The 56,899-nt window shown below is 70.9% G+C and carries 53 protein-coding genes and 1 pseudogene (2 of these 54 running past the window's edge); 25 read left to right on the plus strand and 29 right to left on the minus strand.

Going from position 1 to position 56,899, the window contains the following annotated elements:
* Together ABD907_RS04930 and ABD907_RS04935 are read left to right on the plus strand one after the other, a co-directional pair.
* Positions 1-245, plus strand: partial view of a hypothetical protein gene (locus ABD907_RS04930; protein ID WP_345215343.1) — the 3' portion only. The gene continues 406 nt to the left of window position 1, outside the view; only the last 245 of its 651 coding nucleotides appear in the window; the start codon falls outside the window, past its left edge; the stop codon is at positions 243-245.
* Between the two features lie 48 nt (positions 246-293).
* Positions 294-1,121 (plus strand): septum formation family protein, encoded by an 828-nt coding sequence (locus ABD907_RS04935; protein WP_345215344.1) that lies wholly within the window; start codon positions 294-296, stop codon positions 1,119-1,121.
* A gap of 3 nt (positions 1,122-1,124) precedes the next feature.
* On the opposite strand, the gene ABD907_RS04940 is transcribed toward ABD907_RS04935, so the two are convergent.
* Both ABD907_RS04940 and clpB read right to left on the minus strand, forming a co-directional pair.
* Positions 1,125-1,967 carry a serine hydrolase domain-containing protein gene (locus tag ABD907_RS04940; protein WP_345215345.1) on the minus strand — a complete coding sequence of 281 codons (843 nt, stop codon included), beginning with the start codon at positions 1,965-1,967 and terminating at the stop codon, positions 1,125-1,127.
* A gap of 24 nt (positions 1,968-1,991) precedes the next feature.
* On the minus strand, positions 1,992-4,637 hold the full coding sequence (gene clpB / locus ABD907_RS04945) for an ATP-dependent chaperone ClpB (RefSeq protein ID WP_345215346.1): 2,646 nt from the start codon (positions 4,635-4,637) through the stop codon (positions 1,992-1,994).
* A gap of 231 nt (positions 4,638-4,868) precedes the next feature.
* Here clpB and ABD907_RS04950 point away from each other — a divergent pair, with 231 nt between their 5' ends.
* Positions 4,869-5,120 (plus strand): antitoxin, encoded by a 252-nt coding sequence (locus tag ABD907_RS04950; RefSeq protein WP_345215347.1) that lies wholly within the window; start codon positions 4,869-4,871, stop codon positions 5,118-5,120.
* Between the two features lie 89 nt (positions 5,121-5,209).
* The gene (locus ABD907_RS04955) at positions 5,210-5,563 is read left to right on the plus strand and encodes a hypothetical protein (RefSeq protein WP_345215348.1); all 354 of its coding nucleotides are present in this window, start codon (positions 5,210-5,212) and stop codon (positions 5,561-5,563) included.
* Here the strand turns inward: ABD907_RS04955 and ABD907_RS04960 are convergent.
* Positions 5,560-7,005 carry an amidase gene (locus ABD907_RS04960; protein WP_345215349.1) on the minus strand — a complete coding sequence of 482 codons (1,446 nt, stop codon included), beginning with the start codon at positions 7,003-7,005 and terminating at the stop codon, positions 5,560-5,562. The genes ABD907_RS04955 and ABD907_RS04960 overlap by 4 nt on opposite strands.
* Before the next feature lie 118 nt (positions 7,006-7,123).
* On the opposite strand from ABD907_RS04960, the gene ABD907_RS04965 reads away from it, so the two are divergent.
* From ABD907_RS04965 to ABD907_RS04975, 3 genes are all read left to right on the plus strand, one after another.
* On the plus strand, positions 7,124-7,297 hold the full coding sequence (locus ABD907_RS04965) for an antitoxin (RefSeq protein WP_345215350.1): 174 nt from the start codon (positions 7,124-7,126) through the stop codon (positions 7,295-7,297).
* Positions 7,298-7,400: 103 nt separating this feature from the next.
* Positions 7,401-9,542 (plus strand): prolyl oligopeptidase family serine peptidase, encoded by a 2,142-nt coding sequence (locus ABD907_RS04970; protein ID WP_345215351.1) that lies wholly within the window; start codon positions 7,401-7,403, stop codon positions 9,540-9,542.
* Positions 9,539-9,970: an HIT family protein gene (locus ABD907_RS04975; RefSeq protein ID WP_345215352.1), complete on the plus strand. Its 432-nt coding sequence runs from the start codon at positions 9,539-9,541 to the stop codon at positions 9,968-9,970. The genes ABD907_RS04970 and ABD907_RS04975 overlap by 4 nt, the downstream gene beginning before the upstream one ends.
* Before the next feature lie 1,814 nt (positions 9,971-11,784).
* On the opposite strand, the pseudogene ABD907_RS04980 reads toward ABD907_RS04975, so the two are convergent.
* Positions 11,785-12,203, minus strand: a pseudogene (locus ABD907_RS04980) (DUF2332 family protein).
* 381 nt (positions 12,204-12,584) lie between these two features.
* Here ABD907_RS04980 and ABD907_RS04985 point away from each other — a divergent pair.
* On the plus strand, positions 12,585-12,884 hold the full coding sequence (locus ABD907_RS04985; RefSeq protein WP_345215353.1) for a hypothetical protein: 300 nt from the start codon (positions 12,585-12,587) through the stop codon (positions 12,882-12,884).
* A gap of 10 nt (positions 12,885-12,894) precedes the next feature.
* Here ABD907_RS04985 and ABD907_RS04990 read toward each other — a convergent pair whose 3' ends face one another.
* From ABD907_RS04990 to dnaK, 4 genes are all read right to left on the minus strand, one after another.
* Complete coding sequence (locus tag ABD907_RS04990; RefSeq protein WP_345215354.1) at positions 12,895-13,320, minus strand: heat shock protein transcriptional repressor HspR; 426 nt, start codon at positions 13,318-13,320, stop codon at positions 12,895-12,897.
* 85 nt (positions 13,321-13,405) lie between these two features.
* On the minus strand, positions 13,406-14,404 hold the full coding sequence (locus ABD907_RS04995; RefSeq protein ID WP_345215355.1) for a DnaJ C-terminal domain-containing protein: 999 nt from the start codon (positions 14,402-14,404) through the stop codon (positions 13,406-13,408).
* A gap of 81 nt (positions 14,405-14,485) precedes the next feature.
* Complete coding sequence (locus ABD907_RS05000; RefSeq protein WP_345215356.1) at positions 14,486-15,193, minus strand: nucleotide exchange factor GrpE; 708 nt, start codon at positions 15,191-15,193, stop codon at positions 14,486-14,488.
* Positions 15,190-17,058, minus strand: coding sequence for a molecular chaperone DnaK (dnaK, locus tag ABD907_RS05005; RefSeq protein ID WP_345215357.1), 1,869 nt, complete (start codon positions 17,056-17,058; stop codon positions 15,190-15,192). The genes ABD907_RS05000 and dnaK overlap by 4 nt, the downstream gene beginning before the upstream one ends.
* A 189-nt stretch (positions 17,059-17,247) precedes the next feature.
* Here dnaK and ABD907_RS05010 point away from each other — a divergent pair, with 189 nt between their 5' ends.
* Positions 17,248-17,640, plus strand: a complete 393-nt coding sequence (locus ABD907_RS05010; RefSeq protein WP_345215358.1) for a hypothetical protein — start codon at positions 17,248-17,250, stop codon at positions 17,638-17,640.
* Positions 17,641-17,919: 279 nt separating this feature from the next.
* Here ABD907_RS05010 and ABD907_RS05015 read toward each other — a convergent pair whose 3' ends face one another.
* Positions 17,920-18,927, minus strand: a complete 1,008-nt coding sequence (locus tag ABD907_RS05015; protein ID WP_345215359.1) for a GlxA family transcriptional regulator — start codon at positions 18,925-18,927, stop codon at positions 17,920-17,922.
* 149 nt (positions 18,928-19,076) lie between these two features.
* Between ABD907_RS05015 and ABD907_RS05020 the strand changes: the two genes are divergently transcribed.
* Positions 19,077-19,700 carry a hypothetical protein gene (locus ABD907_RS05020; protein ID WP_345215360.1) on the plus strand — a complete coding sequence of 208 codons (624 nt, stop codon included), beginning with the start codon at positions 19,077-19,079 and terminating at the stop codon, positions 19,698-19,700.
* 46 nt (positions 19,701-19,746) lie between these two features.
* The gene (locus ABD907_RS05025) at positions 19,747-20,325 is read left to right on the plus strand and encodes a dihydrofolate reductase family protein (RefSeq protein ID WP_345215361.1); all 579 of its coding nucleotides are present in this window, start codon (positions 19,747-19,749) and stop codon (positions 20,323-20,325) included.
* A 29-nt stretch (positions 20,326-20,354) separates the two neighbouring features.
* Here ABD907_RS05025 and ABD907_RS05030 read toward each other — a convergent pair whose 3' ends face one another.
* From ABD907_RS05030 to ABD907_RS05045, 4 genes are all read right to left on the minus strand, one after another.
* Complete coding sequence (locus ABD907_RS05030) at positions 20,355-21,212, minus strand: ABC transporter permease (protein WP_345215362.1); 858 nt, start codon at positions 21,210-21,212, stop codon at positions 20,355-20,357.
* The gene (locus ABD907_RS05035) at positions 21,209-22,201 is read right to left on the minus strand and encodes an ABC transporter ATP-binding protein (protein ID WP_345215363.1); all 993 of its coding nucleotides are present in this window, start codon (positions 22,199-22,201) and stop codon (positions 21,209-21,211) included. Before ABD907_RS05035 ends, ABD907_RS05030 begins: the two co-directional genes overlap by 4 nt.
* A 2-nt stretch (positions 22,202-22,203) precedes the next feature.
* A complete protein-coding gene (locus ABD907_RS05040) occupies positions 22,204-23,214 on the minus strand; it encodes a hypothetical protein (protein ID WP_345215364.1) in 1,011 nt (336 codons plus the stop codon).
* Between the two features lie 93 nt (positions 23,215-23,307).
* A complete protein-coding gene (locus ABD907_RS05045) occupies positions 23,308-24,468 on the minus strand; it encodes an NAD(P)/FAD-dependent oxidoreductase (RefSeq protein ID WP_345215365.1) in 1,161 nt (386 codons plus the stop codon).
* 215 nt (positions 24,469-24,683) lie between these two features.
* Between ABD907_RS05045 and ABD907_RS05050 the strand changes: the two genes are divergently transcribed.
* The 5 genes from ABD907_RS05050 (at position 24,684) to ABD907_RS05070 (ending at position 27,612) form a co-directional block, all read left to right on the plus strand.
* A complete protein-coding gene (locus ABD907_RS05050) occupies positions 24,684-25,601 on the plus strand; it encodes an SDR family oxidoreductase (protein ID WP_345215366.1) in 918 nt (305 codons plus the stop codon).
* Positions 25,602-25,858: 257 nt separating this feature from the next.
* Positions 25,859-26,275, plus strand: a complete 417-nt coding sequence (locus ABD907_RS05055; protein ID WP_345215367.1) for a CBS domain-containing protein — start codon at positions 25,859-25,861, stop codon at positions 26,273-26,275.
* 28 nt (positions 26,276-26,303) lie between these two features.
* Positions 26,304-26,537: a hypothetical protein gene (locus ABD907_RS05060; RefSeq protein ID WP_345215368.1), complete on the plus strand. Its 234-nt coding sequence runs from the start codon at positions 26,304-26,306 to the stop codon at positions 26,535-26,537.
* 45 nt (positions 26,538-26,582) lie between these two features.
* Complete coding sequence (locus ABD907_RS05065; RefSeq protein WP_345215369.1) at positions 26,583-27,008, plus strand: DUF2267 domain-containing protein; 426 nt, start codon at positions 26,583-26,585, stop codon at positions 27,006-27,008.
* A gap of 166 nt (positions 27,009-27,174) precedes the next feature.
* The gene (locus ABD907_RS05070; RefSeq protein ID WP_345215450.1) at positions 27,175-27,612 is read left to right on the plus strand and encodes an NUDIX hydrolase; all 438 of its coding nucleotides are present in this window, start codon (positions 27,175-27,177) and stop codon (positions 27,610-27,612) included.
* 12 nt (positions 27,613-27,624) lie between these two features.
* Here ABD907_RS05070 and ABD907_RS05075 read toward each other — a convergent pair whose 3' ends face one another.
* Positions 27,625-28,251 carry a nitroreductase family protein gene (locus ABD907_RS05075; protein ID WP_345215370.1) on the minus strand — a complete coding sequence of 209 codons (627 nt, stop codon included), beginning with the start codon at positions 28,249-28,251 and terminating at the stop codon, positions 27,625-27,627.
* A gap of 126 nt (positions 28,252-28,377) precedes the next feature.
* Between ABD907_RS05075 and ABD907_RS05080 the strand changes: the two genes are divergently transcribed.
* Positions 28,378-29,355 carry a threo-3-hydroxy-L-aspartate ammonia-lyase gene (locus tag ABD907_RS05080; RefSeq protein ID WP_345215371.1) on the plus strand — a complete coding sequence of 326 codons (978 nt, stop codon included), beginning with the start codon at positions 28,378-28,380 and terminating at the stop codon, positions 29,353-29,355.
* A gap of 3 nt (positions 29,356-29,358) precedes the next feature.
* On the opposite strand, the gene ABD907_RS05085 is transcribed toward ABD907_RS05080, so the two are convergent.
* From ABD907_RS05085 to ABD907_RS05110, 6 genes are read right to left on the minus strand one after another with little or no spacing between them, the layout of a single operon-like run.
* Complete coding sequence (locus ABD907_RS05085) at positions 29,359-29,895, minus strand: AAA family ATPase (protein WP_345215372.1); 537 nt, start codon at positions 29,893-29,895, stop codon at positions 29,359-29,361.
* Positions 29,896-29,936: 41 nt separating this feature from the next.
* Positions 29,937-30,326: an NUDIX hydrolase gene (locus ABD907_RS05090; RefSeq protein ID WP_345215373.1), complete on the minus strand. Its 390-nt coding sequence runs from the start codon at positions 30,324-30,326 to the stop codon at positions 29,937-29,939.
* A 60-nt stretch (positions 30,327-30,386) separates the two neighbouring features.
* Complete coding sequence (locus ABD907_RS05095) at positions 30,387-32,978, minus strand: alpha-L-rhamnosidase (protein WP_345215374.1); 2,592 nt, start codon at positions 32,976-32,978, stop codon at positions 30,387-30,389.
* A gap of 23 nt (positions 32,979-33,001) precedes the next feature.
* The gene (locus tag ABD907_RS05100) at positions 33,002-33,826 is read right to left on the minus strand and encodes a carbohydrate ABC transporter permease (RefSeq protein ID WP_345215375.1); all 825 of its coding nucleotides are present in this window, start codon (positions 33,824-33,826) and stop codon (positions 33,002-33,004) included.
* A complete protein-coding gene (locus ABD907_RS05105; protein ID WP_425555702.1) occupies positions 33,823-34,764 on the minus strand; it encodes a carbohydrate ABC transporter permease in 942 nt (313 codons plus the stop codon). Before ABD907_RS05105 ends, ABD907_RS05100 begins: the two co-directional genes overlap by 4 nt.
* Positions 34,758-36,065 (minus strand): ABC transporter substrate-binding protein, encoded by a 1,308-nt coding sequence (locus ABD907_RS05110; protein WP_345215376.1) that lies wholly within the window; start codon positions 36,063-36,065, stop codon positions 34,758-34,760. The genes ABD907_RS05105 and ABD907_RS05110 overlap by 7 nt, the downstream gene beginning before the upstream one ends.
* A gap of 125 nt (positions 36,066-36,190) precedes the next feature.
* Here ABD907_RS05110 and ABD907_RS05115 point away from each other — a divergent pair, with 125 nt between their 5' ends.
* The 5 genes from ABD907_RS05115 (at position 36,191) to ABD907_RS05135 (ending at position 44,653) form a co-directional block, all read left to right on the plus strand.
* Complete coding sequence (locus tag ABD907_RS05115) at positions 36,191-37,354, plus strand: LacI family DNA-binding transcriptional regulator (protein WP_345215377.1); 1,164 nt, start codon at positions 36,191-36,193, stop codon at positions 37,352-37,354.
* Between the two features lie 130 nt (positions 37,355-37,484).
* A complete protein-coding gene (locus tag ABD907_RS05120) occupies positions 37,485-42,005 on the plus strand; it encodes a lamin tail domain-containing metallophosphoesterase family protein (protein ID WP_345215378.1) in 4,521 nt (1,506 codons plus the stop codon).
* Positions 42,006-42,093: 88 nt separating this feature from the next.
* Positions 42,094-42,579, plus strand: a complete 486-nt coding sequence (locus tag ABD907_RS05125) for an SRPBCC family protein (RefSeq protein WP_345215379.1) — start codon at positions 42,094-42,096, stop codon at positions 42,577-42,579.
* 235 nt (positions 42,580-42,814) lie between these two features.
* Positions 42,815-43,162 carry a cupin domain-containing protein gene (locus tag ABD907_RS05130; protein WP_345215380.1) on the plus strand — a complete coding sequence of 116 codons (348 nt, stop codon included), beginning with the start codon at positions 42,815-42,817 and terminating at the stop codon, positions 43,160-43,162.
* A 39-nt stretch (positions 43,163-43,201) separates the two neighbouring features.
* Complete coding sequence (locus tag ABD907_RS05135; protein WP_345215381.1) at positions 43,202-44,653, plus strand: lipase maturation factor family protein; 1,452 nt, start codon at positions 43,202-43,204, stop codon at positions 44,651-44,653.
* A 34-nt stretch (positions 44,654-44,687) separates the two neighbouring features.
* Here ABD907_RS05135 and ABD907_RS05140 read toward each other — a convergent pair whose 3' ends face one another.
* Positions 44,688-44,984: a GNAT family N-acetyltransferase gene (locus ABD907_RS05140; protein WP_345215382.1), complete on the minus strand. Its 297-nt coding sequence runs from the start codon at positions 44,982-44,984 to the stop codon at positions 44,688-44,690.
* A 139-nt stretch (positions 44,985-45,123) separates the two neighbouring features.
* Between ABD907_RS05140 and ABD907_RS05145 the strand changes: the two genes are divergently transcribed.
* Positions 45,124-46,047, plus strand: a complete 924-nt coding sequence (locus ABD907_RS05145; protein WP_345215383.1) for a glycerophosphodiester phosphodiesterase family protein — start codon at positions 45,124-45,126, stop codon at positions 46,045-46,047.
* Here the strand turns inward: ABD907_RS05145 and ABD907_RS05150 are convergent.
* The 6 genes from ABD907_RS05150 to ABD907_RS05175 all read right to left on the minus strand — a co-directional run bounded on the left by ABD907_RS05150 (position 45,928) and on the right by ABD907_RS05175 (position 52,836).
* Positions 45,928-47,244 (minus strand): glycoside hydrolase family 18 protein, encoded by a 1,317-nt coding sequence (locus ABD907_RS05150; RefSeq protein ID WP_345215384.1) that lies wholly within the window; start codon positions 47,242-47,244, stop codon positions 45,928-45,930. The genes ABD907_RS05145 and ABD907_RS05150 overlap by 120 nt on opposite strands.
* Entirely contained in the window at positions 47,241-48,521 is a 1,281-nt protein-coding gene (locus tag ABD907_RS05155) for a glycosyltransferase family 2 protein (RefSeq protein WP_345215385.1), read from the minus strand. The genes ABD907_RS05150 and ABD907_RS05155 overlap by 4 nt, the downstream gene beginning before the upstream one ends.
* Positions 48,518-49,447, minus strand: coding sequence for an ATP-grasp domain-containing protein (locus tag ABD907_RS05160; RefSeq protein WP_345215386.1), 930 nt, complete (start codon positions 49,445-49,447; stop codon positions 48,518-48,520). Before ABD907_RS05160 ends, ABD907_RS05155 begins: the two co-directional genes overlap by 4 nt.
* 139 nt (positions 49,448-49,586) lie before the next feature.
* On the minus strand, positions 49,587-50,708 hold the full coding sequence (locus ABD907_RS05165) for a hypothetical protein (protein WP_345215387.1): 1,122 nt from the start codon (positions 50,706-50,708) through the stop codon (positions 49,587-49,589).
* A 288-nt stretch (positions 50,709-50,996) separates the two neighbouring features.
* Positions 50,997-51,914: a serine hydrolase gene (locus ABD907_RS05170; RefSeq protein ID WP_345215388.1), complete on the minus strand. Its 918-nt coding sequence runs from the start codon at positions 51,912-51,914 to the stop codon at positions 50,997-50,999.
* A complete protein-coding gene (locus ABD907_RS05175; RefSeq protein ID WP_345215389.1) occupies positions 51,907-52,836 on the minus strand; it encodes a LysR family transcriptional regulator in 930 nt (309 codons plus the stop codon). Before ABD907_RS05175 ends, ABD907_RS05170 begins: the two co-directional genes overlap by 8 nt.
* 90 nt (positions 52,837-52,926) lie before the next feature.
* Between ABD907_RS05175 and ABD907_RS05180 the strand changes: the two genes are divergently transcribed.
* Entirely contained in the window at positions 52,927-54,882 is a 1,956-nt protein-coding gene (locus tag ABD907_RS05180; protein ID WP_345215452.1) for a penicillin-binding transpeptidase domain-containing protein, read from the plus strand.
* A gap of 42 nt (positions 54,883-54,924) precedes the next feature.
* Here the strand turns inward: ABD907_RS05180 and ABD907_RS05185 are convergent, their stop codons facing one another.
* The gene (locus ABD907_RS05185; RefSeq protein WP_345215390.1) at positions 54,925-55,590 is read right to left on the minus strand and encodes a hypothetical protein; all 666 of its coding nucleotides are present in this window, start codon (positions 55,588-55,590) and stop codon (positions 54,925-54,927) included.
* A 30-nt stretch (positions 55,591-55,620) separates the two neighbouring features.
* The gene (locus tag ABD907_RS05190) at positions 55,621-56,298 is read right to left on the minus strand and encodes a hypothetical protein (protein WP_345215391.1); all 678 of its coding nucleotides are present in this window, start codon (positions 56,296-56,298) and stop codon (positions 55,621-55,623) included.
* 167 nt (positions 56,299-56,465) lie between these two features.
* Here ABD907_RS05190 and ABD907_RS05195 point away from each other — a divergent pair, with 167 nt between their 5' ends.
* Positions 56,466-56,899, plus strand: the start of a protein-coding gene (locus ABD907_RS05195; RefSeq protein WP_345215392.1) for a bifunctional 3'-5' exonuclease/DNA polymerase. It continues 1,240 nt past the right edge of the window; only the first 434 of its 1,674 coding nucleotides appear in the window; the start codon lies at positions 56,466-56,468; its stop codon lies beyond the right edge, outside the window.

Here is a 56,899-nt window from a genome sequence, read left to right on the forward strand (position 1 = left end):
AGGTGACCGACGTGACGGTGGTGCCCTGCGTCCAGCAGCACGCTGCGCAGGTGATCGCTGCTGGCATGCTGCCCGAGGACGTCGGCACCACGACGCAGGCCGACCAGGCCGCCCTCTTCTGCCGGGAGCAGCTCGCCACTCTCGAGCTCGACGGAGGCGAACCGGTCACGCTGGTCGCCGCCGGCGGTCAGGTCGCATGCCTGGTCGAGTGGCCCTCGGAGGTAACCACCGACCTGGTCGGTTGAACCTTCGTCTCCGCTGCGCGCCGTCACCGCACCGATAGGCTGCGGCCCATGACGTCATCGTGGGGGCGGTCACCGACGGGACCCCAGGAGCAGCCGGGTCAGCCCGAGCCCGGACCGTACGGCCTGGAGCAGCAGGGCGGCCTCCTGACGGGGACACAGACCTACGGGGCCTCGTTCTCCTCGGGTCAGCCGTACAACTCGTTGCCGCAGCGACCGCCGACCACGTCGGCAGGCCGAACCATGGGCATCTGGGCGATCGTCGTCGGGATCCCGCTCGGACCGCTCGGGATGGTTCTGGGCTTCATCTCGTACCAGAAGGCCAAGCGCGGCAACGGCTCCCGGGCCCCCGGTGTCGGCGGCATGATCGTCGGGGCGCTGTCCGCCGCGGTGGTCACGCTGGCCGTCCTGTCCTCGGTGGCCGCGTCGCTCTCGGCCTACTCGCCGTCGGGCTCATCGCCGCAGCCGACCGGGACGGAACAGCCGGACGACCCGGCACTGAGCGGCGAAGAGGTGCCGATCGGGACGATGCAGGTGGGTCAGTGCGCGCTCGAGGTCGACCCCTCGGTGGCCGTGGTCACCCTCCTCGACTGCGCCGAGTGGCATCAGGCGGAGGTCTTCGGGGAGGTGAGCCTCGGTGAGGGCGAGTACCCGGGTGACGACGCCGTCGCCTCCGCGGCGAGCGAGCAGTGCACCGCGGCCGGGGAGAACATCGCCATCCCGGCCGACGTCGGCACATCTGCCCTCCGAGTCTCCACGCTTACCCCCGATCAGGCCGGATGGGAGCACGGGACCACCTCGGCGCTGTGCGTCCTCCTCCACATCGAGGGCCGGAACATGTCCGGCTATGTCGGCACCGACTCCTTCACCGTCCGGTAGGGCTCACCCGCTCGACCGGGACCATCGGCCGTGGGCGGCGTGCTCGGCGAGGATCGCGTCGGTCAGCGGCGGCCACACCTGCGTCGCCCACTCCCCGAACGGCTCGGCCCCAAGGAACGCCGTGGCGAGTCCGGCGTCCGGATCCACCCAGAGGAAGCTGCCCGACTGTCCGAAGTGCCCGAAGGTGCGCGGGGAGGACCGCTGCCCCGTCCAGTGGGGCGACTTGTCGTCGCGGATCTCGAATCCCAGCCCCCAGTCGTTGTGCTCCTGACGACCGAATCCGGGGAGCACGCCCGGCAGGCCCGGGAAGACCACCGTGGTGGCCTCGGCGAAGAGGTCCTGGCCCAGCAGCGTGGGCGCGAGCAGCTCGCGTCCGAGCAGGGCGAGGTCCTCGGCGGAACCGGACGCCCCGTGCGCCGGTGAGCCCTCCATCATGGCCGACATCCCGAGCGGCGCGATCACCGACTCCTCGACCCACTCGGCGAAATCGCGACCGACCGCCTCGGCAACGCGCTCGGCCAGCGTCTCGATGCCGAGGTTGGAGTAGACGCGGCGCTTGCCGGGCTCGGACAGCGCGGCGCCGGCGTCGAACGGCAGGCCGGAGGCGTGTGCCAGCAGGTGCCGGACGGTGGAGCCCTCGGGCCCGGCGGGCGAGTCGAGATCGACCATGCCCCGGTCGATGGCGACCAGTGTCGCCGTCGCCGAGAGCAGCTTGGTCACCGAGGCCCACGGGAACACGGTGGCCGGCTCGCCGTAGGTGTCGATGACGCCGTCGGCACTGCTGACGACGACGCCGACCGCATGATCCAGGTCCTGAAGGTTGCTGAAGGCGCTGTCGGAGCTCACCCGCCCAGCCTGCCACGGCCGCGATCAGGCCGTGACGGGCTCGCCGCTGCGCACGGTGAGCAGCAGGTTCGGCGCCTGAGCGCCGGACTCGAACGCCGAGGTATCCAGCTCCGCCCGGTCCACGACGACCGTGTCGCCGTCGTGCACCTCGCCGCCGAGCAGCATCCTGGCGAGCTGGTCGCCGATCTCGCGCTGCACGAGGCGGCGCAGCGGCCGGGCGCCGTAGGACGGGTCGAAGCCCTCGAACGCCAGCCACTCGCGGGCGGCGTCGGTGACCTCCAGCCGGACGCGCCGGTCGGCCAGTCGCTGGGCGAGCCGCTCGACCTGCAGGTCGACGATCGCGCCGAGCTCCGACACGGTGAGCGCGTCGAAGACGACGACGTCGTCCAGCCGGTTGAGGAACTCCGGCTTGAAGTGTCCACGGACTGCCGCCATGACGGCGTCGCGCTTCTCGGAGTCGGGCATCGACTGGTCCACGAGGAACTGCGAGCCGAGGTTCGAGGTGAGCACGAGGATGGTGTTCCGGAAGTCGACCGTGCGGCCCTGGCCGTCGGTGAGGCGACCGTCGTCGAGCACCTGGAGCAGGATGTCGAAGGCCTCGGGATGCGCCTTCTCGACCTCGTCCAGCAGCACCACGGAGTACGGGCGACGGCGGACCGACTCGGTGAGCTGGCCGCCCTCCTCGTATCCGACGTACCCGGGTGGCGCACCGACGAGCCGGGCAACCGAGTGCTTCTCGGAGTACTCGGACATGTCGATGCGGACCATGGCCCGCTCGTCGTCGAAGAGGAAGTCGGCGAGGGACTTCGCCAGCTCGGTCTTGCCCACACCAGTGGGGCCGAGGAACAGGAAGGAGCCGGTGGGCCGGTCGGGGTCGGAGACCCCGGCGCGGGTTCTGCGCACGGCATCGGACACGGACCGCACCGCGTCACGCTGACCGATGAGCCGCCGGCCGATGACGTCCTCCATCTCCAGCAGCTTCTCGGTCTCGCCCTGCAGCAGCCGCCCGACCGGGATGCCGGTCCACGCGGCGATGACCTCCGCGACCTCGTCCGCGGAGACCTTGTCCGCGATCATCGGGGCCTGCCGCTCCGACTCGGCCGCCGAGGCCTCCGCCGCCTCGGCGGCGCTGATCTCCCGCTCGACGGCAGGGATCTCGCCGTAGAGCAGCCGGGAGGCACGCTCGAGATCGCCCTCGCGCTGGGCGCGCTCGGCCTCGGTGCGCAGGCTGTCCAGCCGGGACTTGAGGTCGCCGACCCGGTTGTGCCCGGCCTTCTCGGCCTCCCACCGTGCGGTGAGGGAGGACAGCTCCTCGGAACGGTCGGCCAGGTCGGCGCGCAGCTTCTCCAGCCGCTCGGCGGAGGCCTCGTCGTCGGACTCGAGCAGGTAGGACTCCTCCATCTTCAGCCGGTCCACCTGGCGGCGGAGGGCGTCGATCTCCTCCGGGGAGGAGTCGAGCTCCATACGCAGACGCGACGCTGCCTCGTCGACGAGGTCGATGGCCTTGTCGGGCAGCTGCCGGCCGGTGATGTACCGGTCGGACAGCGTCGCCGCGGCGACGAGCGCGCCGTCGGAGATGGTCACCAGGTGGTGGGCCTCGTACTTGGGCGCGATGCCGCGCAGGATCGCGACGGTGTCCTCCACGGAGGGCTCGCCGACGAAGACCTGCTGGAAACGTCGCTCGAGCGCCGGGTCCTTCTCGATGCGCTCGCGGTACTCGTCCAGCGTGGTCGCACCCACCAGGCGCAGCTCACCGCGGGCCAGCATGGGCTTGAGCATGTTGCCGGCGTCCATGGACCCTTCGGAGGCACCCGCGCCGACGACGGTGTGCAGCTCGTCGATGAAGGTGATGATCTCGCCGTCGGAGTCCTTGATCTCCTGCAGGACGGCCTTGAGCCGTTCCTCGAACTCGCCCCGGTACTTCGCGCCGGCGACCATCGCGGCCAGGTCCAGCGCGACGATGCGCTTGTCGCGGAGGGATTCCGGGACGTCACCGTCGACCACGCGCTGCGCGAGACCCTCGACGACGGCGGTCTTGCCGACGCCCGGGTCGCCGATGAGCACGGGATTGTTCTTGGTGCGCCGGGACAGCACCTGGACCACGCGGCGGATCTCGCCGTCGCGGCCGATGACCGGGTCGAGCTTGCCCTCCCGAGCCGCGGAGGTGAGATCGTTGCCGTACTTCTCGAGGGCCTTGTAGGTGCCCTCGGGATCGGGGGAGGTCACCTTCGCGGAGCCACGCACGGACGGCAGGGCGTCCAGCAGGGCGTCTCGCTCGGCGCCGGCGCCGCGCAGGATCTCGCCAGCCGGAGAGGTGGAGGCGGCGAGCGCGATCAGCAGGTGCTCGGTGGAGACGTACTCGTCGCCGAGGGTCTGCGCCTCGTTGCCGGCGTCGGTGATCACCGTCATCGTGGCGCGGGAGGTCTGCGGCTGGGCCACGGAGCTGCCGGACGCGCCGGGAAGCGTGGCGAGCGCGGCGTTGACCCGCTGCGAGATGGCGCCACGGTCGGCGCCGACGGCGTCGAGCAGCGCGCCGGCGACCCCGCCGTCCTGCTCGAGCAGCGAGGCAAGGACGTGGACCGGTTCGAGCTGCGGGTTGCCGGCCGTCGAGGCCGACTGGATCGCCGAGGCGATCGCTTCCTGGGACTTCGTGGTGAGCTTGGTGTCCATGTGACCTCCTGTGATGCGGCTACTGACTAGTGAACCGCGACAAAGTTGAGTCTATTCCGCTCAACGTTGGCGGAGCCACCCGAGACGGCCGCCAGGTGACGGAGGACGGACGACCGCGCGACCCCGCTGTCGGCCGGTGGCCATCGCGCCTATCGTCGTGGTGCAAGGGCGCCGCCTACGACGGATCCTCGCCCGGCCAGATGCCACCAGCCTCGAGCAGGGAGGACGACCATGGGTATCCGAGACTTCGCTGACAAGGCCAAGGAATCGCTGAACACCGAGAAGGGGGAGAACGCCACCGACTCGGCGTTCGACACGGTGTCCGAGAAGGCAGACCGCCTGACCGGAGGCCGGTACAGCGACAAGATCGACAGCGCTCGCGAGACCGCCGACGAGCGAATCGGCAACGAGGACCAGCAGTCCGGCGGGGACACCACCGGCGAGGCCGGTCGGGCCGGGAACCAGGGTCGCGAAGGCCGCTAGTCCCGACACCGCCGGCCAGCAGGTGCGGTCCACCGCGAATCCGGCGACGATCGTGCAGGACACACGAACGTGGACCGACGGAGGTCACCATGAGCACTCCCGAGAACGACGAGACCGAACGGCCCACGGGTCCGGCCGGCACCCCGGTCGTCGGCGGCGGTCAAGGGCATACCACGCCGGAACGGACCGGCGGCACGAGCACCTCCGGCACGGCCGGTGTACCGGTCGGCCCGGGAGGCACCGAGCCACCGGGACGGGGCACCGGCGGACCGTCGCCGGAATCGGCAGAGTCGGCAGAGTCGCCCGAGGAGTACCCCAAGGGACCCGGGCCGTCGCCCGGCACCATTCCCGCGAACGACTCCCCCGCCTCGCCGCAGACCCCGGACATGCCGGACGACCCCGCGAGTCCCGGGCCGCCGCCCGGATCGGTGCCGGGCCGCTAGGCCGCGGGCAGCCCGGGCGCGAATGCCGGCCACGGGTCGGCGGCCTCGAGCGCCGCGGCGAGTGCCAGCAGGGTCTCCTCCCGACCCGTCCGGGCGCCGAGCATGACCCCGAACGGCAGCTCGACGCCGTCCACGACGGCGCGGTGCAGCGGGAGGCTCACCGAGGGCGCGCCGATGATGTTCCAGGTCGACGTCCACGGTGTGAAGGCCCGCTGGGCCCGGAAGTCGCCGGCCGGGTCCTCGTCGTCGCGCAGCGAACCGATCGGCACGGGCGGCTGGGCCAGGGTGGGGCTGAGGACCACGTCGACGTCCGACCAGGCGAGCGCGGTCTGCCGGGTGAGCCGCTGCAGTGCGGCGACGGCGTCGGCGTACTCGGCGCCGGAGAAGCCACGCGCCAGCTCGCGGAGCCACCGGGTGAGCGGGACCAACGAGGACTCCGCCTCCGGCGGCACCGGTGCCTGCAGCACGCCGACCGCCCACAGCGGCATGAACGCCTCCCACTGCTCCGCCGAGTAGGGCGCCGCCACGGGCTCGAGATGGTGCCCCATCCGCTCGAGCAGCGTGGCCGCCTCGTCGACGGCGGCCAGCGCCTCGGCGTGCACCGGTGCGACCGTCGCGGCGATGGGTTCGGTCAGGACACCGACGCGCAGGCGGCCGGGGTCGCGCTCGCAGGCCTCGAGGAACGTGCCCTGCGGCGTGGGGAGATGATAGGTCTCCCCCGGCCACGGCTGGGAGAGCACGTCGAGGAACGCGGCAGTGTCCCGCACCGTGCGCGTCAGCACGCCGTCGATGGCGAGGCCGGGACCGTCGACGCCGTACGGACCGCGCGAGACGCGGCCACGGGACGCCTTCAGACCGACGAGCCCGCACGCCGAGGCGGGGATCCGCAGCGACCCTCCACCGTCATTGCCGTGCGCGGCGGGCACGATCCCGGCAGCCACCGCGGCGGCCGCGCCGCCGCTCGAACCACCGGCCGTGCGGCTGGTGTCCCACGGGCTGCGCGCCGGTGGGGCGACGTCGGGCTCGGTGTACGGGGGCAGGCCCAGCTCTGGCGTGTTCGTCTTGCCGACCATGACCGTGCCGGCACCACGGAGCAGGGTCGCCACGCCGTCGTCGAACGGGGCGACGAAGTCCTCCAGCGCGGCGGAGCCGGCCCGGAACGGCAGGCCGGCCACCATCGTGAGGTCCTTGATGGGGACCGGCACCCCGAGAAAGGGCGGGAGCGCCGCGGGGTCGACGCCGCGGGAGCCGGCGAGCAGCTCGGCGGCCTCGTCGGCGTGCGCCCGCGCGCGGTCGTCGGCGACGTGGACGAACGCGCCGACGTCCGGGCCGAGGCGGTGGGCACGGTCGAGCGTGTGGTCGACCACCTCGTCGGGCGAAACCTCGCCCGTACGGATCGCGTCGGCGAGCTCGAGGGCGGACAGCTCGTGGATCTCGCTCATCCTCCGACCGTAGCGGTCGACCGGCGCCCGGCACCGCTCGCTGTTGCAGGTCTTCAGGCACCGCCGCAGACTCGAGCGTGGCGTGCCGACCGGGTACGCCCGATGGAAGGAGAACCCGATGGGCGTCGCAGACAAGGGCAAGGACTTCCTCGACAGCGAGGAGGGGGAGAAGACCAGCGACGACGCGCTGCAGAAGGGCTCAGACTTCGCCGACAAGAAGACCGGCGGCGAGCACACCGAGCACCTCGACAAGGGGACCGACGCCGCGGACAAGAAGGTCGGCGACGAGTAGCACCGCGCGCGCGGCGTGCCGCGCGCGCGGGACGCAGCCGGGGGCCGCGGCCTTCGTCGTCTCATCGCGCTGCCGCTCTCGACCGGCGTGATGAGATAGCTCGATGACGAGAACCACAACAGCCAACTCGGACGCTGCCTCCGCGGATCAAGAGATCGATCCGCACGCCTGGCTCGAGGAGGTCGAGGGCGAGGAGCAGCTGGCCTGGGTGCGCGAGCGCAACGCCCATGCCGAGTCCACTCTCGGGGGAGCCCGGTTCGCGCGGATGCGGGACCAGATCCTCGAGGTCCTCGACTCCACCGACAAGATCCCGGCGGTGGTCCAGCGCGGGAAGCACCTGTACAACTTCTGGACCGACGCGGAGCACGAGCGCGGCATCTGGCGCCGCACCACCTGGGACTCCTACCGCAGCGAGCACCCGGAGTGGGAGGTCCTGATCGACGTCGACGCGCTCAACGTCGAGGAGGAAGCGAACTGGGTGTGGCACGGCGCCCACGTGCTGAAGCCGTCCTACACCCGGGCCCTCGTGTCCCTCTCGCGCGGCGGCTCGGACGCCGACCTCACCCGTGAGTTCGACCTGGTCACCAGGACCTGGGTCACGGACGGCTTCATCCGCGACGAGTCCAAGGGCGGCATGGGCTGGGCGGACGAGTCCGGCGACGAGGTCTACGTCTACAGCGACTTCGGCGACGGCTCCATGACGACCTCCGGCTACCCGCGCACGGTGCGCCGCTGGCGGCGCGGGACCCCGATCGATGAGGCCACCGAGATCTACGCCGGTGAGGCGACCGACATGTTCATCGGCGCCGGCCGCGACCACACGCCCGGCTACGAGCGCGACGTCGTCTTCCGCCACCTCGCGTTCTACAAGTCCGAGATGTACCTCCTCGGCGACGACGGCGGCCTCACCCTGATCGACGTGCCACGCTCGAGCGAGCCGGACCTGTTCCGGGAGTGGCTGACCGTCGAGCTGCGGGAAGACTGGACGCCGGAACATGAGGACGGCACCGCCCCGACGACGTACCCGGGCGGCTCGCTGCTCGCCGTCCCCCTGGACGCCTTCCTGGCCGGCGACCGCGCGTTCGAGGTGCTGTACGCCCCGACCCCTTCCACGTCTCTCGCCGGGGCGACGTGGACGCGTCACCACCTCGTCCTCAACGTCCTCGACGACGTGACGAACCGGCTCGAGGTCCTCACCCCGCCGGAGCCGGCGTCACGGGGACCGTGGCGGCGCCGGCCCCTGGACCTGACGGCGGACGGGCGCGCCGGGGCGGTGGTCCCGCCGCTGGCGACGATCGCCGTCGGTGGGGTGGACTCCGCCACCGAGGACGCGCTGTGGCTGACGACCACGGGTTTCCTGACGCCGACCACGCTGGCCCGCCTGGACCTCGACGACGACGACGGCGCGACGACGTCGATCGAGCCGCTGAAGTCGCTGCCGACCTACTTCGATGCGTCGGGTCTGCGGGTCGAGCAGCATTTCGCTGCGTCCGACGACGGAACGCGGGTGCCGTACTTCCAGGTCTCCCGCGAGGGCGCCGGCCAGGACGGGCCCGCACCGACGCTGGTGTACGGCTACGGCGGGTTCGAGATCTCCCGGGTGCCGACGTACTCCGCGGGCATGGGCCGGGCGTGGCTCGAGCGCGGCGGCGTGTACGTCGTCGCCAACATCCGTGGCGGCGGCGAGTACGGGCCCCGTTGGCACCAGGCCGCGCTCAAGGAGAACCGGCACCGGGCCTACGAGGACTTCGCCGCCGTCGCGCGTGACCTGGTGGCGCGGGGCGTGACCGACGTGGACCACCTCGGCGCCCAGGGTGGCTCGAACGGCGGCCTGCTCATGGGCTACATGCTCACCCAGTACCCGGAGCTGTTCGGGGCGATCGTGTGCCAGGTGCCGCTGCTGGACATGAAGCGCTACTCGCACCTGCTGGCCGGTGCGTCGTGGATGGCCGAGTACGGCGACCCGGACGATCCCGAGCAGTGGGAGTTCATCCGGACCTTCTCGCCGTACCACCTCTTCGATCCCGACGGCGACTACCCGCCCGTGCTCTTCACGACCTCGACCCGGGACGACCGCGTGCACCCGGGGCACGCCCGCAAGATGGTGGCGAAGATGCTCGACGCCGGCATGGACGTGACCTCGTACGAGAACATCGAGGGCGGGCACGGCGGCGCGGCGACCAACGCGCAGGCGGCCTACCTGCAGGCGCTGGCGTTCGAGTTCCTCTGGCAGCGCATCGGATGAGCGCCGACGGCTGCCTGTTCTGCCGCATCGGCGAGGGCTCCGAGGCCGCGAGCGTCGTCCACGCCGACGAGATCGTCGTGGCCTTTCTCGACACGGCACCGGTCAACCACGGTCATGTGCTGGTGGCACCGCGCGCGCACGCCGTCGGGCTGGCCGACCTGCCGGATGCCGACGGTGTGCAGGTGTGGCGCGTGGCCCACCGGATCGGCGCGGCGCTGCGCTCGGACCAGGCGTGGTCGGACGGGGTGAACCTGCACCTCTCCGACGGCGTCGCGGCCGGTCAGAGCGTCGAGCACGTGCACCTGCACGTCATACCCCGGTGGCCGGAAGACGGGCTGCGCATCGTCGAGGACCACCCGCCAGGGCGGCCGGCACGCGAGGAGCTGGACGACGTCGCCGCACGCCTGCGCGAGCTGACTTCATGTTAGGTCAACTTCACAAAATGAGGAGGGACATCAACCCGCCGGCCATGCCAGTAATTGCTATCGCCCAACCGACGCGGTTTACTGCTGTGCTCGTGACCAGGCGGCTCCGAACGAGCTGGATCACCACAGCGCCAACCATCATCAGCGCCGAGAACCAGTGCCACGGGTCCCTTTCCATAGGCGACTCGAGTACCGACCCGACGATCATCCCTGCGAGGGCCACCACACCCACCAGGAGCCACGTGTGCACCCGTGAGACCTGGATATGCCGGCGCTCCGGCAAATCCACACCTGTTCGTTCGCTCTCCTGGTTCGTCCTCATCGTTCAGAGCAACTTGCCCCTTTGCCGCCTGATGGTCAGCAGGTCGAACAAGACACTTCAGTCCGATTGCAACAGTGCAGCGCAACCGTCGCACAAAAATATACCAAGACATGCGGCAATTGCGGGTGGATAAACAAGAGTCGCGCACTGCCCACACGACTTAGCAACGCACCAGCCGTCGTAATCGACACAACGTTCCCGTCGTGGCCGGCATGTGTACCGGCCACAACAGGTCGAGTCGCAGCCAGATGCACTAACGCGAGTGTCTAAGGCGCCATTCTGGCTCGACGCCAGTACGGTGATGCTCTCAGCTTCGGTTCCCGACACCTCCAGCAACTCCGCGTACGAGCGCACCTCATCCGTATCGCGCCCTGAGTCAAACGCGACGGCGACATGCGAGTCGTCGATGATCAAGGCTGTTCCTAGAGCGCGACCCGTCCCCCGCTCTTCCGCGAACATGGCGCGGAAGCGCCCGTTCGAAGATTCCAGCAGAGTTTCGGATGGGGCCATCCACAAGTCGACCCTTCCCAGAGTCTCCGTTCGAGGAGACATAGCCGTTGTCGAAAGCTGACATGGCCGCGAATCCCGCAGCTCCAATCACCGCTACCGAATCCGCTGCCTGCAGCACGTTGCTCATGTCGGCTGTCCGGATCCGCTCAGCAACATTTTCGGAAGCGGGGATGGCGGGACGCAACTTCGGGCTCGGCCTGCGACCACCGGTTGCCCACGCGGCGGTCGCCGGTGTCAGGAATGCTGCTGTCGCGATCGCCCCGACGACTACCTTGCCGAACTGGGACCTCGTGATGCCACCTTCCGCGCCCGAGGTTCGAGGGGATGTCGAGCCCACCGCCTTGGCGAGCCGCCAAGACGCTCGTATCCCGAGAGCCCGGGACACCTGGACAGCGAGACCCAGCCCCTTCCATGCACGGACTTGGCCACCGTCCGATACTTCGACCAACGTCGGCGTCCACGGCGGGTCATCGCCATAAGCCTGTCTACGCCAACCGAGCATCCGTGGATCCTCAAGGCTGAGTACTTCGATCTTCTGCTGAGCATCGTCGATCTCGCTCGAGATCGCCCGACACTTTGCACAACTTGCGTCAAAACCCAAGAAGGTTGGCATGGCGGCTAGCCCCCTCGCCGCCGGAACTGCTGTGCACGTTCAAATATTCCAACATGGCGCATATCGGGTCGTCAAGGGCCCTTCATTGGCACCGCCAATTCACCCTAGATTAACCGACACTGAGTTCTATGTGAACCGCCTTTAACGCTTCATGGTGGCTGGCCTGGGCCAGGTGGCAGAGTGGTGCCGCGACACCCGGACGTGATCCGGCTCCACGGAGGATCTCGCCTCTGCCTGCTCCGCTTCCGGACTCATCACCGGTCCCTCGCTCCCTCGTCGCGGCCAATGTCGTCATAGTAAGCACCGTAACGCGCGGCTCGGCCCTTCGAGAGTGTTGATCCGGTCGCTATAGCAGCAGGATCAACACTTTCGTCAGCGCGGCAGGTGCTCGTAGCTCTGGCCGTGCGGACCCGTGAGAGCGACGGGCACGCCGTCGCGGGCGAGGACGAAGCGCCCGCCCGGCTCGACGGTCAGCTTCCCGGCCACCGAGGGCAGCACGCCCGCGCCCTCGTTGCTGAGCCACGTGACGTCGAGGTCACGGACCAGGTCCACGAACCGCTCGCGCCGTGTGCGATCGAGGTAGACGAGCACAGCACTGTGAAGGACGACGATCGTGGCGTCGTGGGGCGCCTCCGCGACCAGGTCCGGGAGCGTCTCGAGCAGGTCGCCACGGACGAGGCGCGGCGGGTCGGACGCGACGAGCTCCGCGCCGCACGGATGCGTCGCCGCCGGTCCTGGTGCTCCGGCCAGGCGAGCGTCTCGAGCCAGCCGACCTGGTCGGTGTCGCGCACGTCGATCGGGTTCAGGTCGATACCGGCCGCCAAGCCACCACGGGCATGCGGTCGGGGACGTCGGTGTGATCGGTGCGCAGGGCAGCTCCACCGCGCTGGGCCCGGTCGACGGGTCGAGCCGGACCTCTCCCGACGGCGTCTCGTACCGGTAGCTGTAGCGGTCGGGGTAGAGGCACAGGCCAGCCACGTCCACCGGCCCAACGTACGTCGGCCCGCAACCGTTGCCCGTGCCGTCGGCCGTGCCGGTCCGGCCGGTGGTAGGGATCACTCCCGTCCCGGCCGGGTAGTTCTCACCATCGAGTTCCGGGGCAGGCCCTGATAGTTCTGGTCCCCGACGTCGGTGCGCAGATGACGCGTCCGTGCGGAGACGAGAGGAACACGATGATCTTTTGGTCCTGGGGACGGCGGAGCCTCAACCGGCAGGTGTCACCCGACCACGTGGTGGTGTTGACCTACGGCTACTTCACGTTGATGTTCATCTTCTCGGTGGCTTATCGGTACCGCTACCAGCTGGCCACAGCCACGCCGCAGGGCTGGGCTGCCCGCTCGGTGTCCGACGACGAGGCGCTGCAGATGCTCGGCACCCGACCGCTCGTTCCCAACCTGTGGCGGCGCTTCAGCATCTTCCTGATCCCCATCGGCGTGGCCGTGGCCGTCCTCGTCTCCACCGCCGTGAGCTGACCGGTCGGGGTCAACGGCGCGACGGGGGACGCCAGAGCACCATCGCCCCGGACGACGAGGTCGAGACCCGCCGCACCCGCGTGCCGCGCGGAACCGCGACGACGTCGCCGGCCTGGTCGGCGGCGAAGATCCGCTTCCCGGGGTCCGCGGCGAGGCGGAGCCGCTCGTTCTCCTCACGGACCCGCTCGAGCTCGCGCTCGAGGTCGAGGATCCGCTTGATGCCGGCGAGGTTGACGCCCTCCTCGTGGCTGAGGCGCTGCACCTCGCGCAGCCGTCCGACGTCGCGCATGGTGTACCGCCGCCCGCGTCCGCGCGTGCGGCGAGGCTCGACGAGGCCGAGCCGGTCGTACTGCCGCAGGGTCTGCGGGTGCATGCCGGCGAGGCCGGCCGCCACCGAGATGGTCAGCACCGGCGCGTCCTCACGCCTGTCCGCCATCGCTCTGCCCTCCCTGATCACTGTGGTGCCACATGCAGGAACGGCCGGGCAGGAGTGCCTGCCCGGCCCGACGCCCCCGGCCGTGTCATCGCGAGGCCAGCTCCCGCAGGCCCTCGCGCGGGTCGACGCCGTCGTTGGCCTCGGCGAACGCCTTGACGGCCTCCTTCGCCTTGCTCGACAGGCGGCTCGGGACGACGACGTTGACGGTCACCAGCAGGTCGCCGTCGGGGCCGTTCTTCTGGCTCAGTCCCTTGCGACGGACCCGCAGCGTCCGGCCCGACGGCGTACCCGCCGGCACCTTGACCTTCACCGTGCGTCCGTCCAGTGTCGGCACCTCGATGGTGGCGCCGAGCGCCGCCTCGTCGAAGGTGATCGGCACCGTCAGCCGCAGGTTCTTGCCGTCCAGGGTGAACAGCGGGTGCGGCTCGACGTGGACGGTCACGATGAGGTCGCCCGCCTCGCCGCCGGCGACGCCGGGACGGCCCTTGCCGCGCAGACGGATCTTCTGGCCGTCGTGCACCCCGGGCGGGATGCGGACCGTCATGGTCCGGCCCTCGGTCGTCAGCTGCACCGTCGACCCCTCGACGGCGTTGCGGAACGGCAGCCGCGCCGACGTCGTGACGTCAGCGCCGCGCTGCGGGCGGCGCCGCGAGCCGAATCCGCCGCCTCCGAACATGCCGGAGAAGATGTCCTCGAACCCGGGCTGACCCTGAGCACCGGTGGTGGACGTGTACCGCATCCGCGGACCGCCCGCCCCCGTGCTGCTGCCGAACATGTCGCCGAACAGGTCCTCGAAGCCGGCGCCGGACGACGGTCCGCCGCTGCCGGCGGAGAACCGGGCGCCGCCGCCGGCCATGGTGCGCAGGGCGTCGTACTGCTTGCGCTGCTCGGGGTCGGAGAGCACGGCGTACGCCTCGCCGACCGACTTGAACTTCTCCTCGGCCTTCGGGTCACCCGGGTTCTTGTCCGGGTGGAACTGGCGAGCCTGCTTGCGGTAGGCCTTCTTGATCGCGTCGGCGTCGGCGTCCTTGGGCACGCCGAGAGCGGCGTAGAAGTCCTTCTCCAGCCAGTCCTGACCAGTCAAGACCTACCTCCTCGATCGTGCGGTGCCGCGGCGGTTGCTGTCCCGCCGCGGCACCACGAATACGGATCCGCTCATCGATGTCTACTCAGGGCTGCTGACCGCCACCCGGGCCGCCCGCAGCACCTTCTCGCCGGCGCGGTAGCCGGGCTGCAGGACCTGCGTGACGGTCGTCGCCGTCGCCTCGGGGTCCGCGGTGTGCATGAGTGCCTCGTGCACCTCCGGGTCGAACTCCTCGCCGACGTCGCCGAACCGGGTCAGCTGGAACCGCTGGGTGAGCGTGCTCTCCAGCTTCTCCGCGATCGATGCGAACGGCCCTGTCAGATCGCCGTGCTGCCGGGCGAGCTCGACGTCGTCGAGCACTCCCATCAGGGCCTCCAGCACCTCGTTGGCGCCGACCTGCCGCTGGTTCACGGCCTCGCCCTTCGAGCGGCGCACGTAGGCGTTGTACTCCTGCTGGAGGTTGTAGACGTCCGCGTTGCGGCGCGCGAGCTGGTCCTGCAGGTCGGCCGCCTCGGCCCGGGCCTCGGCCACGGGGTCGGCGGCGCCCACGTCCCCCGCGGGCGGCGGCCCGACGGTCCCGGACGCGTCCTCCGGGACGATGCCGTCCGCCGCCTCGGCGATGTCCGGGCCCGGGCCGCCCGACCCCTCGGCGGGGGCGCCGCCGTCGTTCGACGACGGCGCCTCCTCGTCGGCCGTGCGGATCTTGCCCGTCACCGGGTCGATCTTCCGGCGGTCACGCACGACGGGCTTCTCGTAGTCCTCGGCACGCTCGTTGTCAGATGCACTCACTTCTTGTCCTCGTCATCCACAACTTCGGCGTCGACGACGTCCTCGTCCGAAGAGCTCTCGGACGTGCCGGCCTCCTCCGAAGGAGCGCCCTCGGCAGCCGGCTCGCCGTCGCCCTGCTGGGCGTAGACAGCCTCACCGATCTTCTGGCTCTTGGTGGCCAGGTCGCTCTGGGCGCTCTTGACGGCCTCGATGTCCTCGCCCTCGAGCGCCTTCTTCAGGGCGTCGATGGACTCCTGGACCTCGGTCGCGACGTCGTCGGCGAGCTTCTCCTTGTTCTCGTTCAAGAGCTTCTCGGTGGAGTAGACCATCTGCTCGGCGGTGTTCCGGGTCTCGGCCTCCTCGCGACGCTTCGCGTCCTCAGCGGCGTGGGCCTCGGCCTCCTTGACCATCCGGTCGATCTCCTCCTGAGGCAGAGCGGAGCCGCCGGTGATCGTCATCGACTGCTCCTGGCCGGTGCCACGGTCCTTGGCGGAGACGTGCACGATGCCGTTCGCGTCGATGTCGAAGGTGACCTCGATCTGCGGCATGCCGCGGGGAGCCGGGGCGATGCCGGTCAGCTCGAAGGTGCCCAGCGGCTTGTTGTCCCGGGCGAACTCGCGCTCGCCCTGGAAGACCTGGATCAGCACGCTCGGCTGGTTGTCCTCCGCGGTGGAGAAGACCTCGGAGCGCTTGGTCGGGATGGCCGTGTTGCGCTCGATGAGCTTGGTCATCACGCCGCCCTTGGTCTCGATGCCGAGGGAGAGCGGGGTGACGTCGATCAGCAGGATGTCCTTGCGGTCACCCTGGAGGACGCCGGCCTGCAGGGTCGCGCCGATGGCGACGACCTCGTCCGGGTTCACACCCTTGTTGGGCTCCTTGCCGCCGGTCAGCTCGCGCACGACGTTGGAGACCGCCGGCATGCGGGTCGATCCGCCGACCAGGACCACGTGATCGATGTCGCTCAGGGAGATGCCGGCGTCCTTGATGACGTTGTGGAACGGCTGCTTGGTCCGCTCCAGCAGGTCGGACGTCATCTCCTCGAACGCGGCGCGGGTGAGCTTCTCGTCCAGGTGGATGGGGCCGGACTCGCTCATGGAGAGGTACTGCAGCGAGAGGTTGGTGCTGGTCGCCGAGGACAGCTCCTTCTTGGCCTGCTCGGCGGCCTCACGCAGCCGCTGCAGGGCGATGCGGTCCTTGGACAGGTCCACGCCGTCCTTGTTCTTCACCTGCTTGACGAGCCAGTCCACGATCCGCTGGTCCCAGTCGTCGCCACCGAGACGGTTGTCGCCGTTGGTGGCACGCACCTGGATGGTGGAGAAGTCGTCGTCGTCCTTGCCGACCTCGAGGAGGGAGACGTCGAAGGTACCGCCACCGAGGTCGAAGACCAGGATGAGCTCGTCCTCCTTGCCCTTGTCCAGGCCGTAGGCGAGGGCCGCGGCGGTGGGCTCGTTGATGATGCGCAGGACGTTGAGGCCGGCGATCTGGCCGGCGTCCTTGGTCGCCTGGCGCTCGGCGTCGTTGAAGTACGCCGGCACGGTGACGACCGCGTCGGTGACCTCCTCGCCCAGGTAGGACTCGGCGTCGTTCTTCAGCTTGCCGAGGATCCGCGCGGAGATCTCCTGCGGCGTGTAGGTCTTGTCGTCGATCTCGTGAGACCAGTCCGTGCCCATGTGCCGCTTGACCGAGGAGATGGTGCGGTCCACGTTGGTGACGGCCTGCCGCTTGGCGACCTCACCGACCAGGACCTCGCCGGACTTGCTGAACGCGACGACCGACGGGGTGGTCCGGGAACCCTCGGCGTTGGCGATGACGGTGGGCTCGCCACCCTCCAGGACGGCGACCACCGAGTTCGTGGTTCCGAGGTCGATACCGACAGCTCGTGCCATGTGTCTGTGCTCCTTCGTTCCGGTGCCCAGCGCGTTCACGCCGGGTCTTGAGCCGTATGCACTCAAGTCTGCGTCCTCTGCGCGTTGATGTCCAACTCGGGAGGCCAAAACTTGAGTCTGCCTGGCTCAACTAACGAAGTGGTGCGTTTGTTCCCGGCACCGGACGGACCGTGGCACGCTGGCCACACCATGGCACCAGACCCGGCACCCCAGCCTCCGACCCGTCGCCGCCCGGCCAAGCGCCTCGTCCAGCTCGGCGTGCTCGCCCTCGTGGTGGCGGCCACCGTCACGATCCTGGTCATGCCGCTCTACACGGTGGAGTCGGGAGCAGCGGAAGTCACCTCGGGCCGGTTCCTGGAGGTCAACGGCCCCTGGGCGGTCGTGGGCATGATGGTCCCGATCGCCGTGGCACTCCTGCCGCTCTTCACGCGTGGCAGGGCGTGGCAGTCGCTGTCGATCGCGTCCGCGGCACTGCTGACGATGTTCGTCCTGGCCGCGTTCGCGTCGATAGGTTTGTTCTACGCGCCGGCGGCGGTGGCCGCGATCGTGGCCGCGTGCCTGCCCGAAGCACCTCGGACCTAGCGCCGTGCTGCGGCACCCGCACAGCCGTAGCCGACAACGACCCCAGCCACATCACCGACACGCGCCGCGACGCGCAGGGCAGTGGTTACATCTCAAGTGAGTCTGGCGCTAAAAGCCCCCGCCGACGCGGCGAAGTCAAGCACTCGTCATCGGCGCTCTTGGATACCTCGCATGGCCGAGCTGAACGACGTGCTGGACCCGCTGCGGGCCCTCACGCAGGACATGGCAGAGTCTCGTCAGGACCGCGGCTGACGGCGAGAGCGGGCGATCGGGACCGCGTCAGCGGACGGCCGCCGCGAGCGCCGGCTCGTCCGGCGTCGGCCCTGCCAACGAGCGGGCATGCGTGCTGCGCAGCGTGCGGGGGCTGACCCCGTAGCGCGCGACGAAGGCCTGGCGCATGCTCTCGGCCGAGCCGAAGCCGCATCGCCGTGCGATCTGAGACATGGACAGGTCCGTGGAGGAGGCGAGCTTCGCGGCGAGCTCGAGGCGGATCCTGCGGACGGCACTGGCCGGAGGGCCGTGAAGGTGCTCGTGGAACAAGCGGTTCAGCTGACGGGGGCTCACCCCGACCAGCTCGGCGAGGGCGCTGGTCCGCAGGTCGCCGTCGGGATGGGCGACCACGTGGTCGAGGACGCGTTTGACGAGCGCGTGGTCGGTCCGGGGCGCTTCCGTGAAGATGCTCATCTGAGCCTGGTTGCCGGGCCGCTGCAGGTAGGTGACCATGCCCATCGCCACCCAGCGGGCGAGCTCGGCGCCATGGTCCTCCTCGATGAACGCCAAGGTGAGGTCCAGCGAGGCGGTGACGCCGCCCGACGTCGCCAGCTTGCCGTCTCTGATGTAGACCGGCGCGGAGTCGACACAGACCCGTGGAAAGTGCGCGGCGAGCTCGGCCGCGTAGAACCAGTGCGTGGTCGCACGCCGCCCGTCGAGGAGCCCTGCGGCTGCCAGCACGGTGGCACCGGTGCACACCGCCGCCACCCGGCGCGCCGGGCCGGCGAGACGCCTGACCTGCCGCAGGAGCTCGAGACTGCGCCCGGCTGCCTCGTGACCGAGTCCTCCGGTGACGATCACGGTGTCCACCGCGGACACCTGGTGGATCGCGCACTGCGCGCCGAGCCTCAGCCCGGAGTCGCAGACGATGTCGCGACCGTCCAGCGTGGCGAGCTCCACGTGGTACCTCGGCCGGGCACCGAGGCGGTTCGCCAGCTCCAGGGACGAGGTCACGGACGCGATGTCGACCAACTCGGCAGCGTCGTACCCGATCACGAGCACCTCACGGTCGGCCATACCTCAGGGTAGGCAGCGATCGCGATTCCGGTCGGCCACATTTCCCAGGAAGTCGGCCAGGGCGCCGCTCCGGGCCGCGGTCGTCGGCATCCTTGTGCTCACGCCGCTCGGACCGAGGCGGCCGCAACGAACGGACGAGGGGCGAGACCATGACCGCGAGTAGCCACACCATGGTTGGCGAGCCAGGCACCGGGACCGGAGCGGTCCCCCAGCCCGAGTCCGGAGCCTTCCTGGCCACCTGGATCGTCGTCGGAATCGCATCAGGTCTGGGGCTGACCTACGGGCTGGCGGTGATGCACGACGGAACGATCGTGGACGGCACGACGACGCTCACCCCCGCTACCGCCGTCGGGGTCGCGGCACTGTGCTACCTGGCGGCGGCCGCGACGACGACCCGTTGGGTGGCCTGGCTCGGGGTCCCGGTGTTCAGCGGCCTGGCATTCGCGGGCCTGCTCGTGCCGCTCCCGTGGTGGGCGCTGTTCGGGCTCGTGGCCGCCGTCCTGCTCGTCGTCGGGCGCCTCGTGGGCGCCGGCCGTGTCACCGCCGTCCAGGGGGCCGCCTTGTTCGGCTTCTTCGGGATCGCGGTCCTCGCCCTGCACCTTGCTCCCCGGGCAGGTCTGGCCCTCGCCGGCGCGGTGCTGGCGGCGCACGCCCTCTGGGACATCCGGCACTACCGTCACGACATCGTCGTCGACCGCTCCATGGCGATCTTCTGCATCGGCCTCGACGTCACCGTCGGCGCGCTCTGCGTCGTCCTCGCGATCGTGTCGTGACGCCGTCTGCCTTCAGCACCACGCGATCAACCCTGAGGAGAGCATCGTGACCGTTACCTACACCTTCGACGTCTTCTCCAGCCTCGACGGCTTCGGTGCCGCCGGCGGCAGCTGGACCGGCTACTGGGGCAAGCAAGGCCCCGAGCTCCTCGACCACCGCCTCCGCCTGTACGACCAAGAGCAGCGGATGGTCTTCGGAGCCCGAACGTACCGGGCGTTCGTGCAGATGCTCGCCTCCAGCACCGAGGACTCCGACGTGCGCGACCCGTGGGTCACCCGCATGCGCAACCTGCCGGCAACAGTCGTCTCGACGACGTTGGCAGGACCCCTCGACTGGCCGAACGCGAGCGTCGTGCACGGCGACGCGGTCGACGTCGTCGCCCGGCTCAAGGAGGAGTCCGCGCTGCCGTTGCGCTCGCACGGCAGCCTGTCGATGAACCGGGCGCTGATGGCCGCCGGGCTGGTCGACCGCATCCAGGTCACGCTCTTCCCGGTCATCACCGGGCAGACCGGACTCGACCCGATCTTCCAGGGCGCGGCCGACTTCGACCTCGAGCTGATCGAGCGCCGCACGCTGGACGGCCACATTCAGGAGCTCGTCTACCACCCCATCCTGCATGGCTGAGTCGGTCGGTCGGCGAGAGCTGAGACCCGTCACAGGTCCTTGCGCGCGAAGGACACCAGCGCCAGTCCCCAGATCATCGCCACCCACACCGCGGCCCACACGAGGTAGGCGGGCGTCAACGGCGCCTCGCTCAGGAACGGGTGGCCCTCGATCTCGGCGCCGAGCTGTCCCAGCACCCCGGGGTCTTGGAACGCGTGCATGGCACCGCGCCACAGGCCGTCGGTGGGCAGGAGCATCTTCGAGACGGTGCCCACGCGAGCGACGGCGTCGTTCCCCAGAGCAGCTCCGACGCCACCTACCACCCCGGCGACCCAGGTGGCACCGAAGAGACCAACCGCGACCACGCCGGAGGCCATCGGCGAGATGGCCGTCGACAGGAGCAGGGCCAGGGTGAGCAGGACGGTCGTCTCCGCTGCGAGCAGTGCCAGCGCGGTCGCCGGCTGTGGCGGCCAGTAGCCCGTCGTCCACAGGACGACGAGGCACTGGGCCAGCCCGGCGAGGACGACGAAGCCGGCCCCGCCGACCACCAGCCCGAGCCACTTGCCGAGCAGCACGGCGGAGCGACGGATCGGCCGGGCGAGCATCGTGAGCACGACGCCCGACTCCGTCTCGCCGGACAGCGTGGGCCCCGCGAGGAAGGCGGTACCCAGCGCCGCGATCAGGCTGTACCCGAACATCACGAGGTTGAGGAGCATGGACGCGGCGAATCGGGCCTCGCCGGTGGTCAGGGCAGCGCCCCCGTTCTCGGCCGCCAGTCGCGCGAACCCCCAGCCGCTCAGGGCGAGCAGCAGGACCGTGAGCCCGGCGAGCGCCAACAGCACCCGCCGGCGAGAGGCCTGACGCAGGGTGAGCGCAGCCATGGTCACGACGGTGCGCACCGTGGTCATCGGCCGTCCCCCTGCTCGTTCCGCAGGATGCCGAGCAGTCGCTCCTCCAGGCTGATCCGCGCCGGCTCGACGGCGTGCACCCGGGTTCCCGTGCTGACCAGGTCACGGACCAGGTCGGGCACGGCGGTCCCGGCGTCGTCGGCCGGCAGCGCCACGGTGAACCAGTCACCGGCGCGCTCGACCTCACCGGTCGCGGCCAGTCTCTCCTCCGCGGCCGGAGCAAGGTCCGTCAGCTGAAGCTTCACCTCGCGCTGCCCGAGCAGCTCGGCGAGCGTCCCCGATGCGGCGACCCGGCCGCCGTCGAGGATCACGACCCGGTCGCAGACCCGCTCGACTTCCCCGATCAGGTGCGAGTTGAGCAGCACCGCGACGCCCCGGGACTTGAGGTCACCCACGATGTCGCGCACATCCGCACGCCCCAGCGGGTCCAGCGCGCTCGTCGGCTCGTCCAGCACCACGAGCTCCGGCCGGGCCACCAGCGCGACGGCCAGCCCGAGGCGTTGCTGCATGCCCTTGGAGAAGCCGCCGACGCGGTCGCCGGCCCGGTGGTCCAGGCCCACCAGCGACAGGCGGTCGCGCTGCTCCGCGGCCGGGACGGTCATGCCCGCGAGCCGCACGTGCAGCCTCAGCACCTCGGCGGCGGTGAGCCACGGCTGGTAGCGGAAGAGCTCCGGCAGGTATCCGACGCGGGCCCGTGCCTGCGGGGCGCGCGCCCGTCGCCCCAGCAGCAGCACGTCGCCGGCGTCGGGCCGAACCAGGCCGAGCAGCATCTTGATGACGCTGGTCTTGCCGGCTCCGTTCGGTCCGAGCAGGCCCACCACCTCGCCGCGACCCACGGCGAAGGACACGCCGTCGACCGCGGTCTGCCGTCCGTACCGCTTGCGCAAGCCGGAGCACCAGACGGCGGGTCCGGCCGGCAGGCCGGCGACCAGGTCCGCCGCCGCGCGAACGTCCGCGTCGGCGTGGACGCCGGCGGGCTGGGCGGTCATGATCAGCTCAGGTCCCGGGCGATGGAGAGCACCTCGTCGGCGTCCAGCGCCCCGGCGACGGCGGTCACCACGCCGTCGTCCACCCACACGACGGCGGCCATCGTCCGATCGCGTGTCACCAGCACGGTGGCCGGCACGTCGCCGATCTGTGCGGAGGACGTGGTCACCTCGTCGGCGGGCACCGGCAGAGGCAGGGTGGAGCCGTCCGGCTCGAACGCGCGCAGCTGCGCCGCGACGTCCTCCGGCAGCCCGGGCAAGGACAGCAGGTAGTCGCGGGCCGTCTCGAACGGCACGCCCGAGGAGTGCACCGTCGGCGCGACCGCGCGGGCCACCACCAGACCGGGCGCACCATGGTCCGAGGACCACGCAGCGGCGAGGCCGGGGCCGGCCTCCAGTCGGAACCGGCTGCCGTCGAGGCCCGGCGGCGGCGGTGGCGCGGCCTCACCGGCCGCCTCTGCCGCCTCGGCGGCCTGCTGCGCCGAGAACGTGAGCTCGGCGCTCACCGGGCCGCCGACCCGGAATGTCGGTTCTCCGCTGACGCCGCGGGGCAGCTCGCTCACCTGCGGGACGGCGAGACCGGTCGCCTGCTCGGCGGCAGCGGCGTCCGCGACCTCGCGGACGTCGAGGTCGTGGGTGACCTCGACGTCGCCGTAGGCGGACAGGTCGGGCAGCTCGACCAGGTCGGCCTCGGTGACCGTCACCGGCGCGACCTCATCGGTGCGGAAGATCTGCAGCCAACCCCCGGCGGCCGCGGCGCCGGCTCCGGCCAGGACGACGGCCACGGCGAGGGCCGCGGCGACCGGACCGCGCAGCGCGGCACGCGATCGCCCGGCGTGCGCCGTCGGCCGGCTCTGGTCGGTCGATGCCGGCCGCCCATCGGCGGCGTCGTGGCGCATGGCAGCGAGGCCGCCCAGGCACTGCTGGCAGCCGGCGACGTGCTCGCGATCGGCATCGGCCACGCCGGCCGGCTCCTCCAGCACTCGGCGCAGCACGTCTTCACTCGGATGACGCATGGTCGTTCAGCTCCTTGTGTTGTTCGGCGCGCCGCAGGGGGCGCCTCCAGTGTGAGTCTCGCCGCGGCGTTTCGTCAGCCGGTGGGCCCTCGATCATCGGGATCCTTCGCGCGCTGCTGCCCCGGCCGCCGGGGCAGGCGGCCGGGGGTCGGGAAACGACCTGTCGGCGAAGAGCACCTGCCGGGCGGCGGCGCGGCCGACGGGGGTGCGCAGCAGGGTGAACGCCGTGGTCGCGAGGGCGGGGGTACGTACCTGGGCCAGGGCGCGGCGCAGCGTCAGCCGCCCTCTGAAGCGGGTCCGCAGGGCGGCGCCGTCGTACTGAGTCAGCGGGTCGGGACTGCCGGCTCGCAGGGCCTCGTCGAGGACCGTCGCGGCATGCTCCGACAGCCGTAGGCACGGGTCCAGGCCACCGGCGGTCAGCGGGGAGACCGCACCGGCCGCGTCGCCGACGAGCAACCCGTCGGCGGAGCTGATCCGGCGGAGCAGGCCGCCGACGGGGATCGGGCCGCCGCGGCGCTCGACCTGGTCGGGACGGTCGACGCCCGCCAGGCCCGGGGCGCGGGTGGTGAACCGCTCCAACGCCCGGTGGACGCCGTCGGGGAAGCGGTCGGCGTAGCCGGCCACGCCGACATGGGCGTGCTGACCGTCGTTGACGACCCAGGCGAGGTAACCGGGAGCCAGGGTGGGGTCGAGCACGCAGTGGAAGGCCGGTGGCCCTTCCTGCGGGGGCACGTCGAAGACCTGCTCGGCGCCCGCCAGCAGGTGCCGATTGCGGTCGAACCCGAGGTCGCGGGCCACCCGCGAGCGCGCTCCGTCGGCCCCGACGACGAACCGCGCCCGCACCGAGGTCGGCCCGTCCGGACCCGTCATCAGGAAGGTGTCGGCTTGTCGACCCTCGTAGCGCGTGCCCAGCGATATCCGTGCGCCGGCAACGGCCGCAGTGCGGGCCGCTGCTTCGTAGATGGCTGCCATGTCACCCACCCGGTACTCGTCGCGCGAGCTGACCAGGCTCACCGGACGGCGCATCTTCGGGGGGTAGAGCACCACCCGCCGGATCGGAGGCCCGAGATGCTCGGCAGGCAGCGCGAAGTCGTCGAGCGTGCGACGGACGAAGATGCCCGTCGTGCAGATGGCGCCGGCAAGCGTCGGTCGCCGGTCCACCACCAGCACCTCGTGGCCGCGCTCGGCGAGCAGGGTGGCGGCGTGCAGCCCGGCGAGACCAGCTCCGACGACCAGCACGTCAACGGTTTTCATGCCGTGACCGTATCCGCGGCGTGCCTGCCCACGAGACCCCTCATGGTGATCGACGCGATACCTCCACAGGATCTTGAGAATCTCCAGGATCTGCGCACGTGCAGGCGGAACGACTCGACGATCCGACGGCGCGACCCTCCACCGACTCCGCATGCGGGTGCGGGCACTGCGCCACAGACTGATGGCGACACAGCCGACACCAGCAGGAGGTATTCGTGAGCACCGACGACGCCCGGACGAGCACGGACCAGCTCGCCTTCGTCAATCCGGTCGAGCGTTTCCCGGAGATCAGCCCGCCGAAGCAGCATCAGGAGGAGCCGGGGGTCCAGAAGGAGATGACTCCCACACCGGACATCGGTGAGTACTCCTACCGCGGCACCGGACGTCTCGAGGGACGCAAGGCGCTGATCACCGGTGGCGACTCCGGCATCGGCGCGGCCACCGCCGTCGCGTTCGCGCGCGAGGGAGCCGACGTCGCGATCACCTACCTGGCGCCCGAGGAGCGGGACGCGGAGAAGGTCGCCCGGATCATCACCGAGTGCGGGCGTCGTGCCGTCACGATCGCCGGCGACCTCATCGACCCCGCGTTCTGCACCGAGGCCGTCGAGCGAGCCGCCAACGAGCTCGGAGGCCTGGACATCCTCGTCAACAACGCCGGCAAGCAGGTGGCCACCCAGTCCCTCAGCGAGATCGGTGACGAGCAGCTCGAGGAGACCTTCCACGCCAACATCCTCGCGATGTTCCGCACGACGCGAGCCGCCCTGAAGCATCTCCCCGCCGGCGCCACGGTGATCAACACGACGTCGATCCAGGCGTACCAGCCGTCCCCGACGCTGCTGGACTACGCCAGCACCAAGGCCGCCATCAACAACTTCTCCAAGGGCCTGGCCCAGCAGCTGGCGCCGCAGGGCATCCGGGTCAACGCCGTCGCGCCCGGGCCCGTCTGGACGCCGATCCAGCCCTCGGAGGGCCAACCGCAGGAGAAGTTGCCGAAGTTCGGCCAGGACACCCCTCTCGGTCGCGCCGCGCAGCCCACGGAGATGGCCCCGGCGTTCGTCTTCCTCGCCTCCCCCGAGTCGAGCTACGTCATCGGCGAGACCATGAACGTCAACGGGGGCAAGCCGACGCCCTGACCGCCACGGCCAGAGAGCCACCCCACCCCGCACGCCGAGCCCCACCCCCACGGCCACGCCGAGAGCGGAAACCTGCACCAAGAGCGGACGTTCAAACGTCCGCTTCTGGCATAGGTTTCCGCTCTCGGCGTGTGGGCGGGGCGAATTCTCATCGGGGACCCGCCGCGGCACGCCCGGCCCAGATGCAGGGGCATGGCCCTCGGTTCACGATGGTGATGACGCCAGAGAGCGACTCCTCGACACAAGGAGGACAAACCATGGCGAACACCGTCACGGACGTCATGACCAAGAACCCGACCAAGATCCGGGCGAACCAGACGGTCCGCGAGGCGGCCGAGCTGATGAAGGCCCAGGACATCGGTGACCTCGTCGTGGAGGACGGCGGCCAGGTGGTCGGCATCGTGACCGACCGCGACCTGGTCATCCGCGTCCTCGCGACCGGCGGCGGCGCCGAGGACGAGGTACGCAACGCCTGCAGCGCCGATCTGGTCACCGTCTCCCCGGATGATCCGCAGGAGGCCGCGGTGAACCTGATGCGCGAGAAGGGTGTCCGGCGCGTGCCCGTCATGCGCGGCGACGACCTCGTCGGCATCCTCTCGATCGGCGACCTCGCCATGGAGCGGGACCAGGAGTCGGCGCTGGCCGACATCTCCGCCAAGCAGCCGAACGAATGACCCCGCTGGCCTCGAGGGAGTAGCACCCATGGCAACCTGTGACACCTGCGGCAACGAGTACGACAAGACCTTCACGATCACGCGCGGCACCGAGTCCGGAACGTTCGACAGCTTCGAGTGCGCCGTCCACGCCATGGCTCCCACTTGCGAGCACTGCGGGTGCCGGATCCTGGGCCACGGCGTGGAGGCGGACGGCGCGATCTACTGCTGCGCCAACTGCGCCCGCGAGTCGGGAGCACCGGAGCTGATCGACCGAAGCTGACGGACGCGCACGAGGTCAGACAACGTCGAAAGGAGTGATGAGCGAATGCAGCACGACGAGTTCATCGGTCAGGTCCAGACCCGGGCCAAGCTGGCCAGCCGCGGCGACGCCGAGCGCGCTACCCGAGCGACCCTCGAGACCCTCGGCGAACGCGTCCCCGAAGGGCTGGTCGAGAATCTGGCCGCCGAGCTGCCGGTTGAGATCGGCGAGAATCTCCGGCGCACGATCACCTTCGGCGGCGAAGGCACCGGCGAACGTTTCGACCGTTCGGAGTTCGTCTCACGGATCACCGACCGGACCGGGGCGGACGCGCCCGACGCCGTGTTCCAGGCGCGGTCCGTGCTGGAGGTGGTCGGCGACGCGGTCCAGGGCGGCCTGATGGACAACGTGGCCGCCGCCCTGCCGGACGACATCAAGGGCTTCCTGGGCGGACGCTCGGGCAAGCTCGACGACGCGGCCGCCGGGTCCTGAAGAAGCCTCATTGACTCCGGCCCGTCACCGCAGGTCGACGGCGCCACGGCCGAGAACCGCGTGCGGTCGCCAGCCAGCTGGCCGCCTCTTCGAGGCTGCCAGACCCTGCGGTGTCGTCAGGCGCGGTCGGGCGCCGGTCATCCTGAGGAACAATGCTCGGGTGGACATGGACATCCGGATCGCCGCGTACGCCGTCATCGTCGACGAGGGCCGTATCCTCCTGCCCCACTGGAGCGAGAACGGCCGCTCCGGCTGGACGCTGCCGGGCGGCGGCATCGATCCGGGTGAGCATCCCGAGGACGCGGCGGTCCGGGAGGTCCGGGAGGAGACGGGTTACGACGTGGCGCTCGACGGCATCATCGGCGTGGACAGCCTGGTCGTACCCGGCGGGCGAAGGATGACCGCCGGCCGGGCCGGCGTGCCGCTGCAGGCCCTGCGGATCGTCTACCGGGCCCACGTCGTGGCCGGGCAGCTCGCCGTCGAGGTGAACGGGTCCACCGACGACGTGGCGTGGTTCCCGCTGACCGAGGTCGACGGTCTGGACCGCGTGGAGCTCGTCGACATCGCCCGCCGCTGGTCGGGCCTGTTGGTCGAGACCGGCTGACGTGCTGCCCCGTCACCAACCGTCGACGTGCACCACGCCGTCGAGGTCGACCCGCGGCCAGGGTCTGAAGTCGGTGCCCTTCGTGTACGCCACCGGGAGCAGCACGCCCTGCCGCACGGTCGCCGGGATGCCGAGGAGCTCGGCCACCTCGCGCTCGTACCGCAGGTGCAGCGTGGTCCACGCCGTCCCGAGCCCCCGGGCCCGGAGGGCGAGTGCCAGGCTCCACGCCGCCGGCAGTAGCGAGCCCCACAGGCCCGCCTGGTTCGCTGCCGGCAGGTCCTCCTCGCCGGTCGTGATCGCCCCGATCACCAGGACGGGAACCTGGCCCAGCACCTCCCTCAGGTGGTCGGCGCTCGAGCTCACTCGTGCCTGGACGCCCTCTGCCGGCGTTCCGCGAGAGCCGCGGTAGGCGTCGTAGGAGCGTCCGTACCACTCGGCGACGCCGGCCTTGAGCTCCGGATCTGTGAGCACGATCCAGTGCCAGCCCTGGCTGTTGCTACCCGACGGCGCCTGCACGGCGATCTCGAGGGCCTCGCGCACCACGGCGAGCGGGACGGGGCGGTCGAGGTCGAGGCGCTTGCGCACCGCGCGTGTCGTGGTGAGCAGCTCGTCGGGGGTCAGCGGCAGCAGGTCGGTCATCCGGATCGTCTCCTCTCCTTAGGGGCATCCGGGCCAACTCGAACCCCGGTGGTCTGATTCCTCTCGACGACCTCCTGCCCACGACCGGTGATGACGACGGCGTCGCGGGCGCTAGCGTGTGCTGACGTGACGGCTTCCGCCTCGACCGCCCTGCCCACCTACGACGACGTCGCCGCCGCGGCCGCGCGGCTCGCCGGCCGGGCGCACCGCACCGCGGTGCTGCGCTCCCGGCTCCTCGACGCCCGGCTCGGCGCCGAGGTGATGTTCAAGTGCGAGAACTTCCAGCGGATCGGGGCGTTCAAGTTCCGCGGCGCGTTCAACACGCTCGCGCAGCTCTCGCCCGAGCAGCGGCGTGCCGGCGTCGTCGCCTACTCTTCGGGCAACCATGCGCAGGCCGTCGCGCTGGCCGCCCAGATCCTCGAGGTGCCCGCGACCATCGTCATGCCGCACGACGCGCCGGAGGCGAAGGTGGCCGCCACCGCCGCCTACGGCGCCGCACTGGTGCGCTACGACCGCTACACCGAGGACCGTGAGGGGATCGGGCGCGCACTCGCCGAGCGGGACGGGCTGGCCCTCGTCCCGCCGTACGACCACGCCGATGTCATCGCCGGGCAGGGCACGGTGGTCAAAGAGCTGCTCGAGGAGGCCGGCGAGCTGGATGCGCTGTTCGTCCCGCTCGGCGGCGGCGGGCTCCTCTCGGGCTCGCTCCTCGCCGCCCGCGCCCTCTCCCCCGCCTGCCGGGTCTACGGCGTGGAGCCGGCGGTGGGCAACGACGCGCAGCGTTCACTCGCGGAGGGCCGGATCGTCCACATCGACACCCCCCGCACCATCGCCGACGGCGCCCAGACCCAGCACCTCGGCGAGCTGACCTTCGCGATCCTCCGTCGGGAGGGCCCCACGGTCCTGACCGCCGCCGACGACGAGCTCGTCGAGGCGATGCGGACTCTGGTGACGTATCTGAAGATCGTCGTCGAGCCGACGGGCTGCCTGGGGCTCGCGGCGGCGACGGCCATGGCGGAGGACCTGCGCGGGCAGCGGGTCGGCGTCGTCCTCAGCGGCGGGAACGTCGACCCGGCGCGGTTCGGCGCGCTCCTGGCGGGCTGAGACTCACCGGCACGCGACGTGGGCCGCGATCTCGTCGGCGATCTTTTCGGCAAACACCTGCTCTGCATCGAACTCCAGGTCGCAGGCGTCCATGTCGGGACGGAGCGCCTCGAACCGCTCGTACGCACGGCGCAGGAACGCCGGATCCTTCGAGAGCCCGCGGTCGGGATCGCCGGTGACGCGCCGGAGCGCCGTCGGGTATGTCGCCCGGAGCATCACGCGGACCAGGCGCACGTCCCCCGAGACGTCACCGATCAGGTGATTTGTCTCCTGCCGGCTGTAGATCGGTCCGTCCGCGATCACCGTGTCCACCCTGTCCAGCCACGCGGCGACGAGGCGCCCGTGCACCTGGTGCGCGAGGTCCCAGTCGGAGAGTCCGCCGTGAACCATCGCCGCCACCTCGTCGACGTCGACCACCGCCACGGTGCTGCCCGCCGCGAGCAACCGGTCCGCCAGCTCCCGGGCAACCGTGCTCTTCCCCGCGGCGATCGGGCCGGTCACGACGACGAGCAGGCGGGCGGAACGCGTACGGGCGGGCATTCGTCGATGCTAGAGCTCCGGTGGTATCCGGCAGCGGCGGCTCAACCTGATGGCCGTGACACCGCGAGGTCGATGGCGCGACGGTAGCCCTCGGGCAGGCGGAGAGCGTCGCACTCCTCCGGGCTGAAGAGGCCGAGATCGAGGTGCTCGGCGGAGACGACGAGCTCGGGCTGAGACTTCAGGACGCACCCGTACGCCACGATCAGGACGGATCGTGCGGGTACGACCTCGAAGGTCCAGACGTCGAGCAGCGGCCCGGCACCGACCGTCAGGCCGGTCTCCTCGTGGATCTCGCGGACCACGCACCTCTCGGGTGACTCGTCCTCCTCGAGCTGACCGCCCGGCAGCTCCCACTCGTCGCGTTCGTTGCGGGCGAGCAGGAATCGTCCCTCGTGCTCGACGACACCCTTGACCGAGACGACCCACCGCACATCCGGACCCTAACGCTCGGGTCCGGCCAAGGGCCTGCAGCCCTGCGGCTCTCGTCCCCGTCACACTCTGGCGAGGGTGTGCTCCTCGGCCGGCCGCGGGTCCGCGATGGTCCACTCGTGGGCGCCCGAACCGACCTCCACCGGCTCCGCACCCGGCAGCTCGACGGTCGCCGTCGTGTTCGCCGGCACCACGGCCCGCACCCTGATCTCACCGTCCGTGGCCGTCCATCCGGACTCGGCCATGCCGTAAGGCGTCTCGTGCCGCGCCCAGGCACGGTCCAGCCCGGCGATCGGGACCGGCGCGATCCGCAGCCGCCGGTACCCGGCCGCGTCCGGAGCCAGGCCGGCCAGGCGGCGGTACATCCAGTCGGTGACCGCGCCGAACGCGTAGTGGTTGAACGAGGTCATCTGCCCCGGGTTGATGCTGCCGTCCGGGAGCATGGAGTCCCACCGCTCCCAGACGGTGGTCGCCCCCATGGTGACGGCGTACAGCCACGAGGGGACCTCGGTCTGCAGCAGGAGTCGTCCAGCCACGTCGGCGTGACCGGTGGTGGTCAACGCGTCGGCGATGATCGGGGTGCCGACAAACCCTGTCCCGATGTGGAAGTCCGCTCGGCGCACCAGCTCCGCGAGACGCTCGCCCATCACGGTGCGGGCGTCGGCGTCCACGAGCTCGTACGCGATGGCCATCGCGTACGCCGTCTGGGCGTCCGAGACGATCATCCCGGCAGGCGTGACGTACTCGTGCAGCCAGGCCTGCCTCGTCCGCTCGGCGATGTCGGCGTACCGGGACGCGTCCTCGGCGTGCCCGAGCTCCCGCGCCGCCCGGGCGACCAGCCGCGCGGATCGGACGAGGTGGGCGGTGGCGACGATCTCCTTGTCGACCTTCGCCTGACCGGGGTTGTCCGGCGGAGAGTCCGGGTCGAGCCAGTCGCCGAACTGGAACATCCCCTGCCACAGCAGCCCTTCGCCGGCCAGCTCGACGACCTTGTCGACCCACGCCCGCATGCTCGGGTACTGCTCGGCCAGCGCCCGCCGGTCGCCGAAGCGCTCGAACAGCACGGTCGGCACCACCGTCGCGGCGTCGCCCCAGGCGGCCGCCGCCCGGTCACCGTCGGGCAGCACCTGCGGCACCACGAACCCGCAGACACCGTCCGACGCGGCCTGCTCGGCCGCGACATCCTTCAACCATGCCGACAGGAAGGCGTCGGAGTCGAACAGCGTGCTCGCCGTCGGGCTGAACACCTGGATGTCGCCCGTCCAACCGAGCCGCTCGTCCCGCTGCGGGCAGTCGGTCGGGATTGACAGGAAGTTGCCGCGCATCCCCCACACGACGTTCTCGTGGAGGCGGTTCAGCAGCGGCTCCGAGCTCTCGAACCAACCGCTGCGCCGCATGTCGCTGCCCACGACGACGGCGGTGACCGAGGCGGCATCCAGCTCGCTGTCGAACTCTCCCGGCCAGCCTTCCAGCTCGGCGTACCGGAAACCGTGGAAGGTGAACTCCGGCTCGAAGACGTCCTCGCCGCCGGAGAGCACGAGCTCGTCGGTGGCGCGTGCGTGGCGCAGCGGCCGCACGCCAAGCTCGCCGTGCTCGAGAACCTCGGCGTGGCGAACCGTGATCACCTGCCCCTCGGGCCCGGCGACGCGCACGCGCAACCAGCCCACGAGGTTCTGACCGAAGTCGAGGACGGTCTTCCCCGACGGCGTGGTGATGACCTCCTGAACCACCAGCTCCTCGGTCCGGCGCACCGGCTCGGCGGTGGCCGGTTCCGGGACGACATCGGCGTCACGGACGGCGACCGCAGGCCAGGCCGAGTCGTCGAAACCCGGCGCTGACCAACCGGAGACCGCGCGGCGAGCGTCGATACGCTCACCGGCGTAGATGCCGCTACTGACCACCGGCCCGGCGGCCGCGCCGCGCCAGTGGCTCCCGGTGACGACGACGTCGGACGTGCCGTCGGTGTAGGCGATGTGCAGCTGCGCCGCGACGGCCGGCTGGTCGCCGTAGACGCGGCGCGCGCTGCCATGGAAGCCGTACTCCTCGGTGAACCAGCCGCCGGCGAACCGGATGCCGACGGCGTTGCGTCCGGTCGTCAGCAGTCCGGTGACGTCCGTCGCCTCGTGCTCGATGCGGTACTGGTAGCTGGTCCAGCCGGGCTTGAGCACCGCGTCGTCGACGTCGCGCCCGTTGATCGCCACCTGGTAGACGCCCTGCGCGCTGGCGTAGAGCGTCGCGGAGGCGACCTCCTTGTCCACGTCGATCTCGGTCCGCACGAGCCCGGGGCACGCCTCCCCCTCCGGCTGCGCGAGGGCGACGAAGGCCGCCTGCCACTCACCATCGGCCAGGAATACGCTGCGCAGGGTGACCGGCTCGCTCCACGGCGAGGTGCCGCCGTCGTCCCCGGTCACCCGCACCTCGAGGGTGTGGCGCGCGTGCGGGACCAGAGGCGGATAAGGCCAGTCCACGAAGACGGACTCCGCCGTGTCGAGCCGAGCGACCTCGGTCCCGTCGAGGCGGACCTCCGCGGCGCTCTGGCGCCAGCCGGGGCCGTCGGACGCGACCGTCCACGACAGTCGCGGCGTCGGTGTCTCGGCGAACGCCCCGTCCCGACGGCGCTCGACGCGAACAGCGGTGACTCGGGTGGTGCTCATGTGGTGCGTTTCCCCTCGATGGTTCAGCCCTTGACGGCGCCGGCGGTCATGCCGGCGACGATCTGGCGGTTGAAGAACATGTACATGACCAGTGGCGGGATCGTGATCAGCAGAACGTCCGTGAACAACAGGTTCCACTGGTTCAGCATCTGGCTCAGGAAGTTGTACAAGGTGAGCTGGACGGTCGCGTTCTCGTCGCCCGGCAAGAAGTACAGCGGGTTGGTGAAGTCGTTGAAGACCACGACCGACTGCACCACGATCACGGTGATGACCGTCGGCTTCATCAGCGGCAGGACCACGGTGAAGAAGAGCCGGAAGGGTCCGGCGCCGTCGATGAGCGCCGCCTCGTCGAGCTCGCGCGGGATGGTGCCGACGAAGGCCCGGAACAGCAGGATGCAGAATGACAGCCCGAACGTGGCCTCGATGAGGATCAGGCCCGGCAACGTCTTGAACAGCCCGAGCGTCTGCAGCAGCCAGATGGTCGGCACCACGGCGGGCGGGACGATCAGCCCGGCCAGCACGAAGAAGTTGACGACCGGGTTCCACCTGCTGGCGCGGCGCTGCAGCACGAAGCCGACCATCGCCGCAGCGATCACCATGATGACCACGCTGGTGACGGTCAAAATCGTGCTGTTGACGAACGCCCGCGGCACGATCCCGTCACGCATGGTCATGACCTCGACGATGTTCTCCACGAAGACGATCTCCTCGGGCCAGGAGAACGCGAGTCGCGACGCCGCGGCCGGAGTCTTCATCGCCTGCAGGATGACGAACGCGAACGGCACGAGGAAGACGACGATCGAGACGAGGACCGAGATGACCCCGATCACGACACCGCGGCGCCTCATCGTTCCACCGCCTGCCGGTTGATCAGCCTCGTGACCGGGATCATGATCGCCGTGACCACGAGGAACAGGATCACGTTCCCGGCTGTGGAGAGCCCGTAGAACCCCGCCTGGTACTGCTTGTAGATCACCGACGCGATGACGTCCGAGGAGAAGCCGGGTCCGCCCTCCGTGGTCGCCCAGATGAGGTCGAAGGAGCGCAGGCCGTCGATGAGCGAGAGGATGATGACCGTCCCGGTCGCCGGCATCGCGAGCGGCAGCGTGATGCGCCGGAACTGCTGCCATCGGCTCGCGCCGTCGATCTGCGCGGCCTCGTAGTACTCCCGCGGGATCGCCACCAGGCCGGCGATGTAGATCAGGGTCGCGATGCCGAGCCCCTTCCAGATGTCCACGCCCGCGACGCTCAGCAGGGCGATGTCCGGGTTGGTGAACCAGTGCGGCCCCTCGACTCCGAAGGCCGCCAGCACCGTGTTCACGAGACCGTCGAACGGATCGAGCAAGGCCGTCGCCATCACGCCGACTCCGATGGTCGACACCAGCACGGGGAAGAAGACCACCGACCTGAGGTAGCCGCGCGCGGTGATCTGCGAGGTGAGCAGCACGGCCAGCGCCATGCCGATGACGACCTTCGCCCCCGACGTGGTGATGCCGTAGATGAAGGTGTTGATGAACCCTTGGAAGAGCCGCGGCTCCTGGAAGAAGCGGATGTAGTTCTCGAGCCCGATGAACTCCGTCTCGAACAACGTCCAGCGGGTCAGGCTGAAGTAGAACGACGCGAAGGTGGGGATCGCGAAGAAGACGAGGTACAGGACTCCCGCCGGCAGGTAGAACCACATCGGGTAGGCGTGCCGCTGCGCACCCGCGGCACGGGCCTTGTCCTGGCGCGAGGTGCGAGCCCGGGCCCGACGGGCTCGCACCTCGGACGCCGCGAAAGTCACCAGCCCTCGAGCCCCAGCTGACGCGCCTGGTTCACCACATCCTCGTCATACGCAGCGGCGGCGTCCTCGGCGGACCGGATACCGGAGCCGACCTCGACCATGATGTGCTCGAGGTTCGGCCCCTTGATCGGCGAGAGGAACTCCAGCGCCGGCGCGGTGTTGCCCTCGTCGAAGTACGTCTGGAGATCCGTCAGGATCGGCGGGGCGTCGTCGGGCAGGTCGCAGGTGCCCGGGTAGGGACCGGCCGCCGAGAGGTTCTCGTTCTGGATCTCGCACCCGGCGTCGCTGGTGATGAACTCGACGAGGGACAGGGCGGCCTCGCGCTCGGCGTCCTCGGTGGTCTGCGGCACGTAGATGCCCGTGGCCTGCCAGATCGTGGCGGTCGTGTTGGCCGCCTCCTCGGCGGGCATCGCGAAGTAACCGATGTCCTCGATGGCGTCGGGGTTGTTCTGCTTGATCAGGGCGATGAGGCTGGAGAGCATCGGATAGTGCGCGCCCTCGCCCTCGGCGAGCATGCGGGCGCCGTCCGCGTCGGTCGCCGACGCGAAGTCCTCGTTGAAGATGTCCGCGTTGGCGACCTCCTCGTGGTGCTGGAAGCCGTAGAACGCGGGCGGCTCCGTGTAGGAACGATTGCCGGCGGTGTACTCCTCGGCCCAGTCCGGGTCGACCGTGTGCACGTTGCCGTAGTCGGCGAGGACGAACAGCTGGCTGGTGTAGGTGGACCCGTACGTCTGGATGACCGGCGTGATGCCAGCCTCGGCGATCGCCTCGTTGTTCGCCATGAAGTCGTCCCAGCTCTGGGGGATCTCGAGGCCGAGGTCTTCGTAGACGGTTCGGTTGTACAGGATCCCGCCGCCGAACGTGGCACCCCAGGCGTTGCCGTAGGTGCCGTTGTCCGTGCTGACCGTGTTGACGAACTGGTCGTCCAGGTCGCCGAGCCAGGGTTGGTCGCTCATCTCGACGAGTGTCTCGTCCGGGTTCAGCGCCTGGAACAGCGAACCGGTGTTGTAGATGAAGACGTCGGCCATCTCCCCGGTGGAAAGACGGGTCTTGACGATGTTGTCGCCCTCGCCGCCACCAGGGCGGGTATCGATGTTGACCGAGATGTCGGAGTTCTCGGCCTCGAAGGCCTCGACGAGCGCCTCTGCCGCAGCGATGGTGTCCGCACCGTTGTCGACCAGGAAGTCGATCTTGACGCTGCCGTCGCCGCTGCCGCCGCCACCGCCGGACGAGCACGCGGTGAGCGCGAACAACGACAGCGCGCCGGTGGCGGCCACCAGCGGACGCAAGAGTGGACGTTTCATGGGCCTTACCTCCTCGTAAGGGCGGTGTGTCAACCGATCTACATCCGGTGTGTGAATCCTTTCACCTTGCGAGCCAAAGTAGTGTGGCGGCACACGAGTGTCAACCGATCTACACAGGGAGAGCGATGGGCCGCCTGCGGCTGGACGTCAACCCGGCACCTGCCACCACTCCGGCGGATGCCGATGCCGGCGCACATCCCGATGCGGGTGAGGAGGCCGCCGGCCCGGACGGTGAAGGCACGCTCCGCCGTCGGAGCGCGACCATCCAGGACGTCGCCGACGAGGCGGGTGTCTCGCGCGCGGCCGTCTCGAAGGTCATCCGCGACGCGTACGGCGTCTCGCCCGAGATGCGCCAGCGCGTGGAAGCGGTGATCGCTCGGCTGGACTACCGCCCCCGAGTTGCCGCACGTGCCATGCGTGGCTCCAGCTTCACGCTCGGCCTGGAGATCCCCCAGATCGGCAACGACTTCCACTCCGTGATGGCGGCCGGTGCCACCGACTTCCTCGCCGAGACCCCCTACCAGCTCGTCATCGCTCCGATCCGTGACCCGCAGGAGGGCGACAAGGCGATCCAGAGCCTGGCGGACCGACAGGTGGACGGCATCGTCGCCGTCGCACCGCTGGTCTCGAGCGACTGGCTCGACCGGCTCGCCGAACGCATCCCGGTGGTGATGGTCGGCCGGCACGACATCTCGACGCGGTACGACACGGTCGCCGGCGACGACGAGGCAGGTGCGGAAGAGGTCATGGAGCACCTGATCGAGCTCGGTCATCGCCACATCGCCTTCCTGGACATCGACCGCAGGCGCGGGCAGGGCGGCAGGTCCAAGACGTTCATCTCCCCGACCGGACGCGACCCGCACGCGATCCGCAGGCGCGTCTACCACGAGCACATGGGCGCGCTCGGCCTGCCCCCGCGCGTGGTGAACGGAGCCGGGCACATGGAGGAGGACGCCGCCGCGGCGGTCCGCCCGCTGCTGGACGACGACGAGAGCAGGCCGACGGCGATCTTCGCCGGGCACGACACCCTCGCCGTCGGGGCGCTGCGCGCCATCGCCGCTGCGGGCCTGGACGCCCACGACGTCTCGGTGGCGGGTTTCGACGACATCCCGATCGCCAGCCATCCGATGATCTCGCTGACCAGCGTCGACCAGCAGGGCTACGCCATCGGCCAGGAAGCGATCCGCCTGCTGCTGGAGCGGATGGGTGGGCGCACCGAGGCCGTACGGCTGCAGATGCCCACGACCCTCCGGGTGCGCGGGTCTACCGCGCCACCTCGCCGACGCTGACGCCGGCTCGACCACGGCGGACACGTCATGGCCACTCCCCGGCCATCGCTACGTCATCTCTCGGTCAGACATTCGCCATGACACCTCCTTAGGTTCTTCAGGTCTCCCTTTGTCGACCGGAAGTACCCCTGTGCCTTTACGCCCCAGACGCCTGCCCGCCCTCGTCACCGCCGTCGCCGTCGGACCGCTCCTGATGCTTGGCGGCGCACCGGCGCACGCCGACACCGCCGTGCCGCTCTTCGTGTCCGAGATCGTCGCAAACAACGACAGCCACGACACCTTCGAGCACTTCGAGGTCACCAACCCCACCGACGCCGCGATCTCCCTGGCGGACTCGGGCATCTCCTTCGCGTACGCGTACGTCGACTCGGACGACACGAGCGGCGACGTACCGCTCACGGTCGAGGGTGACGTGACGATCGGTGCGGGCGAGTCCGTGGTCTTCTGGCTGAGCTACACCAACGACACCGGCACGCTGGACTCGTTCGCCTACACCGTGGACGACTTCCGCGCCCACGTCGGCGCCGAAGCCTCCACCTCGGTGGTCCGTGTGACGGGCCAGCCCGGCATGGCCAACGGCGGCGACCGCGCCGTCCGCATCCTCGACGGCGACGGCGTCCTGACCTGGTCGCACTATCCCGGCGGGTCCATGGGAGAGGACCTGGGCGTCGAGTTCCAGGTGCCGGCAGCCTCGGGTACCGGCGCCACGGTGCTCGCCACGCAGACCGCGCCCACCCCGGGCTCCGTCGCACCCGAGGCCCTCGTCCCGGCCGAGCCGGGCCCCGAGCCGGACCCCGAGCCGGAGGCGCCGTTCGATCCCCAACCCGACGCCGACCTGGTGACGGCACCGCTGCAGGTCACCGAGGTGCAGCCGGACTCGACGAACGTGGGCACCGCCGACGGGTACGAGTTCATCGAGGTCTACAACGCCACGAGCGAGCCGGTCGACTTCTCCGACTACGCGATCACGTACCTGTACCCGCAGGACTACGAGACGAACACCAACGAGGCGCACTGGCCCTCGGTCCCGCGCGACGTGACGATCCCGCCCGGCGAGACCTTGGTGCTCTGGATCAAGAACGGCCAGAACGACGACCTCGGCGGTGCCGAGTTCAACGCTCAGTTCGGCACCGACCTCACCCTCGGCACGGACCTGGTCGAGATCTTCGTCGGCGGCATGGCCAACGGGTCCGCCCGCGGCGTCGACATCCGCACCAACACCGGCTTCAGCGTCAATCGCGCCTACTACAACATGGGCACCGAGGACCAGACGAGCCCCAACCAGGGCATCCGGTACACGGTCGGTGAAGACCTCGAGCTCCAGCAGCAGGCCGGCATCGCGCCGGCAACGCCCGGCACCGTCCAGGCCGACCAGGCACGGGACGGCCTGATGATCGTCCCCGCGGACGGCTCCGCCCCGCAGGTCGAGGACCTGACCGTCGACGAGATCGACCCGACCGGCGACTTCACCATCGAGCTGAAGCTGACAGACGACGTCCAGGTTCGCACCGCCACCCTGGAGCTGCAGAGCGACGTCGCCCAGGCCCCGACCACCGTGAACCTCCTCCACGACGGCGACGACCAGTACCGCCACGTCGTCACCGCCGCCGATCTGACGGGCAAGGCCTGGTACGAGTACACGGTCACCGTCACGGACGGCACGAACGTCACCCGGAACGAGACGGTCCGGGTGCCCGTCGCGGGCGCGCAGACCGACCCCGTGCGTCTCAACGTCGCCGACGGTGACTACGTCGGGGGCACGACGAGGATCTCGGGCGCCGGTGAGCCCTACCCGCCCGGCATCGAGCTGGCCGTCGACGGTGAGCGGGTCGCCACCCAGGAGGGTCTCGAGGCCGAGCCGCAGTTCGTCTTCGAGGTCTCCGGGACCGACTTCTACTTCCGCAACGGCGTGCGGATCGGCGAGGAGGTCCTCCACATCTTCGACGAGGGCACCTACGCCGACACGGTGACCATGTCGACGCCCGTGCCGCTCACCCACATCGAGCAGGGCGAGGCCCTCACCCTGAGCATCTGGGCGGGCACCAAGGCCGCCCCGGAGATCGACGAGGACGAGAACAACGACGACTTCGTCGTCTCGGGCATGCGTCTGGTGCTGCCGGACGGGCGGACCCTCTCCCCGGCCGGCTACGACGACCCGTCGGAGGTCATCCGGATGGGTGACTCCGCGGGCAAGCACGACTACTTCGACTCGGTGTTCTCCCTCCCGCGCGACGCCTTCACGGCCGCCGCGCACGCGTGGGACACCACCGCCGTCGCGGACGGTGAGCACGTGATCTCCGCGACCGACGGGGCCAACCTGGCCTCGGCCACCGTGGTCGTGGACAACACGGCACCCGTCATCACGCCGACGGTCGAGACCGGTGAGACGTACCAGGGCGAGATCGTCCTCGACGCCGACATCACCGACGGCGCAGGCTCCGGCGTGGAGAGCGTGCACGCCACGCTCGACGGCGAGGAGATCGAGCTGGGGCTCGTCACCTCCTCGACGGATCTCGAGGCCGGCGAGCACGAGCTCGCGATCGAGAGTGCCGACGCGCTGGGAAACACGAGCGCGTCGGCGACCACCTTCACGGTCCCGGAGGAGCAGCCGGGCGCGTCCGGCTTCTCGCCGGCGGACGGCGCCGAGGTCGAGCCCGGTGAGGTCACGCTGCGAGCACAGGTGGACGACCCCACCGGCGACGACCTCGATGTCGCCTTCCGCGAGGGCTACCGGCTCGATCTCGACGACGCGGAGGTCACCGCGTCCTCCGGTGTCACCCACGACGCCGCCGCCCTCGACCGCGACGGCATCCAGACGTTCGAGGCCGCGCCCGCGGCCGACGTCCGCATGACCGACGCCTTGGCGCCGGTCTCCTCCGACGCCGCGCTCCCCTACTACCAGTTCGAGGTTCAGGTGCCGGAAGGCGCCGACGCCGACGCGACCGCCCGACTGACCTGGGACGGCACGGCCGACGGCGAGGCACAGGTGACGCTCTACGCGCGCAGCGCGGACGGGACGTCGTGGACCGAGGTGGACGGGCATCTGACCGGGGCCGACGGCGAAGAGTTCCGGCTCTCCGGCGTGGTGACGGTCGCCGACCACGCGCACGAGGGCGTCATCACGGCGCTCGTGCAGCACTCGGCGGGCTTCGCCGGGCCGGACCTGTCCGACCGCAGCACCGCGGTCGACCCGGGCCATCCGGAGGACACCCCCCGGTCGGAGTACGACTTCACGATCGCGTGGGAGTCGGACACGCAGTACTACAACGAGGAGTTCTACGACCACCAGGTGGCGATCCACGACTACGTGCTGGAACGCCGCGAGGAGCTCAACCTCCAGTACCTGATCCACACCGGCGACATCGTCGACGACTACGACCAGCCCTACCAGTGGGAGAACGCCGACCCGCAGTACGCCCGGCTCGACGAAGCGGGCCTGCCGTACGGCGTGCTCGCCGGCAACCACGACGTCGGCAGCGGCGCGTCCGACTACACGCAGTACTCGCGGTACTTCGGTGAGGGCCGCTACGCCGGCAACCCCTGGTACGGCGGGAGCTACGAGGACAACCGTGGCCACTACGACCTCGTCACGGCCGGCGGGATCGACTTCCTCATGCTGTACATGGGCTGGGACCCGGGCCAGGACGCGATCGACTGGATGAACGAGGTCCTCGCGCAGTACCCGGACCGTGTCGCGGTGGTGAACCTGCACGAGTTCATGCTGACCACGGGCGGGCTGGGCCCGATCCCGCAGCAGATCATGGACGAGGTCGTGGCGACGAACCCGAACGTGCGGATGGTGCTGTCCGGGCACTACCACGACGCGTACACCCGGATCGACGAGTTCGACGACGATGGTGACGGTGCGGCCGACCGCACGGTCCACTCGATGCTGTTCGACTACCAGGGGCTGCCCGAGGGCGGTCTCGGGTTCCTGCGGTTGTTGCACTTCGACAACCAGGACGAGCAGATGACGGTCCGGACGTTCTCCCCGTCGCTGGACCAGTACAACTCCGACGAGGAGAGCCTGCTCGGTCCCGCGGAGGACCCGTACGTGTTCCAGGACTTCTCTATCTCGTACGCGGACCTGGGTATCGACCCGCAGACGAAGACCTTGGCGACGGAGACGTTCACCGCCGAGGTCCTGACGACGACGGAGATCGAGTCCTTCGACGCCGTGCCGAGCGGGTCGGTCGTGGAGGCGAGCTGGACGCTCGAGGAGCCAGGCGAGCACGGCTGGTACGTGGCGACCGCCGACGAGCACGGTGGCGTGGCGGCCTCGGCGGTGCACCTGCTCACCGTCGGTTCCGGTGGAGACGGCGATCCGGACGATGGTTCTGACGGTGGTTCGGAGGGCGGTTCGGACGGTGGTTCCGGCGACGGCGGGAACGACGGCTCCGACGAGGGTCCGGACGGCCGTCCTGACGACGGCGCAGACGACGGCGCAGACGACGGCGCAGAAGGTGACGGCGGTGCCGGCTCCGGTGGGTCCGGCGGGTCCGGCGGCTCGGACGATGCGCCCCCGGGTGGTTCTGCCGGGGCCTCCGACCTGCCGGACACCGGCGCACAGCTGCCGAGCGGGCTGATCGCGTTGTCGCTGCTCCTCGTGGCTGGCGGTTTGCTGCTCGCCGGCCGAGCCCGTCGAGCCTGACGCCCGCCGACGAACGAGAGTGTTGATCCTGTTGCTATAGGGACAGGATCAACACTCTCGTCGCCGTCTACGGCCTAGGCTCGCTGCAATGCCGCAGATCAGCGCCGAGACGTGGGTCCCGGTGGTCCCGGAGGTGGCCTTCGCCGTCTCGCAGACCACCGGAGCCCTCCGGCTGCGCTGGGACCCGTTCATCCGGCACCAGCGGTTTCTCGACGGCGCGACGAAGGCCGGCAAGGGCGTGCGGACCCTCACCCGGGCACGGGTGGGCCCCAGGATGGTCAGCGAGTACGTCTCCTACCGGCCACCGACGTCCGTCGGGATGACCATGGTGACCGGCCCGTGGTTCTTCCGTACGTTCGGCGGCGGGTGGCGCTTCACCGCGTCGGAACGCGGCGGGACCCCGGGCACGGTAGCGGTGTGGAAGTACACCTATGCGGTGCAACCCGGCTGGCTGTCGTTCGTCGCCCATCCCGTGGGCCAGTGGCTGCTGGGCCGCGAGATCCGTATCCGCATCGCCGCGTTCGCCCGCGCCTGTGAGGACCCCGACATCGTCGCCGGAGCGGCACAGACGTAGCACTCGGGTGCGGCTTCTCGACATCGTCGAGGAACACGATGTTCGCGGCCTCGGGAAGCTCGCTCCCGGATGGGTGTCGCCCACCTGCGGCTCGGGCCACCAGGTTGGTGGTACTGCCGAGCGCACGGCCAGACCGGTACGGGCGCATCGTGTCGCCGCATGACGAGTAGGTCCGGCCCCGATGCGCGTAGCCGCGCGCGGCGGCACACTGGCCGCACGACGACGAGGAGGACACGTGGCCGACCTGATCGAACGGACCGAGGCTCATCTGGTGGCCTCGCGGGCCGACGAGCGTGGCCGCAGCGCCGAGCTCCTGCTGCACGACGGGCCGCTGCGGCAGACCATCATCGCCCTCACAGCCGGCAAATCGCTCGAGGAGCACAACGCCCCCCACGCGGCCAGTTTGCAGGTGCTGCAGGGACTGGTGCGGATAACGGGCGCCGACACCGAGGAGGTCCCCACCGGCGCGCTCCGGATCATCACGCACGAGCGACATGGCGTCGTGGCGGTCGAGGACTCGGTGTTCCTGCTCACCACGGTCACCGGCGTGGGGCCCACCGGAGGACCGGAGCGAGCGCGGTAACCCTGCGGTCGCGGGTTCGCGCCCCGTACGGGAGGCATCGTGGAGTGGTTCGCCGCTGAGAACTACGACGCCGGACGGATCGTCCTGCAACGAGGCGTCGCACTGATGTACCTGGTGGCGTTCGTGGCCGTGCTCCGCCAGTTCCGGCCGCTGCTCGGCGAGCACGGTCTGCTGCCCGTCCCCGGCTACCTGGATCGCGTCGGCAGCCGCGCCGGGCCCACGCTGTTCCGGTGGCGCTACTCCGACCGGTTGTTGACCGCCGTCGGGTGGCTCGGGGTGGCGCTTGCCGTGAGCCTCCTGGCCGGGCTGCCGCAGGAAGGCCCGCCGTGGCTGCCGCTGGCCGCGTTCCTGGTGATGTACGGGCTGTACCTGTCGGTCGCGAACGCCGGGCAGGTCTTCTTCGGGTTCGGCTGGGAGTCGCTGCTCCTTGAGGCCGGGTTCCTCGCCGCGTTCCTCGGTTCCGAGCAGGTCGCCCCGCCCATCCTGGTCCTGCTGCTCTTCCGCTGGTTGCTGTTCCGGGTCGAGTTCGGCGCCGGGATGATCAAGATGCGCGGCGATCCCGTCTGGCGGAACCTCACTGCGCTGTACTACCACCACGAGACCCAGCCCATGCCCGGCCCGCTGAGCTGGTTCTTCTACCACATGCCGCGGCCGCTGCACAAGGTCGAGGTCGCGGCCAACCACGTGGCGCAGCTGGTCGTGCCATTCCTGCTGTTTCTCCCGCAGCCGGTGGCCTCCGTGGCCGCCGCGATCGTGGTGCTGACCCAGCTCTGGCTGGTGCTCTCCGGCAACTTCGCCTGGCTGAACTGGCTGACGATGCTGCTGGCCTTCGCCGCCGTCGGGGACGACCAGCTCGCCGCACTGGTCCCCGCGCTCGGTCCCGCCCTCGCCGGTGGGCCGACGACGGCCGGGCCGCTCTGGTGGGTGGTGCTCGTCATCGTGGTCACGGTCGGCGTCGTCGTCCTCAGCTGGTGGCCGGCGAAGAACCTCGTCTCCGAGCACCAGGCGATGAACGCCTCGTACAACAAGTTCCACCTCGTCGGGTCCTACGGCGCGTTCGGGTCGATCACGCGGCGGCGCAGCGAGGTCGTCGTCGAGGGCACCGAGGACGAGGACCCGGCAACCGCCACGTGGCACGAGTACGTGTTCCGAGGCAAGCCCGGCCCGGTGGACCGCTGGCCGCGCCAGTACGCCCCCTACCACCTACGGCTGGACTGGGGCATGTGGTTCCTCGCGCTCGGCGCCCCGTCGCAGCACCGGTGGTTCACGGTGTTCCTGGTGCGCCTCCTCGAGGCCGACCTACGCACGCTGCGGCTCCTGGCCCGTGACCCGTTCGAGGGACGCCGCCCGCGCTGGGTGCGCGCTCGCGTGTTCCGGTACCGGTACACCACCGCCGATGAGCTGCGACGCACAAGGCACTGCTGGGTCCGGCACGAGGAGAGCGAGCTGGTGGCGCCGCACTCCCTCGAGGGCCTGCGCGGCGTGGCCTGAAGGACGGCGGTCGGGATGAAGGCGGTCTGAAGGCTCAGGCGCCGGGTTCCTGCGCGCCGCCGGCGACGAGGTCGGCGTACTGCGGGTGCTCGTCGATGTAGCGCGCCACGTACGAGCATGTCGGGACCACCTGCTGCCCGGCCCGGCGGGTCTCGTCGAGGGCGTGCCCGACGAGGTCGGCCGCCAGGCCGCGGCCCTGCAGATGGTCGGCGACCACCGTGTGGAAGAAGTGCCGCCGCTCGCCCTCGTCCACGAACTGGGTCAGGCCCACGGCCTCGCCGTCGAGGAGGATCTCGAACCGGTCTTCCCGGGTCCTGATGCTGGTGTCCATACCTGGCCGAACAGGGCGGGGCGGCGTGCCATTCCGAACGGGGAACTGACGGCGACCGGTTCGTGGCGGGTCGGTGAACCCTTGGTGTGCGCAGCGGGTGCTCCCGTCCGCGGTTGCTGCCACCGGCGATGATTGCTCCGTGGTCACCCGCGATGTCCACCGCAGCTACGGGTCGCACTCCGGCCCGTGGGCCGTCGGCCACCGTGGCGGGATGGGTCTGGCGCCCGAGAACACCCTCGCCGCCTTCGAGCGGGCCGCCGGTCTGGGGCTCACTTACCTGGAGACGGACGTGCGTGTCACGGCCGACGGCGTCCCGGTCGCCTTCCACGACCGCACCCTCGACCGGGTCACCGGTCTGCGTGGGCCGGTCGCCGCCCGCAGCTGGGCCGAGCTCTCGCGTGCCCGGGTGCACGGCGAACCGGTGCTGCGCCTGGACGATCTCTTCGCCGCCTTCCCGGACATGTGCGTCGCCCTCGACGTCAAGGAGGCACGAGCCGTCCGGCCCGTGGCCGAGGCGATCCGCCGCGCGGGTGCCGCCGGGCGCGTGTGCGTCGCGGGCGGCTGGGACGGGTGGCTCGCCGCCGTCCGGGAAGCGTGCGGACCCGGGCTGACGACGGCGCTCGGCTGGCGCTCGCTCACCGCGCTCGTCTCGGCGGCCTGCGCCGGGGTGCGGCCGCCGCGCGCGGTGGCCACCGGCGCGTTCGCCCACGTGGGCTGGACGTACGGGCGGCTGCCGGTCCTGCACGACCGGCGGGTCGCGGTCCGGCTGGTCGAGATGGCCGCCGACCTGGGAGTCGGTGTCGTGGCGTGGACGGTCGAAGACTCGGTCTCGATGCGCCGCCTGATCGACGACGGCGTGGCCGGCATCATCACGGACCGGCCCGACGTCCTGCGCGAGGTGCTGCTGGCCCGCAGCCTGTGGGTCCCCAGACGTCGCCCGTCGCTACGTCCCGCCGTCGGCGTCGCCCCAGATGCCGTGCAGCGCCGTCCAGTGGTCCGGACTCATCAGCGAGTAGGGCGTGACGTTGACGGCGACGTGCTCGCTCTGGGCCTCGGCGACTGACGACGCGAGGAGCTCCGGCGAGATGGCCGGGACGTCGCCGTCGGCCGTCGTCGGTGCCTGCTCGTCCCACAACCCGATGGAGACCGTGAGCCGGTCGTTGCTCAGCGGCATCTCGTCCAACGCCCCGGTGAGGTCCGCCAGGTCACCTGGCTCGCGTCCCCGCGTGCCGAGATAGGCCCACAGGACCAGCTCGTCGACGGCGGGCGCCAGCTCCGTGTAGTCGTGGCCGACGCCGGCCGGCCCCGCGGCGAGATCATCCCAGCTGACGTGCACGTCCGTAGCGAGCCGGATCTCCTGGCCTGCGCGCCGCTCGACCTCACCCAGCGCCGTGTGGGCGCGGCGCAGGAATCGGGCCAGCACGTCCGATCGCCAGGACGCCACCTCGGGCGAGTCCTCGGCAATGTCGCCGCCGGCGTCCCGCGGCCAGTCGGCTCGACCCGTCATCGTCCGGTACAGCGCGAGGTCCTCGGGACCGAAGGTCTCGTCGTCGAACGCCAGCTCCGAGAAGGCGATCTGGTCCGGCCGGTAGCGCTCGGCGACGGCGATCAGGTAGTCGATGTAGCGCTCACCGACCGGTCCGTGGAGCAGTGCCGTAGCAGACGGTACGTACTCGGCGCGGCGGCCCCGCGCGTCCTGACCGGCGAGCGACGGGTCGGCGGCGATCCAGCTCGGCACGAGGACATCGATCATGATGCTCACCTCGCGCGGGGAGCCGTCCGGCATCCGGCCGACGTGCTCGATCGCCGTGGCCAGGTGGTCCTCGCCGGGCTCCGCCGCCGCCTCGGGATGGGCGGCCCAGTCGAACGCCGTGAACTCGACCCGGCCGGCGGAGAGATGGACGCTGGTGATGCCGGCGGCGTCGAACCGCTCGGCGATCTGGTCCCAGTTCTGGTCGGTGCCGGCGACGTCCTCCAGGCCGAGACTGATCGATCGCCGCACGGCCGGCCGGGTGGCCGGTCGCAGCACTCCGTCGTCCGCGGCGGACTCCTCGGACGGCGCGGTCTCCTCGGACGGCGCGGGCCCGGTTGGCCGAGCAGGCTCGGCGAGCTTCTGAACTTTGCGCCCCTGCTCGTCGGCCCCACGCCCCGGCGTCGCGCTCCGGCCCGACACCTGCGAGCCCGAGACCGATGGCCCGTGCGGACCCGCCGGCGTGCAGGCGACCGCCCCCGCGGCCAGGGCGGCCACGGTGAGCGTCACGGCGAGTAGCCGCCGTTGCCGTCCTCCGCCGTACGGGTCGAGACCACCCCGGTCCGTTCCAGCTTGTTCCATCGGTTCTCGGCACCCCGCATCTCGAGCCAGAGGGCATGGAGCATGACCAGGCTCATCGCTGCGGAATATATCGGCCACAGAGGCAACGTCCAGACGTGCCGCAGGTCCTCGGGCGCCCGGTCGAGGGCGAGAGCGAGGAGCAGGAGGGCCAGGGAGAGCGGCAGACCGACGAACAGCACCGCCTGCCACGCGGTCACCGGCACGGTCGAGGTGTCCCCGAGGAGGGCGAGCGCGACCAGCGTGGCGGCGCCGAGCACCTGCAGCACCGGCACGACGATCTGCGACAGCACGTTGATGACCAGGTAGGGGCCGAAGACCCCGTACCGGGGATTGCCGATCATGTCGCGGTGCCGACCGACGGTCTGGATGAGCCCGCGGGACCACCGCACCCGCTGCTTCCACAGCCCGCGCACGGTGGAGGGCGACTCCGAGTGGACGAGGGCGCGGGGGGCGAACGCCACGCGGTAGCCGGCCCGGTAGACGCGCCAGGTGAGCTCGAGGTCCTCACCGATGGTGTCCTGGTCCAGGCCGCCGGTCTGCTCCAGGACGTCCCGCCGGAACGCCCCGGTGTTGCCGGAGACGATCGGCAGGCAGTGCAGCACGCTCATGGCGCGCCGCATCAACCCGGTGCCGAGATGGGCGATCACGGCGAGGAAGCGGGTCTGGACTCGGTCGAGGTTGACCGGGCGGTCGTCGCCGCAGACCGCGCCGACGCGTTCGTCGTCGAAGGCGCGGACCATCTCGGTGATGGTGTCGCGACCGAAGACACCGTCGGCGTCGACCAGCATGAAGACCTCGCCGCTGGAGTGGTCGAGCCCCCGGTTGAGGGCCGCACCCTTGCCGGCGTTGCGCTGCGTGAGGGCACGCACCGTCGGGAGCTCGTCCGCGAGCGCCTGCATCTTGGCGTAGGTGTCGTCGCTCGAGCCGTCGTCGACGCAGATGACCTCGTAGCGCGGGTAGCTGCTGCGGGCAATGGAGCGGATGCAGCTCTCGATGACGACGCCCTCGTTGTAGCCGGGGACGATGATGCTGACCAGCGGCGGCTCGGAGAAGATCGATCCGGCGTGCAGCGGTGTGTCGTCCGGCAGCCGGCGCGCGCGCAGCTCGAAGTAGAGCGCGAACGGCACGATCAGCAGTCGGGTGAACCCGACCAGGAGCACGGTCACCCCGAAGACCAGGGCGACCATGCCCAGTGCGTCCGTCACGGCAACCACTCGTGCAGGACCGCCTCGACCAGCTCCGGCGCGAGCGCCGAGCTGGCGCCGAACCTGCTGTTGACCTCGAGCACCACGGGCCTGCCGCCCGAGTCGAGGCGTACGTCCATGTCGATCGGTCCGGCGAGGCCCAGTGCTCGGACCGTCGCGGTGGCGACCTCGGCGACGTCGGCGGCCGCGCCGTCGGGCACGCGCACCGCCTCGCTCGCGTTGCCGACACGCCCCTGCTTCAGCTCGGTCTTCTCCAGCACGACGACGGTGACCTCGCCCGCGGCCGTGACGTACAGCTGCGGGCTGTACTCGGTGCCGGGCGCGAACTCCTGCACGATCGCGCCCGAACCGATCTCGGACCACTCGAGGTCCTCGACCTGCTCGACGAGGCGGACGCCCCGGCCCCCGCGGGACAGGCGCGGCTTGACGACCACGGGCCCGCCGCCCCAGGCGAGGGCGGCCTCGGTGCTCGCGATCTCCGTCGCTGCGACGAATCGGGGCACGGGCACGCCCGCGGCGTCCAGCGCCCACATCGTCAGGTACTTGTCCGCGGTGACGGCGGCCGCGTGCGGGGAGGAGACGACGACTGCGGACCTGTGCCGCCCGTCGGCGGGCTGTCGCACGCCGAGGAGCTCGGCGAGCACGGCCAGCTGGGGCAGCTCGTCCTGCACGGTGGGGATGACCAGGTCCGGCGCGTGCCGCTCGATGACCTCCCGCATGGCGCGGGCGTAGTCGAGGTCGTCCGCGCGCGGGACGATCTCGGTGGTCGGGAAGTGCGGGTCGTCCACCGCGGTGACGTCGACGCCGACCAGCTCGTTGTTGCCCAGGGCGGCCAGCTGGGCGCCCAGGGACCGTCCGGCGGGTCCGCCGACACCGGTGACGAGGATCTTGGTCGCCCCGGACGTCGTGGTTCTCGAGGCGAGCACCTGTCCTCCTTCGTGAGTAGCCAGCTGCAGTGTGCCACGTCTGGTCGCCGCAGGGGACCGATACGGACGCGGTCGTGACCGTAACCGAGGGGGCGCGCAGGCGGGCAGCCCGGTCCCGGGCAACGCGGTGCGCGCCTCCTCAGGTGCCCGCGCCGGAGTCGTCCCAGGCCTCGTCGACGACCTCCCAGTGGGCCGGCGACATCAACGAGTACGGAGTGACGTTCACGGCGACGATGTGGTGCGTCTGCGCGGCGGTCAACGAGGCTGCGAGGACCTCGGGCGAGATAGTGGCCTCCGTCTGCCGAGCCTCGGGCGTCTGCTCGTCCCACAGGCCGATCGAGATCGTGAATCGTTCGGCGTCGACGGGCATGTCGTCGAGCGCCGCCGCGAGCCGCTCGAGATCGCCGGGAGCACGACCCTGCGTGCCGAGGTAGGCCCAGAGGATGAGCTCGTCGACCGCGGACGCGAGCACCCCGTAGTCGTGCCCGACACTCGGCTTGCCGCCCAGGACGTCGTCCCAGCTGACCTGCACGTCCGTGACGAGCTGGATCTGCTGACCGGTGCGCTGCTCGACCTCCTCGAGGGCCGCGCGGGCGCGGCGCAGAAATCCGGCGAGGACCTCGGCCCGCCACGCTCCCACCTCGACGGCGTCCTCGTCGACGGTGCCGTCCGATCGGCGAGGCCAGTCCGACGCGCCGGTCATCGATCGGTACAGCGTGAGGTCCTCCTCCCCGAAGGTCTCGTCGTCGAACGCGAGCTCCGAGAAGGAGACCTGGTCGGGCTGGTAGCGCTCGGCGACGGCGACCAGGTACTCGATGTATCGCTCGCCGACCGCCCCCTCCAGGAGTGCTGACGCCGAGGGTGTGTACGTCGACCTGCGTCCGGACGTGTCGAGCCCGGCGATCGACGGGTCGTCGGCGATCCAGGCCGGCACGTAGGCGTCGATCACGATGCCGACCTCTCGGCACGTCCCGTCGGGCAGGGCCCCCACGTTGTCGAGCGCGCGTGCGAGGTGGTCCGTCCCCGGTTCGGCTGCCGCCTCGGGGTGAGCGTCCCAGTCGAAGGCGGTGAACTCCACCCGGCCGGCCGAGACGTGCACGGTGTTCACGCCGGCACCGTCCAGGCGAGCGGCGACCTCGTCCCAGTCCTGCTGCGGGTCCACGACGTCCTCGAGACCGAGGCTGACCGAGTGCCGGGCGGAGTGCCGGACGACCGGCTCCAGGCCCCGCCCGTCCGCTGCCCGCACGTCCTCTGCCCGCACGTCCCCTGGCGTGCACGCGACGGCGTGTGGCGGTTCGGGCGCGACTGCGGCGCAGCCGGCCGTTCCGAGCCCGATCACCACCAGCAGCAGAAGTGTCGTCGAGGGGCGGCGTCTGCAGCGTCTGCCCCCATCGGGACGATCCCGGCCCGTTCGGCCTCGTTCCATCAGTTCCCGGCTCCCCGAATCTCGAGCCGACCGGCCCGGAGCATCACGTGGTTCATCATCCCGGAGGGCCGCCTGCCATGTCTGTGCTTCTGTGCAGGGACCGTTGTCCTGCGCGTACCGCGCTCAGTCGCGCAGGACCTCCACGGCGAGACGGGCGGCGCGGCCGATGGCGCGGTCGGCCTCCGGCTGGATCTCGGCGGGGACCGTCGACTCGGTCAGTGCCGCCACGGCGATACGGCCGGTCGAGTCGCCCTCGACGACGCCGACGTCGTGCCGAGTGTGCAGGAAGGTGCCGGTCTTGCTGCTCACCCGGACGCTGTCCGAGGCGAGCTCCGCCGCGAGTCGGTGGCGCACCACCGAGGTACCGAGGAGCTGCCGGACCCGCGTGGTCGCCGCCGGGAGGGAGACGCGGTCGGTCCAGACGTCCTCGAGCAGACCCACGAGGCCGCGCGGGGTCCCGACGTTGCCGGAGTCGACGTCGAGCACGGGGAGGGTGTGGCCACCACCGGCCGTGGTGGCCGACGCCGCCATGCGCAGTGCGAGGCGCATGTCGTTGTCCGTCCAGCGCGCCACGGCATCGTAGAGGGCCCGCATCCGGTGGCGGACCACCAGGTCGTCGTAGCCCCAGGCGTGGAGCCGCTCCGTGACGCGTGCGGGCGGGACGAGGTCGAAGAGGACGTCTGCGGCCGCGTTGTCGCTGATCGCCATGGTCAGGTAGAGCAGGTCGGCCGCGGCGACCGTCGCCGGGCAGCTGAAGCGTGCGATTCCGGTCGGTCCTGGGGTCACCGTGTCCGGCGTGAGCGTGGCCGCCTGGGTGAGGTCCAGCTCACCGCGGGCCGCGAGGTCGCACACGACGAGGGCCTGCGGAAGCTTGACGACGGACGAGAGCGGGAGCGGCCGCTCCGCGTCGAACCCGAGTTCTTCCCCGGTGTCGATGTTGCGGGCCAGGAACGCACCACGCAGCCCGAGTGTGATCCACCGCTCGTGGATCTCCTGCGCCGTGCGAAGAGCCCCGGGCGAGAACCCGAGGATCTCAGCCATCCGCCGCATCCTGGGCCATCGCCGGAGGCGGCCGGTCCGCCGCGGGAGCTCCGAGGGCGCGCCCGAGGACGTCGACGATCTCCGGCAGCGCTTCGTCCAGGATCGGCCGGCTCGGGTGGTCCTTGGCGAGCCGGACGCGGTACCCGCGGACGATCGGGGGGACGATCTTGCGCCACTCGAGCCCGTGCCGGCGCGCCTCCTCGGTGTCGCAGACCAGCACGTCACCACGTTCGTGGACCGCGGTGAGGGCCTCGGCGGCGGGCGGCGCGGTGACGACCTGGTACGGAGCGAGGCCCGCCGCGTGCGCCGCCTGAGTGAGGCGGTCCCGTACGTGCGGCACGTCGTCCTCCACCTGCAGGAGGAGCCGTTGCGGCGGTCCCGGTGTCTCGTCCGAGTCGCGCAGCTGCTCGACGTGCAGGCGGCGGCTCCGCATGGTTCCCGGCACGGTCGCGCCGCCGAGCGGCACGTGGATCTGCGCACGGTCCGGGCTGACGGGCATCACGATCAGCTGTGCGACGCCTCGGGCAAGAAGCTGCTCGCGGGCGCCCGGCTCGGCGTCGTCGAGGACCACCGTGACGCCTCGTGCGGTGAGCATCCGCCGGAGCTCGGCGAGGGACCGCGGGTCTGCCTGCGGCGGCAGGGCGGCCCGGACGTCGTTCAGCACGTGACCGCGGGCGGTGTCCAGGAGGTGATCCGCACGCACCAGCAGATCACGCGCGGGCGGCAGCACGGCCGCGCCGAGCGGGGTGAGCGTGACGCCGCGTGGTCCGCGCTCGAGCAGCGGACCGCCCAGCGCACGCTCCAGCGCCGCGACCCGCCGGCTGAGGACGGGCTGGGGCGTCGCCGACCCGGCGGCGCCCGCGGTGAAGCTGCCCTCGTCGGCCACGGCGAGGTAGGCACGCAGATGCGTCAGGAGGTCCACGGCGCCCCAGTATGCACTTCGGGTATATCTCCATGTCTCATTCGTCTTCGACATGAGCACCCCGACGGCGGGAGACTCTGCCAGGTGACGATGTCTTCGCGGTCGTTGACCGGCCCCCGCACCATCCCCGCCCTCGCGGCCGCCGCGCTGGTCGTGTCCGGTCTCGCCGCGTGCAGCGGCGGGCCCGACGCCGACGAGCTCGCCGGGATCGCCGGCGAGCTCGCGGAAGGCCTCGAGACCGGTGAGCTGTCCCAGGTGCGCTGGAGCGGCGACGCGCCGCAGGACCTCAGTCGTCCGCTGGCCGGCATGGTGGATCTGTCCCGCGAGGTCACCGTCGTGGAGGTCGGCGACCCCCGCACCATCGCGGACAGCGACGACTTGCGGGTGGCCGATGTCGAGCTGGAATGGTCCTGGGACCTGGACGCGGACGGTAGTGCCGACTGGGTCTACACCCGCCCGGCGATGCTCGCGCGGGACGCGGACGGATTCTGGGGCGCCACCTACGACCCCAGCATGATCGCCGATGGCCTCGGTACCAGCGGCGAGCTGACCTTGACCCGGGTGCCCGCCGAGCGCGGTGAGGTGCTGGCGGGCGACGGCACCGCCGTCGTGACGCCGCGCCCGGTGCTGCGCATCGGGATCGACAAGACCCGGCTGCCCGACGACGCGCACGAGCGAGACGTGCGCGGCGTGGCCGAAGACGTCGCGAACCTCGCCGGGTGGGACGACCCGGACGGCTATGCCGACCAGGTCGTCGCCGCGGGGCCGAGGGCGTTCGTGGAGGCGATCGTCGTGCGCGAGGGCAGCGGCGTCGTCGACCTCGCGGCGCTGGAGGAGATCCCGGCCGGCGTGGCCCTGCCCGACGAGATGCCGCTCGCCCCGACGTCCGCGTGGGCGCGCCCCGTCCTCGGCCGGGTCGGGCAGGCAACCCGCGAGGTGATCGAGGCGTCCGGCGGCACGGTGCAGGCCGGGGATGAGGTCGGCCTGTCCGGTCTGCAGGAGCAGTACGACGACGTCCTGCGCGGCGGCTCCGGCCTGCGGGTGACGTCCGGGATCGGGCCGGACGCGGAGGTCGTCTTCGAGCGCGATCCCGAGCCCGGAGCAGATCTCTCGCTCACGCTCGACGCGGAGGTCCAGACCGCGGCCGAGCAGTCCCTGGAGTCCACGGAGTCACCGGCCGGCCTCGTCGCGATTCGCGCCTCGACCGGTGAGGTGCTGGCCGCCGCGAGCGGCCCCGGCAGTCAGGGCCTGAACACGGCGATGCTGGCCTCGCTCGCGCCGGGCTCGACGTTCAAGATGGTGACCGCGCTGGCGCTGCTGCGCGCCGGCGTCGGCCCGGAGGCGCAGGTCTCGTGCACGCCTGACGTCACCGTCGACGGGTACACGATCGGGAACTACCCGGGCTACCCGAGCGCCTGGATCGGAGACCTCACACTGACCGAAGCGCTCACCCAGTCGTGCAACAGCGCCCTGATCAACGCGCGCGGCGACGTCTCGTTCGATGCGCTGGTCGACGCCGCCCGGTCGCTCGGTCTCGGCCAGCAGCTGCCCGGCGCGTGGCCCGGGTTCACGGGATCGGTGCCCGAGGACGGCAGTGAGACAGGGTTGGCCTCCTCACTCATCGGGCAGGGCGAGGTCCTCGCGTCGCCGCTGGCGATGGCAACCGTCGCGGCGTCGATCGCCGCCGCCGAGACGGTCACACCGACCCTGGTCACCGGTCCCGAGCAGGTTGCGGACGCCCCCTCCGCCGTCGACGCCGCCCCGCTCACCGCGAAGGAGGCCGACGTGCTCGCCGACTACATGCGCGCCGTCGTCACCGACGGCACGGCGACCCTGCTGGCCGACGTGCCGGGCGAGCCGGTCCACGCCAAGACCGGCTCCGCGGAGGCCGGCGAGGGCGAGGACTTCCGGGTCGACTCCTGGATGATCGCGTACCAGGGGGACCTCGCCGTCGCCGCTCTGGTTCACGGTGGTGGGCACGGCGCCGGGGCGGCGGGCGACGTCGTCGAGGCGTTCCTGCGGGCCGCGGCAGGCGGCGGCGCCTGAGGGGCACCCGGCCACGCCGGGGCACCAGCTCGTCCGGCTGCCTCAGTCACCCCGGCGGTTCCGGGCGTCGTCCCAGACGAACTCCGGGGTCAGGTCGAGCAGCTCGGTGAGCCGCCGCAGACCCGTGTCGATGACCGCCTGGTCAGGCTGGCCGCGGCGCCACAGGAAGATCCGACCGCCCTCGTAGAGCAGGTTCGCGCCGCGCAGGTCCGGCCGCATGAGCCGCTCCATCATCTGCGGGTGAACGACGTCGTAGGTGGTCCGCCTGTCCTCGCCGCGCACCCGCCACGCGTCGTTGAAGGCATGGTGCTCGAGCTCGATGTCGTTGCCGAAGGTCCGCGTCAGGAAGTTCTCGGCGCTGAGCTCGATGTACGGCAGCCGCTCGGGCAGCTCGAGCGCCAGGACGTGGTGGTGGTACGTCCGGGTGCGGCGGTTCTTCCCGGACCCGGAGGTCACCTTGTACGTGTAGCGGAAGGACACGGCGGGGCGGTCGGCGTAGGTGCCCCAGACGGCTTCGGTGGCCGAGCGGGAATGGCCGGTGCCGAAGGGGCCACCTCGGAGCCCGCTTCCCAACCGAGGTGCGTCGTCCGCGTAGGACCACCCTCGGGCGTGCGCCCAGGCCCGCAGCCCGGCACGACGCTCCCGGGTCCGACGACGGGTGCGGACGGCCACCACGATCGCCACCGCGATCACCAGCAGAAGGATCACGAACGGAAAAAGACCCACGACCTCCACGTCTCAGGCGCCCCGCCCGCGCGCGTTGTCCCAGACGAAGCCCGGGATCAGCTCGACCACCTCACGGAGCGCCCGGAGGCCGGGGTCGATCGCGGAGACCTCGGGCTGTCCCTTGCGCCACAGGAAGATCCGGCCGCCCTCGAGGAGGAGGCTCGCGCCCTGCAGGTCCGCCCGCATGAGCCGCCGCATCATCAGCGGGTGGATGATGTCCGACGTCGTCCTGGGGTCCGCGCCGCGCACGTTCCACGCGTCATTGAACGCGGCGTCCTCGAAGTCGGTGTCGCGCCCGAACATCCCGGACAGGACACCTTCGGGCTTGAGCTCCAGGTCCGGCAGCGTGGCAGGCAGTGCCAGCGAGAGCACATGGTGATGGTAGGTGTGGGTGGTCGTCGTCTTGCCGTTGCTGGTGGTGACCAGGTACGTGTAGCGCGACGACATTGCCTGATGGCCGTCGTAGGAGCCCCACACACCCTCGGTGGTCTTCCGGGAGTGTCCCTTGTGGAAGGGGCCGCCCCGCAGCCCGTCGTGGGCGCCGGGGACCTCGTCCGCATAGGCCCAGCCGCGCTGTTGCGCCCAGCGGGCGAGCGCCGCGCGCCGTTCCCGTCTCTTCCTCGCCTGCCGGACCGCCACCAGGATCCCGACGAGGACCATCGCACCGATGAAGACGAACAAGAGCGTCATCACGCCCTCGTGGGCCATCGCTCCCCCTTTGTCGTCCCGCGGCCGACACCGGAGCCGAGGGTATCCCGCCCGCGTCCGGGCCCGGGAGGGACCGCCGTCGACGTCGGCTCCTCGGCTCTGGTCCCTGCCCGTGCGACAGCGTGGGCCCGGTCTCCTACGCTGCAGCGGTGGAGGTGGTGCTGGCGAGCGGACCGGACCGAGCGGTCCTGACCGTCCTTGCCGACGACGCGGCGCCGGCCGAGCCGGTGGACGTCACGGCCGAGCAGCTGCCGGGCCGCGTGGCCGACCTCGAGGCCCGCCACTCGCCGCGTTGGGTCTGGCCGGACACGGCGCGGGTGTACCCGCGCCTGCTCGCCGCGGGCGTACGGGTCGGCCGCTGCCACGACCTGCGCCTCGGCCGCGCCATCCTCGACCCCACCCACGCCGCGCAGCCGCACGAGGCCGCCCACGACGTGCACCAGCCGACCCTCCTCGACGAGCTGACCGCGCAGCTCGACCCGGTCGAGGCGGTCGCCGAGCACGCCCGGCAGCGAACCGCCGTGACAGCGGCACCGGAACCCGGGAGGCTGCGGCTCCTGCTCGCGGCCGAGTCGGCCGGCGC

The sequence above is a fragment of the Georgenia halophila genome (assembly GCF_039541595.1).

Coding starts and splice junctions, on each gene's coding strand:
- ABD907_RS04970 (WP_345215351.1), top strand. CDS start 7,401: ATGACGAGAACCACAACAGCCAACTCGGACGCTGCCTCCGCGGATCAA.
- ABD907_RS05180 (WP_345215452.1), top strand. CDS start 52,927: ATGTCTTCGCGGTCGTTGACCGGCCCCCGCACCATCCCCGCCCTCGCG.
- ABD907_RS05190 (WP_345215391.1), bottom strand. CDS start 56,298: ATGACGCTCTTGTTCGTCTTCATCGGTGCGATGGTCCTCGTCGGGATC.
- dnaK (WP_345215357.1), bottom strand. CDS start 17,058: ATGGCACGAGCTGTCGGTATCGACCTCGGAACCACGAACTCGGTGGTC.
- ABD907_RS04965 (WP_345215350.1), top strand. CDS start 7,124: ATGGGCGTCGCAGACAAGGGCAAGGACTTCCTCGACAGCGAGGAGGGG.
- ABD907_RS04955 (WP_345215348.1), top strand. CDS start 5,210: ATGAGCACTCCCGAGAACGACGAGACCGAACGGCCCACGGGTCCGGCC.
- ABD907_RS05170 (WP_345215388.1), bottom strand. CDS start 51,914: ATGGCTGAGATCCTCGGGTTCTCGCCCGGGGCTCTTCGCACGGCGCAG.
- ABD907_RS05125 (WP_345215379.1), top strand. CDS start 42,094: ATGCCGCAGATCAGCGCCGAGACGTGGGTCCCGGTGGTCCCGGAGGTG.
- ABD907_RS05030 (WP_345215362.1), bottom strand. CDS start 21,212: ATGACCACGGTGCGCACCGTCGTGACCATGGCTGCGCTCACCCTGCGT.
- ABD907_RS04990 (WP_345215354.1), bottom strand. CDS start 13,320: ATGGCGGACAGGCGTGAGGACGCGCCGGTGCTGACCATCTCGGTGGCG.
- ABD907_RS05040 (WP_345215364.1), bottom strand. CDS start 23,214: ATGCGTCATCCGAGTGAAGACGTGCTGCGCCGAGTGCTGGAGGAGCCG.
- ABD907_RS04935 (WP_345215344.1), top strand. CDS start 294: ATGACGTCATCGTGGGGGCGGTCACCGACGGGACCCCAGGAGCAGCCG.
- ABD907_RS05045 (WP_345215365.1), bottom strand. CDS start 24,468: ATGAAAACCGTTGACGTGCTGGTCGTCGGAGCTGGTCTCGCCGGGCTG.
- ABD907_RS05035 (WP_345215363.1), bottom strand. CDS start 22,201: ATGACCGCCCAGCCCGCCGGCGTCCACGCCGACGCGGACGTTCGCGCG.
- ABD907_RS05070 (WP_345215450.1), top strand. CDS start 27,175: ATGGACATCCGGATCGCCGCGTACGCCGTCATCGTCGACGAGGGCCGT.
- ABD907_RS04975 (WP_345215352.1), top strand. CDS start 9,539: ATGAGCGCCGACGGCTGCCTGTTCTGCCGCATCGGCGAGGGCTCCGAG.
- ABD907_RS05020 (WP_345215360.1), top strand. CDS start 19,077: ATGACCGCGAGTAGCCACACCATGGTTGGCGAGCCAGGCACCGGGACC.
- ABD907_RS05095 (WP_345215374.1), bottom strand. CDS start 32,978: ATGAGCACCACCCGAGTCACCGCTGTTCGCGTCGAGCGCCGTCGGGAC.
- ABD907_RS05075 (WP_345215370.1), bottom strand. CDS start 28,251: ATGACCGACCTGCTGCCGCTGACCCCCGACGAGCTGCTCACCACGACA.
- ABD907_RS04950 (WP_345215347.1), top strand. CDS start 4,869: ATGGGTATCCGAGACTTCGCTGACAAGGCCAAGGAATCGCTGAACACC.
- ABD907_RS05065 (WP_345215369.1), top strand. CDS start 26,583: ATGCAGCACGACGAGTTCATCGGTCAGGTCCAGACCCGGGCCAAGCTG.
- ABD907_RS05055 (WP_345215367.1), top strand. CDS start 25,859: ATGGCGAACACCGTCACGGACGTCATGACCAAGAACCCGACCAAGATC.
- ABD907_RS05015 (WP_345215359.1), bottom strand. CDS start 18,927: ATGGCCGACCGTGAGGTGCTCGTGATCGGGTACGACGCTGCCGAGTTG.
- clpB (WP_345215346.1), bottom strand. CDS start 4,637: ATGGACACCAAGCTCACCACGAAGTCCCAGGAAGCGATCGCCTCGGCG.
- ABD907_RS05140 (WP_345215382.1), bottom strand. CDS start 44,984: ATGGACACCAGCATCAGGACCCGGGAAGACCGGTTCGAGATCCTCCTC.
- ABD907_RS05115 (WP_345215377.1), top strand. CDS start 36,191: ATGGGCCGCCTGCGGCTGGACGTCAACCCGGCACCTGCCACCACTCCG.
- ABD907_RS04960 (WP_345215349.1), bottom strand. CDS start 7,005: ATGAGCGAGATCCACGAGCTGTCCGCCCTCGAGCTCGCCGACGCGATC.
- ABD907_RS04985 (WP_345215353.1), top strand. CDS start 12,585: ATGATCTTTTGGTCCTGGGGACGGCGGAGCCTCAACCGGCAGGTGTCA.
- ABD907_RS05085 (WP_345215372.1), bottom strand. CDS start 29,895: ATGCCCGCCCGTACGCGTTCCGCCCGCCTGCTCGTCGTCGTGACCGGC.
- ABD907_RS05110 (WP_345215376.1), bottom strand. CDS start 36,065: ATGAAACGTCCACTCTTGCGTCCGCTGGTGGCCGCCACCGGCGCGCTG.
- ABD907_RS05010 (WP_345215358.1), top strand. CDS start 17,248: ATGGCACCAGACCCGGCACCCCAGCCTCCGACCCGTCGCCGCCCGGCC.
- ABD907_RS05060 (WP_345215368.1), top strand. CDS start 26,304: ATGGCAACCTGTGACACCTGCGGCAACGAGTACGACAAGACCTTCACG.
- ABD907_RS05100 (WP_345215375.1), bottom strand. CDS start 33,826: ATGAGGCGCCGCGGTGTCGTGATCGGGGTCATCTCGGTCCTCGTCTCG.